Annotated in this window: 50 protein-coding genes and 4 pseudogenes; 27 read left to right on the top strand and 27 right to left on the bottom strand. The window is 68.5% G+C overall.

The features are described 5' to 3' along the window. Positions 1-84 precede the first annotated feature (84 nt). Entirely contained in the window at positions 85-654 is a 570-nt protein-coding gene (locus tag ACWGKT_RS37195) for a hypothetical protein (protein ID WP_453277127.1), read from the top strand. Here ACWGKT_RS37195 and ACWGKT_RS37190 read toward each other — a convergent pair. The 4 genes from ACWGKT_RS37190 to ACWGKT_RS37175 all read right to left on the bottom strand — a co-directional run bounded on the left by ACWGKT_RS37190 (position 615) and on the right by ACWGKT_RS37175 (position 3,664). Further along, a complete protein-coding gene (locus ACWGKT_RS37190; RefSeq protein ID WP_453277126.1) occupies positions 615-1,232 on the bottom strand; it encodes a hypothetical protein in 618 nt (205 codons plus the stop codon). The two genes, ACWGKT_RS37195 and ACWGKT_RS37190, sit on opposite strands and share 40 nt — an antisense overlap. A 231-nt stretch (positions 1,233-1,463) precedes the next feature. After that, complete coding sequence (locus ACWGKT_RS37185) at positions 1,464-2,054, bottom strand: restriction endonuclease (RefSeq protein ID WP_453277125.1); 591 nt, start codon at positions 2,052-2,054, stop codon at positions 1,464-1,466. Positions 2,055-2,273: 219 nt separating this feature from the next. Beyond that, positions 2,274-3,086, bottom strand: coding sequence for a hypothetical protein (locus tag ACWGKT_RS37180; protein ID WP_453277124.1), 813 nt, complete (start codon positions 3,084-3,086; stop codon positions 2,274-2,276). Between the two features lie 443 nt (positions 3,087-3,529). Continuing rightward, on the bottom strand, positions 3,530-3,664 hold the full coding sequence (locus tag ACWGKT_RS37175; RefSeq protein WP_453277123.1) for an integrase core domain-containing protein: 135 nt from the start codon (positions 3,662-3,664) through the stop codon (positions 3,530-3,532). A 234-nt stretch (positions 3,665-3,898) separates the two neighbouring features. Between ACWGKT_RS37175 and ACWGKT_RS37170 the strand changes: the two genes are divergently transcribed. The 4 genes and pseudogenes from ACWGKT_RS37170 (at position 3,899) to ACWGKT_RS37155 (ending at position 7,912) form a co-directional block, all read left to right on the top strand. Continuing rightward, positions 3,899-4,117, top strand: coding sequence for a ferredoxin (locus ACWGKT_RS37170; RefSeq protein WP_356309676.1), 219 nt, complete (start codon positions 3,899-3,901; stop codon positions 4,115-4,117). After that, on the top strand, positions 4,114-5,517 hold the full coding sequence (locus tag ACWGKT_RS37165; protein ID WP_453277122.1) for an NAD(P)/FAD-dependent oxidoreductase: 1,404 nt from the start codon (positions 4,114-4,116) through the stop codon (positions 5,515-5,517). Before ACWGKT_RS37170 ends, ACWGKT_RS37165 begins: the two co-directional genes overlap by 4 nt. Before the next feature lie 62 nt (positions 5,518-5,579). Beyond that, on the top strand, positions 5,580-6,848 hold the full coding sequence (locus tag ACWGKT_RS37160; RefSeq protein WP_453277121.1) for a cytochrome P450: 1,269 nt from the start codon (positions 5,580-5,582) through the stop codon (positions 6,846-6,848). A gap of 21 nt (positions 6,849-6,869) precedes the next feature. Next, positions 6,870-7,912, top strand: a pseudogene (locus ACWGKT_RS37155) (NAD(P)-dependent alcohol dehydrogenase). A gap of 445 nt (positions 7,913-8,357) precedes the next feature. On the opposite strand, the gene ACWGKT_RS37150 reads toward ACWGKT_RS37155, so the two are convergent. Continuing rightward, the gene (locus ACWGKT_RS37150; RefSeq protein WP_453277120.1) at positions 8,358-8,993 is read right to left on the bottom strand and encodes a TetR/AcrR family transcriptional regulator; all 636 of its coding nucleotides are present in this window, start codon (positions 8,991-8,993) and stop codon (positions 8,358-8,360) included. 137 nt (positions 8,994-9,130) lie between these two features. Between ACWGKT_RS37150 and ACWGKT_RS37145 the strand changes: the two genes are divergently transcribed. The 5 genes from ACWGKT_RS37145 to ACWGKT_RS37125 all read left to right on the top strand — a co-directional run bounded on the left by ACWGKT_RS37145 (position 9,131) and on the right by ACWGKT_RS37125 (position 15,531). Next, the gene (locus ACWGKT_RS37145) at positions 9,131-10,276 is read left to right on the top strand and encodes a VOC family protein (protein WP_453277119.1); all 1,146 of its coding nucleotides are present in this window, start codon (positions 9,131-9,133) and stop codon (positions 10,274-10,276) included. Further along, entirely contained in the window at positions 10,273-11,211 is a 939-nt protein-coding gene (locus ACWGKT_RS37140; RefSeq protein WP_453277118.1) for a fumarylacetoacetate hydrolase family protein, read from the top strand. The genes ACWGKT_RS37145 and ACWGKT_RS37140 overlap by 4 nt, the downstream gene beginning before the upstream one ends. Next, entirely contained in the window at positions 11,208-12,830 is a 1,623-nt protein-coding gene (gene mhpA, locus ACWGKT_RS37135; protein WP_453277117.1) for a bifunctional 3-(3-hydroxy-phenyl)propionate/3-hydroxycinnamic acid hydroxylase MhpA, read from the top strand. The genes ACWGKT_RS37140 and mhpA overlap by 4 nt, the downstream gene beginning before the upstream one ends. Then, positions 12,827-14,845: an acetoacetate--CoA ligase gene (locus tag ACWGKT_RS37130; RefSeq protein WP_453277116.1), complete on the top strand. Its 2,019-nt coding sequence runs from the start codon at positions 12,827-12,829 to the stop codon at positions 14,843-14,845. Before mhpA ends, ACWGKT_RS37130 begins: the two co-directional genes overlap by 4 nt. Positions 14,846-14,907: 62 nt before the next feature. Continuing rightward, a complete protein-coding gene (locus ACWGKT_RS37125) occupies positions 14,908-15,531 on the top strand; it encodes a malonic semialdehyde reductase (RefSeq protein ID WP_453277115.1) in 624 nt (207 codons plus the stop codon). Between the two features lie 559 nt (positions 15,532-16,090). On the opposite strand, the gene ACWGKT_RS37120 is transcribed toward ACWGKT_RS37125, so the two are convergent. The 6 genes from ACWGKT_RS37120 to ACWGKT_RS37095 form a co-directional block, all read right to left on the bottom strand. After that, positions 16,091-16,420 (bottom strand): NIPSNAP family protein, encoded by a 330-nt coding sequence (locus ACWGKT_RS37120; RefSeq protein ID WP_453277114.1) that lies wholly within the window; start codon positions 16,418-16,420, stop codon positions 16,091-16,093. Positions 16,421-16,460: 40 nt separating this feature from the next. Then, positions 16,461-17,018 carry an SsgA family sporulation/cell division regulator gene (locus tag ACWGKT_RS37115; protein ID WP_453277113.1) on the bottom strand — a complete coding sequence of 186 codons (558 nt, stop codon included), beginning with the start codon at positions 17,016-17,018 and terminating at the stop codon, positions 16,461-16,463. 33 nt (positions 17,019-17,051) lie between these two features. Continuing rightward, positions 17,052-17,465 carry a hypothetical protein gene (locus ACWGKT_RS37110; protein ID WP_453277112.1) on the bottom strand — a complete coding sequence of 138 codons (414 nt, stop codon included), beginning with the start codon at positions 17,463-17,465 and terminating at the stop codon, positions 17,052-17,054. Positions 17,466-18,401: 936 nt separating this feature from the next. Further along, entirely contained in the window at positions 18,402-18,578 is a 177-nt protein-coding gene (locus ACWGKT_RS37105; RefSeq protein WP_453277111.1) for a hypothetical protein, read from the bottom strand. 869 nt (positions 18,579-19,447) lie between these two features. Continuing rightward, positions 19,448-21,214, bottom strand: coding sequence for an FAD-dependent monooxygenase (locus ACWGKT_RS37100; protein WP_453277110.1), 1,767 nt, complete (start codon positions 21,212-21,214; stop codon positions 19,448-19,450). 203 nt (positions 21,215-21,417) lie between these two features. Next, on the bottom strand, positions 21,418-21,654 hold the full coding sequence (locus tag ACWGKT_RS37095) for a hypothetical protein (RefSeq protein WP_453277109.1): 237 nt from the start codon (positions 21,652-21,654) through the stop codon (positions 21,418-21,420). Between the two features lie 349 nt (positions 21,655-22,003). Between ACWGKT_RS37095 and ACWGKT_RS37090 the strand changes: the two genes are divergently transcribed. From ACWGKT_RS37090 to ACWGKT_RS37065, 6 genes and pseudogenes are all read left to right on the top strand, one after another. Further along, positions 22,004-22,663 carry a TetR/AcrR family transcriptional regulator gene (locus ACWGKT_RS37090; protein WP_453277108.1) on the top strand — a complete coding sequence of 220 codons (660 nt, stop codon included), beginning with the start codon at positions 22,004-22,006 and terminating at the stop codon, positions 22,661-22,663. A gap of 613 nt (positions 22,664-23,276) precedes the next feature. Continuing rightward, positions 23,277-23,555 (top strand): annotated as a pseudogene (locus ACWGKT_RS37085) (hypothetical protein); the annotation flags it as partial. Between the two features lie 390 nt (positions 23,556-23,945). After that, on the top strand, positions 23,946-24,929 hold the full coding sequence (locus ACWGKT_RS37080; protein ID WP_453277107.1) for an ABC transporter permease: 984 nt from the start codon (positions 23,946-23,948) through the stop codon (positions 24,927-24,929). Between the two features lie 25 nt (positions 24,930-24,954). Continuing rightward, positions 24,955-25,872, top strand: a complete 918-nt coding sequence (locus ACWGKT_RS37075) for an ABC transporter permease (protein WP_453277144.1) — start codon at positions 24,955-24,957, stop codon at positions 25,870-25,872. Beyond that, a complete protein-coding gene (locus ACWGKT_RS37070; protein ID WP_453277106.1) occupies positions 25,869-27,953 on the top strand; it encodes a dipeptide ABC transporter ATP-binding protein in 2,085 nt (694 codons plus the stop codon). Before ACWGKT_RS37075 ends, ACWGKT_RS37070 begins: the two co-directional genes overlap by 4 nt. 117 nt (positions 27,954-28,070) lie before the next feature. After that, positions 28,071-29,753 carry an ABC transporter family substrate-binding protein gene (locus tag ACWGKT_RS37065; protein ID WP_453277105.1) on the top strand — a complete coding sequence of 561 codons (1,683 nt, stop codon included), beginning with the start codon at positions 28,071-28,073 and terminating at the stop codon, positions 29,751-29,753. A gap of 243 nt (positions 29,754-29,996) precedes the next feature. Here the strand turns inward: ACWGKT_RS37065 and ACWGKT_RS37060 are convergent, their stop codons facing one another. From ACWGKT_RS37060 to ACWGKT_RS37045, 4 genes are all read right to left on the bottom strand, one after another. Then, positions 29,997-30,638: a maleylpyruvate isomerase N-terminal domain-containing protein gene (locus tag ACWGKT_RS37060; protein ID WP_453277104.1), complete on the bottom strand. Its 642-nt coding sequence runs from the start codon at positions 30,636-30,638 to the stop codon at positions 29,997-29,999. 440 nt (positions 30,639-31,078) lie between these two features. Beyond that, positions 31,079-31,798: a helix-turn-helix transcriptional regulator gene (locus tag ACWGKT_RS37055; protein WP_453277103.1), complete on the bottom strand. Its 720-nt coding sequence runs from the start codon at positions 31,796-31,798 to the stop codon at positions 31,079-31,081. A gap of 16 nt (positions 31,799-31,814) precedes the next feature. After that, entirely contained in the window at positions 31,815-32,747 is a 933-nt protein-coding gene (locus ACWGKT_RS37050; protein WP_453277102.1) for an alpha/beta hydrolase, read from the bottom strand. 396 nt (positions 32,748-33,143) lie between these two features. Further along, positions 33,144-33,857, bottom strand: coding sequence for an alpha/beta fold hydrolase (locus ACWGKT_RS37045; protein ID WP_453277101.1), 714 nt, complete (start codon positions 33,855-33,857; stop codon positions 33,144-33,146). A gap of 160 nt (positions 33,858-34,017) precedes the next feature. Between ACWGKT_RS37045 and ACWGKT_RS37040 the strand changes: the two genes are divergently transcribed. Then, entirely contained in the window at positions 34,018-34,311 is a 294-nt protein-coding gene (locus tag ACWGKT_RS37040; RefSeq protein WP_453277143.1) for a DUF5131 family protein, read from the top strand. A gap of 182 nt (positions 34,312-34,493) precedes the next feature. Here ACWGKT_RS37040 and ACWGKT_RS37035 read toward each other — a convergent pair whose 3' ends face one another. Further along, entirely contained in the window at positions 34,494-35,192 is a 699-nt protein-coding gene (locus tag ACWGKT_RS37035) for an SDR family NAD(P)-dependent oxidoreductase (protein ID WP_453277100.1), read from the bottom strand. Between the two features lie 141 nt (positions 35,193-35,333). Here ACWGKT_RS37035 and ACWGKT_RS37030 point away from each other — a divergent pair, with 141 nt between their 5' ends. After that, on the top strand, positions 35,334-36,200 hold the full coding sequence (locus ACWGKT_RS37030; protein ID WP_453277099.1) for a helix-turn-helix domain-containing protein: 867 nt from the start codon (positions 35,334-35,336) through the stop codon (positions 36,198-36,200). 177 nt (positions 36,201-36,377) lie between these two features. Here ACWGKT_RS37030 and ACWGKT_RS37025 read toward each other — a convergent pair whose 3' ends face one another. Next, the gene (locus tag ACWGKT_RS37025; protein WP_453277145.1) at positions 36,378-36,665 is read right to left on the bottom strand and encodes a hypothetical protein; all 288 of its coding nucleotides are present in this window, start codon (positions 36,663-36,665) and stop codon (positions 36,378-36,380) included. Here ACWGKT_RS37025 and ACWGKT_RS37020 point away from each other — a divergent pair. The 4 genes and pseudogenes from ACWGKT_RS37020 to ACWGKT_RS37005 form a co-directional block, all read left to right on the top strand. Beyond that, a pseudogene (locus ACWGKT_RS37020) lies at positions 36,621-37,198 on the top strand (PP2C family protein-serine/threonine phosphatase); the annotation flags it as partial. The gene ACWGKT_RS37025 and the pseudogene ACWGKT_RS37020 overlap by 45 nt on opposite strands. Before the next feature lie 182 nt (positions 37,199-37,380). Further along, on the top strand, positions 37,381-37,683 hold the full coding sequence (locus ACWGKT_RS37015) for a hypothetical protein (RefSeq protein WP_453277098.1): 303 nt from the start codon (positions 37,381-37,383) through the stop codon (positions 37,681-37,683). Positions 37,684-37,893: 210 nt separating this feature from the next. Then, entirely contained in the window at positions 37,894-40,098 is a 2,205-nt protein-coding gene (locus ACWGKT_RS37010; RefSeq protein WP_453277097.1) for a hypothetical protein, read from the top strand. Positions 40,099-40,999: 901 nt separating this feature from the next. Further along, positions 41,000-41,569: a carbonic anhydrase gene (locus ACWGKT_RS37005; RefSeq protein ID WP_453277096.1), complete on the top strand. Its 570-nt coding sequence runs from the start codon at positions 41,000-41,002 to the stop codon at positions 41,567-41,569. Positions 41,570-42,416: 847 nt separating this feature from the next. Here ACWGKT_RS37005 and ACWGKT_RS37000 read toward each other — a convergent pair. Then, positions 42,417-43,292 (bottom strand): hypothetical protein, encoded by an 876-nt coding sequence (locus ACWGKT_RS37000; protein WP_453277095.1) that lies wholly within the window; start codon positions 43,290-43,292, stop codon positions 42,417-42,419. Between the two features lie 30 nt (positions 43,293-43,322). Next, the gene (locus tag ACWGKT_RS36995) at positions 43,323-43,763 is read right to left on the bottom strand and encodes a hypothetical protein (RefSeq protein WP_453277094.1); all 441 of its coding nucleotides are present in this window, start codon (positions 43,761-43,763) and stop codon (positions 43,323-43,325) included. On the opposite strand from ACWGKT_RS36995, the gene ACWGKT_RS36990 reads away from it, so the two are divergent. Further along, on the top strand, positions 43,762-45,429 hold the full coding sequence (locus tag ACWGKT_RS36990) for a trypsin-like serine peptidase (protein ID WP_453277093.1): 1,668 nt from the start codon (positions 43,762-43,764) through the stop codon (positions 45,427-45,429). The two genes, ACWGKT_RS36995 and ACWGKT_RS36990, sit on opposite strands and share 2 nt — an antisense overlap. A 161-nt stretch (positions 45,430-45,590) precedes the next feature. Here ACWGKT_RS36990 and ACWGKT_RS36985 read toward each other — a convergent pair whose 3' ends face one another. Both ACWGKT_RS36985 and ACWGKT_RS36980 read right to left on the bottom strand, forming a co-directional pair. Beyond that, positions 45,591-46,988, bottom strand: coding sequence for a M1 family metallopeptidase (locus ACWGKT_RS36985; RefSeq protein WP_453277092.1), 1,398 nt, complete (start codon positions 46,986-46,988; stop codon positions 45,591-45,593). A gap of 503 nt (positions 46,989-47,491) precedes the next feature. Further along, on the bottom strand, positions 47,492-47,779 hold the full coding sequence (locus ACWGKT_RS36980) for a WhiB family transcriptional regulator (RefSeq protein ID WP_453277091.1): 288 nt from the start codon (positions 47,777-47,779) through the stop codon (positions 47,492-47,494). 328 nt (positions 47,780-48,107) lie between these two features. Here ACWGKT_RS36980 and ACWGKT_RS36975 point away from each other — a divergent pair, with 328 nt between their 5' ends. Together ACWGKT_RS36975 and ACWGKT_RS36970 are read left to right on the top strand one after the other, a co-directional pair. Continuing rightward, positions 48,108-48,707 (top strand): SLOG family protein, encoded by a 600-nt coding sequence (locus tag ACWGKT_RS36975; RefSeq protein ID WP_453277090.1) that lies wholly within the window; start codon positions 48,108-48,110, stop codon positions 48,705-48,707. Between the two features lie 214 nt (positions 48,708-48,921). Then, positions 48,922-51,468, top strand: coding sequence for an ABC transporter substrate-binding protein (locus ACWGKT_RS36970; protein WP_453277089.1), 2,547 nt, complete (start codon positions 48,922-48,924; stop codon positions 51,466-51,468). 217 nt (positions 51,469-51,685) lie between these two features. Here the strand turns inward: ACWGKT_RS36970 and ACWGKT_RS36965 are convergent, their stop codons facing one another. From ACWGKT_RS36965 to ACWGKT_RS36955, 3 genes are all read right to left on the bottom strand, one after another. Continuing rightward, positions 51,686-52,135: a hypothetical protein gene (locus ACWGKT_RS36965; protein WP_453277088.1), complete on the bottom strand. Its 450-nt coding sequence runs from the start codon at positions 52,133-52,135 to the stop codon at positions 51,686-51,688. 372 nt (positions 52,136-52,507) lie between these two features. Continuing rightward, positions 52,508-53,158: an MFS transporter gene (locus ACWGKT_RS36960; protein ID WP_453277087.1), complete on the bottom strand. Its 651-nt coding sequence runs from the start codon at positions 53,156-53,158 to the stop codon at positions 52,508-52,510. A 45-nt stretch (positions 53,159-53,203) separates the two neighbouring features. Continuing rightward, positions 53,204-53,341 carry a hypothetical protein gene (locus ACWGKT_RS36955; RefSeq protein ID WP_453277086.1) on the bottom strand — a complete coding sequence of 46 codons (138 nt, stop codon included), beginning with the start codon at positions 53,339-53,341 and terminating at the stop codon, positions 53,204-53,206. A gap of 610 nt (positions 53,342-53,951) precedes the next feature. On the opposite strand from ACWGKT_RS36955, the gene ACWGKT_RS36950 reads away from it, so the two are divergent. Then, positions 53,952-54,143 (top strand): hypothetical protein, encoded by a 192-nt coding sequence (locus tag ACWGKT_RS36950; protein WP_453277085.1) that lies wholly within the window; start codon positions 53,952-53,954, stop codon positions 54,141-54,143. 77 nt (positions 54,144-54,220) lie between these two features. On the opposite strand, the gene ACWGKT_RS36945 is transcribed toward ACWGKT_RS36950, so the two are convergent. The 3 genes from ACWGKT_RS36945 to ACWGKT_RS36935 all read right to left on the bottom strand — a co-directional run bounded on the left by ACWGKT_RS36945 (position 54,221) and on the right by ACWGKT_RS36935 (position 57,067). After that, positions 54,221-55,273 carry an alcohol dehydrogenase catalytic domain-containing protein gene (locus ACWGKT_RS36945; RefSeq protein WP_453277084.1) on the bottom strand — a complete coding sequence of 351 codons (1,053 nt, stop codon included), beginning with the start codon at positions 55,271-55,273 and terminating at the stop codon, positions 54,221-54,223. 344 nt (positions 55,274-55,617) lie between these two features. Beyond that, on the bottom strand, positions 55,618-56,730 hold the full coding sequence (locus ACWGKT_RS36940; protein WP_453277083.1) for a catalase family protein: 1,113 nt from the start codon (positions 56,728-56,730) through the stop codon (positions 55,618-55,620). Positions 56,731-56,917: 187 nt separating this feature from the next. Beyond that, on the bottom strand, positions 56,918-57,067 hold the full coding sequence (locus tag ACWGKT_RS36935; RefSeq protein ID WP_453277082.1) for a hypothetical protein: 150 nt from the start codon (positions 57,065-57,067) through the stop codon (positions 56,918-56,920). Between the two features lie 382 nt (positions 57,068-57,449). Here ACWGKT_RS36935 and ACWGKT_RS36930 point away from each other — a divergent pair. Continuing rightward, positions 57,450-57,671, top strand: a pseudogene (locus tag ACWGKT_RS36930) (IS110 family transposase); the annotation flags it as partial.

Below are 57,671 nucleotides of genomic sequence, written 5' to 3'. Positions count from 1 at the left end.
TGTCAGCCACTACGAAACGGGCGCCCCAGGCGCGACGCTCCCGCCTCCGCGGAGCTTGAGCGGCGATGACGGAGACGGCAACCCGTGAGCTTCGAGAAGGACAAGGGCCGCCAGCCCATCACATCGCAGCAGAGCGTCAGGGTGGAGAGCGGTGTCGGCTACGGGGTGCAGGGCGCTGATATCCACGTCTTCTGGGACAAGCGCCGATCGGGAGAAGTGGATCACGACAGGCCATTGCCTGCCGTGTCCGGTCCCGGACCGTCGGGCAGGAGGGCTGCCGTGTCCACACCTCCTGAGTCCACCCGACTCTCACTCGAGCAGCGCCTTGGCGAGCACGCCCGCACTGCTGGGCCGCAGCTGAGGCGGCTGCACGTCCGCTACCGCGGGGGCTTCGCCTACGTGGAGACGGAACTGGCCGTCGGCGAGGAGGTCAAGCTGATGCGCCTGCGCTACGGCGTGACCATCAGCAGTGCTTCGCCCTCTACTACGCCTGAAGCGACCACTACGAAGACTCCTCGACTGAAGATCCCTCGTGATCTCGGAGACGGTTCTGCCGCGCGGCGAGGGAATCAGTGGCCTTCACACACCTCGTCGGCGTCCGGTTCGCCGCACCCTCAGATGCGGGCGAAGACGTTGACCACCACTCCGATGTAGAGAAAGACGAGGATGGTCCAGAAGGTGTAGACGATGCCGGGAAACCGGATGTAGAGAGGTATCCGGATAGTCGGGTAACGCTTGCGAAGTTCACGTGGGGTCGGCGTACCTCCGAACTGCTGCTGAAGAGCCGCCTTACGCCACACCTTGTCGAGTTCGTCCTCACGCCACTGGCGGGGATTGAGCATGACAGCGGCGCGGTCGTCACCCACGACGAGCACCGCGCCGGCGATGCCGCTGGAGTTGATATGGGTCCGGGCCACGAAGCCGGGCCCTTCGATGACGGTCAGCCGGCGCGCCCAGTTGCGCACCAGGACGGCGCCGTCCACGAGTGCCACATACGTGTTCACGGTGTGCAGGACCGCATAGGCCACGTACCACAGGAAGGGGAGCGCGACGAGGGTGATGGCCGCGGGTGCCGCCATCGGCCCGAGCCCCTCACTGGTGCCGCGCCCGCCCGCGAGCATGCGTGCCATGCTGATACCCGGCACGATGACCGCCGGCACGATTGCCAGTGCCACGCGCCCGAACCGGCTCTTGTCCGGGGATACGAAAAGCTCTGTACGGCCATCACTCACAGCTGCTCTCCGGTCTCTCCACACGCAGCGACAAAACGAAGGTAGTCACACACATCATCCGCCCCCCAACTCCGTTCCACTCCTGCTCACTTCTGCGCTCCTTCAGCGCATCCCGGTGCCCCTGGTAGGCACAACTGCCGTGGCTGCAGGTCGGATTCAGACCGCAGAGGGCCAAGCTTGTGCTGGACACGCTTCGTGGGCCATCGTTCCGCGGCCTACCACCGTGCCCTGTCAGTCGTGGGCGCTCTTGCGGTTCGTGCCCGGCCTGCCGTTCTCCGGTACCAGTAGCGCTAGCGCACTCAAGGTGGTGCCCTTCATCCAGGACTCAAGCCGGTCGACGTCGATCAGCGTCAAGCGACGGCGAGCGGCGATCCTGTACTCGCGTTTGTCGAGCGGCCCGAGGACGATGAAGATGGTCACCTCGGCACCAAGCCCTGCGCGAGCGGCGTCGTCGAACCTTCGGAGGCAGTCGGCGTCTACTACAGAGCTGTCCTCGCACTCTCGTTGCCACTTCACGGCAGCCTTCCGGCCGTCCGGCAGGTAGCCGGTCATCTGGCCGCCCGTGTGGTCGCCCCTGACCCGCTGCACGTCGGTGCAGCCGTCACGGCGGCACAGAGCAGCGATGTATTCCTCGAACTCGGGGGCGCCCATGTCGATCACCGGCTCCGGTAGGCGCCCGTACTGCTCCAACCGCTTGAACTTCGCCTGCAAACGAGCCGTGAGGTGAGGGTCATCATCGCTATCACCGGAAGCGAGGTAGCGGAACACGGCCACGATCAAGCCACAGCCCAACGCCAGCACCAGCACCAGCAACGTTTCCATGCGCGATCCTCCCCCTCGGCTTGTCACCTCGTGCTTCCCGCATCCCGCGATGTGGCTTCCCCGCGCGGATCAGGTACCGGGCCCTGGGGCCGGCTCTTTGAGTGTCCTCAAGATCTTGGAATCGCTTTCGGCTTACACCAGTTCGTACAGATTGGCATTCACTGGTGATCCGGGGTGAGCCGGGCAGTCGGAGCAAGATCTTCGGCGGTCTCCTGGTTTCTAGGCGGAGACAGGGAAGTCCTTGCGCTTGATCTTGGCGCGGCGACCGTCCGGGTGGTGAAAGACGATGCCCTCGGCCAGGGCGCCGGGGACGAAGCGGCTCTCCAGTTCGGCGAGGAAGTCACGGAGGCCGATGTAGTCGCGCGGCACACCCTGGTAGACCGGCACCTCCAGGTTGAACGGCACGCACCGATGGTCGTCCAGCCGCAGGGGGTTGCCCTGGATGCGGGGGCCGAGCGCTTCGCAGGAGTGCTCGCCGTCCGGCCACGAGGTGACGTCAGTATTGCGGGCGGCGGCGAGAACCCACTTGTCCTCCGCGGCACTCTCGGCGGTGTCGACGTACCAGCCGTCCTTGATCCCCTGTTCCTTCTGCAGCTTGCTCGGGTTGCGCCGCTTCTCCACCCGTACCAGCTGGCCCGCCCGGACGGTGAGACGGACGTTGGTTCCGTCGAGCTTCTCTGTCGGGGCCCCCTCGCCGTCGAACACCCATGCACACTCCGCCCGCGGCCGGTCGACGACCCGAAAGTCGCTGTCCCGCTCGAACAGCGTGGGGATCTTCTCCATGACCTGCATGCCCTTTCTGACGTGGCCGACCAGTTCCTCGTGAGTGATGGCACCAGCCGCCAGGCCGCCCGCCAGCGCGCGGACCAGGTCCGCGACCGAAACTTCAGCCTCGACGGCAACCCGCTTCAAAGCCTTCTTCTCCGCGGGCGAGATCCAAGCGACCAGCCGGGACCAGCCTTCGGGCGGTGTCCATCGCGCGAGCTGCTCCGGATTCTTCCGGGGCCGACCGCGTCCCCTGCGTTCCTCCATGGGCAGGACCCTAGGTGAGAATTTAATAGTGTGTCAATTGGCATAACAGAAAATGGCAGTTCAGGCCTTCGGGCGGTGTGGCCTGCCGGACTGGCCAGAACGACGCGACAACCACCGCGGGGCCTTCGCCTACGTGGAGGCGAGACTGGCCGTCGGCGAGGAGGTCCGCTGATGCGCCTGCGCTGCGGCGGGACCACCAGCAAGTGGAACTTCGCCCCCTACTGCGACAGAAACAACCGCTACGAAGACCCGCCCAACGGCGTCCTCGCCGGCGCCCCGAAGCCCTTGACTGCGCCTGCCAACTCCACCTCGCCGCCCACGGCATCTGACCAGGCGACACCCACAACACCGACTCCGCAGTCAACCCCCGAAGGACTTTTAAACTTGACCACTTAAAGGACCTCTGAGCTGCCCCGAGTCTCGTAGAGTCCGATCTTGATGGTTCAGGCGGACTGCGGGATGTGCTCCTGGCTCCGCCAGAAGGCGTGCTCGTACTCGGCGGGCGGGACGTAGTCGAGTGCGGAGTGGAGGCGTTCTTCGTTGTACCAGGTGATCCACTGGAAGATCGCCCGTGGCACCGGGTTTGCGATCGTCGGAAGGCGGGACGAGTATTTTTTTAGGGCGGAACGGCTGGGTGAACCTCGATGCCGACGCCATCGGATGTGCCTGCGACCTTCGGATCCTGTCGGTCACCAGCGGGAAGCGCCACCGTGAAGGTAGTGCCGTGGCGAAGAAGCTGCTCAGCCGGTGGCGTCGGCCGGGGCGACGGGTGAGCTGTCCAGCTGGGCTGGCAGGTCGGAAGGAGTCTGCCCATGCGGATCGCCGTGGACCTGAATCGATGCCAGGGATACGCCCAATGCGTGTATCTGGCGCACGAGGTCTTCAGGTTGAATGGTCAAGAGGCGCTCACATATGAGCCAAACCCCGATGATGAGCGCCGCCTGCAGGTCGAACGAGCCGCTGCAGCGTGCCCTGTGCAGGCGATCGTCATCGACCGCCTGGACGGCGCGGAGCGGGGCGAGACGTCATGACCTTGCGTGCAACGGTCGCAGAGCTGGTGCGCGAGTTCAGGGCCAGCGGCCGGATTGTCATCGTGGGTGCCTCTCTGGCCGGGCTTCGGGCCGCGGAGACCCTGCGTGAGGAGGGCTTCACCGGTTCTTTGACCATCATCGGGGACGAGCCGTACGAGCCCTACGACCGTCCCCCGCTGTCCAAGCAAGTACTCAAAGGCTGGGTGCCGGCCGACCACACCAAGCTGCCCCGCATGCGGGAAGTGGATGCGGACTGGCGGCTCGGGGTGGCCGCCACCGGGCTGGACCGGGTCACCAAGCAGGTGCGCCTGGCCGACGGTCAGCAGGTCCCGTACGACCGGTTGCTGATCGCCACGGGCACCCGCGCACGCCAGTGGCCGAACCCGGTTGAGGCCGCCCTGCGCGGGGTCCATACCATTCGCTCGCGTGATGATGCCGCGCAGCTGCAGAAGGCGTTGGCTGAGTCGCCGTCACGGGTCCTGGTCATCGGCGCCGGGTTCATCGGCTCGGAAGTGGCCTCGGTCTGCCGGGAGCTCGACGTCCCGGTGACCGTAGTCGAGCGGGGTTCGGCGCCACTGGTCGGCGCGCTCGGTGGGGTGATCGGGGAGATCGCCGCGCAGATGCAGCGCGACCACGGGGTGGACCTGCGCTGCGGGCTGGGCGTGTCGTCGCTTGAGGGCGACGCCGCCGGACATGTGCGGCGTGCCGAACTTTCGGACGGGTCCACCATTGACGCCGACGTGGTGGTGGCCTCGCTGGGCTCGATCCGCAATGTGGAATGGCTGGAGGGCTCCGGGCTGGCGGCCGGCTTCTGGGGCGTCGGGTGCGACGCCGGTGGCCGTGCCTTCGACATCAACGGTGTGGTCACCGACAGCATCTACGTGGCAGGGGATGTGGCGCGTGCGCCGCATGTGCTGTACGAGTACCAGTTCCTGGCAATGGAGCATTGGGACAACGCCGTTTTCGGCGCCGAGGTCGCGGCGCACAACATGGTGAACCTCGAGCCCCACTATCGCCCGCATCTGCTGCTGCCCGGCTTCTGGTCCGGTCAGTTCGGCGTCAATATCAAGTCCGTCGGTGTGCCGCCTTTCGCTGATGAGATCGTCTTCGCGCAGGGGTCTGTTGCGGAGCGTCGTTTCGCAGCGGCTTACGGTCACCGGGGCCGCATCGTCGCGGCCGTCACCTTCGATCACGGCAAGTGGCTGGAGTACTACGGGAAGCTGATCGAGAAATCCGGTCCCTTCCCGCCTCCACCGCCGGGCTGGGACCAGCCGCCCGACATGAAGCCGGTGCCGGCCGAGTTCCCGGACCCGAGGGTCCCGACGGCGATCCCCGACGTCGTCCTGACCGGACACGCCCCGAGCGAGCGGACGGCCGAGTTCCGGCCGCGGCGTCATTGACCCGGCCCGCCGGGTCAAGCGTGCAAGCGCACAGCACCGACAGGAAGAAGGAGGGGAGCCTCGTGGTCGAGGAAACCCCCTGGCAGCAGGCCCTCCGCTACGCCAACCGCGCCAACCCGTACCCGTTCTACGAGGAACTGCGCAAGACACCAGTGGCGCGGCAGCCGGACGGAACCTATGTCGTCAGCACCTACCGGGAGATCGTGGCGCTGCTGCACGACCCCCGCGTCAGTTCGGATCTACGAAAGCGTCCCGTCCCGGCCGCGGCCCAGACGGAGGGCTCGGCGGAGCCGGTGGCCGAGCCGATCAGGGCGGTGCTGACCGAGCCGAACATCATCACCTGCGATCCGCCCGAGCACGATCGGGACCGCCGGATGATGGTGCCGCATTTCGTCGGCCCGCCCCACGCACCTCACGCTATCTCCGACCTGGAGCCCGAGATCCGTCGCATCGTCGGCGGCCTCCTTGACAACATGAGGGGCAAGACCCGGATCGATGCCGTTGACGACTTCGCCTACCCCTTGCCGGTGACGGTGATCTGCAAGATTCTGGGCGTGCCGCTGGAGGACGAGCCACGCTTCCACCAATGGGTCGAGACGGCCCTGGACGCTTTGGACTTCGGTCCCGAGGCCGCCTCCGAAGAGATCCGCAGCCGGCAGGCCGGGGGGCGTCAGGCCGTGCGGGAGTTCGGGCAGTTCGCAGCCGATCTGCTCGACCGGTACGCCCAGCAGCCCGGCCCGGGCATGCTCTCGGCGATGGTGAACGAGGACGGCCCGGAGGGACGGATGTCCAAGGGCGTGCTCGTGAGCAACGCCCTGCTCCTGATCTTCGCGGGACACGAAACCACGGTCAACCTCATCGCCCACAGCGTGCTCACCCTGCTGCGCCACCCCGACGCGCTGGAGAAGCTGCGCCGCCGCCCCGAGCTGATCGTGCCCGGGGTGGAGGAACTGCTGCGCTTCGAGTCGTCGGTGCAGTTCTGGCACACCCGCTCCGCCGTGGAAGACATCGACATCGCCGGCACCACCATTCCGAAGGGGGCGCCGATCTTCCTGGCGTACGGCTCGGCGAACCGCGACCCGGAACGGTTCACCGACCCCGACGAACTCGACCTCGAGCGCCGCGACAACCAGCACCTGGGATTCAGTCAGGGCATCCACTTCTGCTTCGGCGCTCCGCTCGCGCGGCTCGAGGTCCAGGTCGCGGTCGGCGAGTTCGTCCGCCGGGTGCAGAACCCCCGGCTCGTCGAGGACCCGCCGCCGTACCGGCACAACCAGATCTTCCGCGGCCCGCGCCACGTCCTGGTCGACATCGACGGCATCCGCGACTGATCCGGTGTGTAAAGGATCGCCATGCGGGCTTTTCAACTCGTCGGCTGGGGACAGCCGCCCGAGCTGCGCGAGGTGCCGGTGCCCGAGCCCGGGCCGGGGCAGGTCCTGGTGAAGGTCGGGGGTGCCGGTGCATGCCACTCTGATCTGCACATCATGCAGGCACACGCACCGCTGCCCGGCTTCACACATCCGCCCTTCACGCTCGGCCATGAGAACGCGGGGTGGGTGGAGCGACTGGGGCCGGCTGTCTCCGGGTTCGCGGCGGGAGACCCCGTGATTGTTTACGGCTCCTGGGGCTGTGGGGTGTGCGCCAACTGCCGTCAGGGCCGGGAGAACTACTGCCAGGACCTCGGTGGTCAGGGACCGGGCCTGGGAGGCGGTCACGACGGCGGCATGGCCGAGTACCTGCTGGTCCCGGCGGCGTGCTACCTCATTGCGCTGGGCAGCCTCGACCCTCGCCAGGCCGCCCCGCTCAGCGACGCCGGACTGACCAGCTATCACGCTGTCAAACGGTCGCTGCACCTGCTGGGACCGGGCGCGACCGCCGTCGTGATCGGGGCCGGCGGCCTGGGCCAGATGACCATCCAGATTCTGCGCGCGCTCAGCGCGGCGACCACCGTCGTCGCCGTGGACACCGACGTCGGCAAACTGGAAACCGCCAAGGGCATGGGAGCCGACGAGGCACTGCTCTCGGGCGACGAGACGATCACCCGCATCAGGGACATCACGGCGCAGCAGGGCGCTCAGCTCGTGCTGGACATGGTCGGCACAGACCCGACACTGCGGATGGCTGCACAGGTGGCCAGGATGCTCGGCCACCTGACCATCGTCGGCCTCGGCGGCGGAGCCCTGCCCGTCGACTTCTCCAGCCCGCCGCACGAGTGCTCGGTCGCCTCGCCCTACTGGGGCTCCCTCACCGAACTGATGGAAGTGATCACCCTCGCCCGCAGGACAAGATCAAGATGCTGGTCGAGCACTTCCCCTTGCAACGCGCCGGCGAGGCCTACCAGCTCCTGCACGAGGGCAAGATCCAAGGACGGGCCGTCATCACTCCCGTCGCATGAGTACCGACGTGTCAACCCGAACGGGACACCAGGACATGTGCTGTGGCCGCGGGCGTGGGGCGGCCGGGCTGGTTGACCGAAGTGCGGCCGGGGCTGTTCAGGCCGCGGACCGCTTGACGCGGGTGGGCGCCGGTCGGCCGGAGCGGGCCAGGCGGCGGGTGGCCGGGATGCTCGCGGCCCACCTTGTGGTTCGACATGGCCGGAACCCCGTTCCCGCAGCAGGTCACGGCCCTCGTCCGGGCGTTCGGTAGCGACCGGCTGCTGTACAGGAGCGACTACTGCTGGACCCTGGTCGCCGCGCAGATCGCCTCAGTGGACGCCGCGGAGCAGCCAGGCGGCACCACCTGGCGGCGAATCACCGACAAGAACGTCGCCAAGCTCCTTCCGGGACTACGCCCGCGTATGACAAACAAGGGTTTCCGAAGACGTGTTGCCTGCTCAGCCGTCAGTCGAGGTCCGGCAGCGGGCGCCGGGTGATCTCACGGGCGTCGTCCGCAGGGACGCCGAGCATGCGCAGGACCATTTCGGCCAGATCTGTTGCGGCCTCGTCGCCGTCGAGGTCGGGGCGGGCCAGCCGGAGCGCCACGAGGGACATGAGGGTGCCGCCCACGGCCGACAGCGCGGTGGTCGCGTTGGCGCAGTCGAAGCGACCCGAGGCGATGCCGATCTTGAGGTCGCGCAGCGCTCGCGGGGCGAGACCGCGGTCGGAGTGGATGTAGGCCAGACCGCGGTCACGCAGGATCCGCGTGAGCTCGGGGTGGGAGTCGGCCATCCTGGCGGTGAGCCGGAATCCGGCGGCGACCAGCTCGGCCGGATCGTCGATCCCTCCCACTCGCTCGTCGATGAGCTGTCCGAACTCCTCCAGGGCGTCCGTCACCGCGGCGTCGAACAGCTCCGTCTTGGACTCGAAGTGGTTGTAGAAGGAGCCGAAACCCACGTCCGCGCGCTCGGCGATGGCCTGGATGCTGGCGCTGGTGTCCCCGGTCTCCGCCAGGATCTGCCGCGCCGCCCGGACGAGCGCGTGACGGGTTTCGGCGCGGCGGCGCTCGAAGCGGTTCTTGGGCGGGGCAGACGTCGGCATGCGGCGAGTGTAACAACCGTTGCGATGGGTGTGCCATTACTGATGAGATCCTCAATATTTCGCCTTCAGCCTATTGACGATGAGGTTCGGCAAAGCTGATGATTTCCTCATTACAGCAGTGTTGCTTGGAGGACACCATGTCCCACACCTCCGTTAACAAGGCCGCTCCGCCGACACCTCACGAAGACCTCCACAGTGAGCAGGGGGCCCTTCGCGGCGAACATCCCGGCCGGTCCCAGAACCCCGTGATCAAGGCGGCGGACCTGGCCTGGCTGGAGTTCGAGAAGCCGGACCTGGACCGGGCCGAGGTCTTCGCGCGCGACTTCGGCTTCGCGATCGCCGCCCGCACCGAGGAGGCACTCTGGCTGCGCGGCACCTTCGCGGGCCCACCCTGCATGGTCATCCGGCGTGGGCATGCATCCCGCTTCGTCGGGCCGGCGTTCCGCGCGGCCGAGCGCACCGACCTCGACCGGCTGGCCGCAGCCACCGGCAATACCGTCCGGGACATCAACGTGCCCGGCGGGGGGAAGTCGGTCTCGCTGCTCGACCCCTCCGGCCTCCCGGTCCGCGTCGTGTACTGCGGCGAGCAGCTGCCCGCGCTGCCCGAGCAGGAGCCGCTGATCCTGAACTTCGGCACGGACCACCGTCGTACGAACGCCACCCAGAGGCCCCCGCGCGAGCCGTCGCGCATTCAGCGCCTCGGTCATGTGGTGCTGGAGACAAGGTCGTTCATTCGCACTCTGGACTGGTACCTGGACACGCTCGGCATGATCGTGTCCGACTTCCTGTTCCTGGACGGGCAGCGCCAGCGCGGGCCGACCATGGCATTCATCCGCTGTGACCAGGGCAGCGTGGCGGTCGATCACCACACGCTGGCCCTGCACCTGGGGCCCGGAACCGGATACGTCCACTCGGCCTACCAGGTCACCGACCTCGACTCGATCGCCGCCGGCGGCGAGTACCTCGCCGAGCGCGGCTACCAGCGCAGCTGGGGAATCGGCCGGCACATCCAGGGCAGCCAGCTCTTCGACTACTGGCGCGACCCCGACCGCTTCATGCTGGAGCACTTCGCCGACGGCGACCTGTTCTCCTGCGACCTCGAACCGGGGTGGGCGCCGATGTCGGCGAGCGGTCTGGCCCAGTGGGGGCCGCCGGTCACGCGTGACTTCCTGGGCACGAGCCCGTCCCCGGCCAAGTTGCGCCAGGTCATGAGGGCCCTGCGCGACGACAACGAACTCGACCCCGCACGCCTGCTGGGCCTGATGAAAGCGATGAGCTCATGAGCACCAACGTCCTGCGCACCCCCGACGGCTGGTGGGTCGTCCGCGACGAGCGGGCCGTCCGCATCGAGACCAAGGCCGTCACCACCGCGGAACTGCTCGCCGACCGGGACGCGGTCCGCGAAGCCGCCGCCTCCACCGACAGCGGCACGCCCGTCGTCGACATGGTCGCGCTGCCCCCCGTCACCACCCCCTGCCGGGTGGTCGCCCAGATGGTCAACTACCGCAGTCACGCCAAGGATTCCGGCTTCACCGGCGACATCCCGCCCACCTTCTTCCGCAAGGCCTCCGGCTCGGTCAGCGGTCCCCACGACACGATCGTCTGCCCGTCGCACGTGAGGTTCCTCGACTACGAGGTGGAACTCGGCCTCGTCATGGGCGCACCCCTGCCGGTGGGCACCGTCGTCGAGGAGCAGGACCTGCCGCGCTACGTCGCCGGTCTGGTCCTGACCAACGACGTCAGCGCCCGCGACGTCCAGCTGACCAAGACCCAGTTCTACGAGAGCAAGTCCTACCCGACCTTCACGCCGACGGGCCCGTACCTGGCCCTGCTGGAGCCCGAGGACTTCGCCCATCTGCTGAACCTGCGGCTGCGGCTGAACGTCAACGGCGCACCGCGTCAGGACCGCACGCTCGCCGACATGATCGTACGGCCCGCGCAGGCGCTCACCCTGCTCGCCCGTTTCCAGACCCTCGACCCGGGCGATCTGCTGCTGACCGGCACCCCCGGCGGCACCGCCCTGAAGGCCCCGCCCGCGCCGGTCGCGAAGATCAGTGCGCTGCTGCCGCCCGCGGCGAGGTGGAAGGCGTTCTTCAAGGGCCAGGCCAAGAACCCGCGTTACCTGCGTGACGGTGACCTCATCACCGCCACGATCGCCACCCCGGACGGGCGGATCGACCTCGGTGAGCAGCGGACCGCTGTGGCGGACGCGAGGTGAGCGCCGAAGCCCGGAGACCGGTGGTGATCATCGGCGCGGGACCGGTCGGGGTCACGGCCGCCCTCCTGCTCGCCCGGCACGGGGTGCGCAGCCTGCTCCTCGAACGCCACCGGGACATCTACCCCCTGCCACGCGCCGTCGTCGCGGACGACGAGATCTGCCGGATCCTGCAGAGCGTCGGCATCCACGAGGAGTTCGCAGCCGTCTCGCGCCCGGCGCCGGGCCTGCGGCTCCTGGATCCGCGGCGCCGCCTGATCACCGAGTTCCCGCGATCCCTGCAGGGCCACCACGGCTTCGCGCAGACCAACATGTTCGACCAGCCCGAGCTGGAGCGCCTGCTGCGGCGCGCCTTGGCGCGCCGCCCCGAATGCGAGTTGTGGGGCGGCGTGGAGGCCGTGTCCGTCACGCAGCCCGCCGACGGGACGGCTCCGGTGCGAGTGGCCTTCCGCCGCGACGGCAGCGACGAGGAGGAGCACCTGTGGGCCGACGCCGTCCTCGGCTGCGACGGTGCGGGCAGCCTCACTCGGGAGGCCATCGGTGCCGCCTGGGAGGACCTGCATTTCGAGGAGAGCTGGCGGGTCATCGACGTGCGCACCAGCCGCCGGGTGAACAGCTGGGAGGGAGCCGAGCAGATCTGCTGCGCCACCCGTCCGGCCACCTACATGCGGGTCGGCGAGGACCGCTACCGCTGGGAGTTCCGGCTGGACGACGACGAGCGCCTGGACGGCGCGGAGGGCCGGGAGCGCCTGCGCGAGCTGGTCGCCCCCTGGTTGGATCTGCCGTCCGACGGGCCAGAGGACGACGACTTCGAGGTGATCCGGCAGGCGCAGTACACCTTCCGGGCCCGCCTCGCCGACCGCTGGCGCCAAGGGCGCGTCTTCCTGCTGGGCGACGCCGCCCACCTCACGCCGCCCTTCGTCGGGCAGGGCCTGTGCGCCGGCCTGCGCGATGCCTACAACCTCACCTGGAAACTCGCCCGCGTCCTGCGACAGGGCGCGGACGACGGACTGCTGGACACCTACGAGCACGAGCGCAAGCCGCACGCCCGCCACCTGATCCGCGTCGCGGTCGCCGTGGGCTGGGCCATGACAGGCGGCCAGGGCCGCAGTGCGGCATTCCGCCGGACTCTCGTGGGAACGGCCTGCCGCATCCCCGGCGTGACCGCGGCAGTGAGCCGCGACCTCAGCCCCGCTCTGACCGCCGGCCCGCTCGTACGGCGCCGCCCCCGGCCGGCGGGCCGCGCACTGGCCGGAACCTTCTGCCCGCAGCCCTGGGTACGCCACGACGGCGGGGTGGTCCGCCTCGATGACGTCCTCGGCAACTCCTTCGCCGTCCTGACCGCTGTACCGCCCACAGCGCGGATGACGGCCGTGGCCACCGCCCTGGGCGCACCCCCGATCCACGTCGACGACCTGGGCGACGACGGCACCTTGGCCGCCTGGCTGGCAAGCGGCCGCTCGGACGCCGTCCTGCTGCGTCCCGACCGTGTCGTGATGGACACCGTCCCCGCCGGCACCAGCGACTTCACCGGCACCGCCGCCTGGGCACCCCTGCTGCACACGGGCCGCCGTACGCCTGATGCCCGGGCCGTTCCCCCGCCGAGGAGCACCACACCATGACCACCCCGCACCCCACGCCGTACCCGGCCCCCTTCTTCACTCCCGACCCGAAGGCGGCCGCCCGCAGCCGCATCGCGGACTTCGCCCGGTGGGCCGCACGTCACCAGGGCGCCGAGGGAGTTGACGAACCCACCGACTATGAGGCTCTGCACCGCTGGTCCGTCACCGACCTCGAAGGGTTCTGGGAGGCGGTGTGGCAGTACTTCGACATCGACACGACGACTCCGTACGAGCACGTGCTGGCCGAGGAAACCATGCCCGGCGCACGCTGGTTCTCGGGCGCCACCCTCAACTACGCCCACCACGCGGTGCGCAACCTGCACCCGGACGCGCCCGCGATCACCGCGCTGGACGAGACCGGAGCCGGCTACGAGATCACGGGCCGGCAGGTGCGCGCCCAGGTCGCCTCCGTCGCCGCCACCCTGCGCGACCTGGGCGTCGGACAGGGCGACCGGGTAGTGGGCTACCTGCCCAACACGCCCCACGCCATCATCGCCTTCCTCGCCACGGCCAGCATCGGCGCGGTGTGGTCGGTGTGCGGCCAGGACTACGCACCCAAGGCCGCCGCCGACCGCTTCGCCCAGCTCGAACCGGCCGCGCTCATCACCGCGGACGGCTACCTCTTCAACGGGACCACGCACGACCGCCGTACCGCCTCGCTCGAGCTGGCCGCCGCCCTGCCGACGCTGAAGGGCACGGTGCTCGTGGACCACGTGGGCCTCACCTGGCCCGAAGGCGAACCCTCGGGGCTGGTGGTTGCCTGGGAGGAAGCGGCCACCCGCGTCGAACACCTCGCCATCGCCCCGGTGCCGTTCGCCCACCCGCTGTGGGTCGTGTTCTCCTCCGGCACCACCGGCCTGCCCAAAGGCATCGTCCACGGCCATGGAGGGGTCCTGCTGGAGCACCTCAAGACCCTCGGTCTGCACTGCGACCTGGGCGTCGGGGACCGGCTGCTGTGGTACACCACCACCCACTGGATGATGTGGAACCTGGTTGTCTCCACCCTGCTGACCGGAGCCACCACCTGCACCTACGAAGGCAGCCCCGCGCCGCAGGCCCGCCCGGACATCCTGTGGGAGCAGGCGGCCCGCCACCGGGTCACCGTCTTCGGCGCCAGCCCCCAGTACCTGCTGGCCACGGCCAAACTGGGCATCGAACCCTCCGCGCACGATCTGTCCGCCGTCCGTGTCATCGGATGCACGGGCTCCGCCCTGCCCGCATCCACCTACCCGTGGGTCCGTGACCACGTGGGCGAAGGCATCCAACTGGCCTCCACCAGCGGCGGCACGGACGTCGTCTCCGGCTTCGCCGGAAGCGCACCCACGACCCCCGTCTGGGCAGGGGAGTTGTCCGCCCCCAACCTGGGCGTGGCACTGGCCGCCTACGACTCCGAGGGCACGCCGGTTCGCGACCAGGTCGGCGAACTCGTCGTCACCCGGCCCATGCCGTCGATGCCGCTTTACTTCTGGAACGATCCTGACGGCAGCCGCTACCGCGACGCCTACTTCGGCGCCTACCCGGGCGTGTGGCGGCACGGGGACTGGATCACCCACACCTCCCATGGCTCGGTCATCGTCCACGGCCGCTCCGATGCCACCCTCAACCGCAACGGCGTGCGCCTGGGCAGCGTCGACATCCACGACATCGTCGAACGCCTCCCCGAGATCACCGAGGCCCTCGTCATCGGCGCGGAGGAACCCGACGGCGGCTACTGGATGCCGCTCTTCGTGGTCCTCGCCGAAGGGACCGTCCTGGACGACGGGCTGCGCGAGCGGATCCGCGACGCGATCCGCGCCGGCGCCTCACCCCGCCACGTCCCCGACGAGATCCTCGCCGTACCGGCCCTGCCTCACACGAAAACCGGCAAGAAGCTCGAGGTTCCCGTCAAGCGGCTCCTCCAGGGCGCTGCCGCCGAGCAGGTCCTCAACCCCGGAGCCGTCGACAACCCCGAACTGATCGCCTACTTCGCCCGTTTGGGCGCGGAGCGCAAGAAGCGGTCGACAGACCACACCTGACCCTCGGAGCGGAGACCCTGCTCCGACACCACACCATCCTCACACCAAGCAAGAGAGAAACCGTGAGCATCACCGACCGCGAACAACAGCCTCTCGATGTCCTTGACGATGCCGGGCGAAAGATCCTCTTCACCGAAGCCCGCACCGCGAACACCTTCGCCACCACGGCTGTCACCGACGACGAACTCGCCACGATCTGGGAGCTCGCCCGCTGGTCGCCGAGCGCAGCCAACGGCCAGCCTCTGCGTGTCCTCTTCGCGCGCACCCGTGAGGGCAAGGAGCGACTGGTCCGGCATCTCGACGAGGGCAACAGGGCCAAGACCCTCAGTGCGCCGGCCGTGGCGATCCTCGCGTACGACGTCGACTTCCACGACCAGATGCCGACCGTCTTCCCGGCCCGCGGCGAGATGCTGCGAGCGGCGTTCGCCGACCAGACCGAGAAGCGCGAAAGCATCGCGGGCTACAACTCCGCACTGCAGACAGGGGTTTTCCTTCTCGCGGTGCGCGCGGCGGGCCTCGCGGCCGGCCCCATGGCGGGCTTCGACAGGGCCGGCGTGGACGGTGAGTTCTTCACGGGTACCAGCTGGCGTTCACATCTGGTGGTCAACATCGGTCATCCCGGTGCCGACCCGTGGTTCCCGAGGCTGCCCCGCGTCCCCGTTGAGGACGCCGTCGCCTGGGCCTGACGACCCGGTCGGTCCCCAGCACCGTTGCAGCTGCGCCCGCCCGTGCCGCCAGGAGCGGCATGGGCGGGCGATGGGGGAGGGGCACCACCGCTGTCAGTCGGCCTGCTGCTCGGCCGGCCGCAGCCCAGCGGTCCACTTCTCCCATGCCGGCGGGTCTCTCCCGTCCACGACCGGCTGACGGTCACCGCCCTTCCCGGCAGGTGACGCAGTCACGGCGGCGCGAGCATCGGCGAACCCGTCGTCCGGTCCGCTCAGCACGCTCCGCGGATTCGTCACCCTGCGAGCCGCACTTCGTCGGTTGTGCATGGCGGAACTGCCATTACGCGGGGCGCTGCAACTGGGCGGGCGCCCGATCTCATGGCCACCGTGATCACCGTCCGTCGAGCCGTTCACCGCGCCCGAAAGCGCTCTGGCTGTAGCGACCACATCCCGCGCGGCCGCCGCTCGAGATACCGACCGGCCGCCACCGCCGATCTCACCGCCTTCGTCCATGGCCGCTGCCGACTGGCGCACGCCGGATGCCGGTCCCTCGGCCGCGTCACTCGTCGCAGGCCGACCGTCAGCGCAAGGGTGAGTCCACGGTGGGCGTCAGCAGGGTCTCGTCGAGGCCGACGATCTGACTCATGTCGAAGCCCTCCATGTCCGCGCGGAATTCAGGACTTGACAGGTACGCCTCCAGCCGCTCCTGCACGTCGTCGGCGTGCCTGTAGGAAACGAGGGCGTACAGCCGGGGAGTGCCGCTTCCGGGCGCCGCGGGCACCGTCCAGACGCCGTGTGTGGTGATCCGGTGCTTGGACATACCGGGAATGTGCTGGGCCCAGACCTTCTCGTAGGCGGAGAGCGCCTCGGGGCTGCGCAGGGTGTAGACACGGAGCTGGTACTGGGGCATGACGCTGGTTCCTTGACTTCAGAGCATGGACGGTCGGCGGTCAGCCGTGGGGGAGCAGGTGTGCCAGTTCGGCATCCCAGTCGATGTGTGCGGACTCGGTACCCCGTGGCACCAGAGCCTCCGTGTCCTGAAGGAAGGACGTGATGTCCCGCACGGGGACCTCGAGCAAGGCGGTGCCCGCGGAAGACCCGAGGGCGATGTACATCCACTGGTCACCACGCCCCACGGCCGACCAGATCCGGACGTCCGCACAGCCTGCGCAACCCTTCAGGCCATCAGTCAGAAGGTCCCGCCCCAGAACCCATTCGACGGGCTCGTCACAGTCGACGAAGAAAACGGTACGGACGACGTAGGGATCAGTGGGCTCGTACCGCAGACGTATGCACAGGGGCAATGAGTAGGCGCGCGAGACGACCAGCTGCACGCTCACCTGCCGCTCTACGGCCTTCAAGGACTTCTTCATCGACTTCCACTCCTGGATGTGGCTCGACGGCGCCTCACGCCGGTCGGTGGCGAAGAGGTAGCGCGTGCGGAGGCGGTACAGCAGGCCGCGGGCGCCGGACGGGACCGGCGCATTGCACGGTGGCGCGGCGTTCACAGCACGGCCTCACGGCCTCGACCAGTACCCGCCTCACCGGTCGTCACGGCTCAGGTCGTGGTGGTCCCTGTCACGGCCGTCGTGCTCGAAGCGGTTGCCATCGTGGTGGTACGGCCTGTCCGACTTCCAGCCGTGTCCCTCGCCCTCCCGGCGGTAGAAGTGACCTTCGCGGTAGAAGAGACCGTCGCAGTCGTGCCGGGTCGCATCGGCGCCGTGGTGGTCCTGGTGCCAGCCGCGGGTCTCGTCGCAGGAGTAGCCCTGCTCGAGCAGGTAGCCGACACCGTGGTCCCAGCTGTAATCAGCGGCCACGCCCCCTTCGGTCGGGCGCGGGGCGTGCGCGGATGCAAGGGGCGCGGCCGAAGCGGTGCCCCCGGCCCCGAGGACGGTGACACCGGCGACCGCAACGGAGGAGACAGTGAGGGCGATGCGTTTCGTGAGCTTCTTCATGATCTTCCCTTCCCGGTGGCGTGAGCTGTGCCAACGGCGGTTCTGTCAGGCGATGTGTGGCGCCCGGCGTGGTCCGAGCGAACAAGTTCCATACGGCGTATGGAATTGCCCTTCCATTGTTACCATACGTCGTATGGAAATGTCGAAGTGACGTAGCTGACCGTGTGACTGGCGCGCACGAGTACCAATGGATTCCGCTCTTCGGTGCGAGCTGCCCGTAGCCAGCCCCCTCGGCAGGCCGGCTGTCCTTGCCTTGGCCGCGACGATGTCTTTTCGCCCCTGCGTACCGGCGAGGGCGAGGTTGGGTTGGCCGAACGGCGGGAGGCGCGGAGCGGGTTCTGTTGGTCGGCGGCTTGGTCGGCTTGGAGATCGCCTCAGTCCTGGGAACGAGGGTTCGAGGTCAGGGACTACGTGAGGAGTGGTCGGACTCCAGGCTCGCGGGGAGATCGCCCAGCCGTTGTGCGCGGGGACATCGCCCGTACTGATCGGCATGCCGAGTAACTCGTTCAGTACATCCAGGGGGATCCTGGGGTCGGGCTGCCAGTTCTTTCTCGCGGCGGCGGTCAAGAGCATCGACAATCGCGGCTCACGAAGGGGTCGACTCGCCTCCACGCCTGCACTGAGCCTCACCCCGTCTCAGGTCGAGCACGTGACGTGGAGATCGAGAAGAGCCCGACCGGTGGCGGTGAAGCGTGAGGTGCCGTCCTGCGGCTTCCGTCGCGGGCGTCGTCCCGTGACCAGCCCTGGCGCGAGACCCGGACCGCGCCGTCGGCCGCCTCCCGGCGCTTGGCGGGCCGGCAGGCCCACGTCGATGTGCACGAAGTCCATGACGTCGTGCATCCGTTCCGGCATGGGCTCCCTGCCGGCTGGCCGGGGCGGGACCGGATCAGCCTGTAGCGGAGTCGGAGACCAGTTCGGTGAGGCGGTGCAGGAGTGTCACGAGCTGGGTTCGCTCGGTCGGGGTGAACGCCTCGTAGGCCTGGCTCTGGCGCTCCCGCAGCCGGGACCGAGCAGGGCGAGCCGCTCGGCCCCCTCGTCGGTGAGGCTGACCAGGACGCGCCGTTCGTCCTCGGGGGACCTGCGGCGCACCACGACGCCCTTTGCATCCTCCATGGCAGCGACTTCCCCTTCGCCCCGGACGAGACCGGCGTCCTCCTCGACTCCATGCTGGACGGCTACGACGGCTTCGCGCCCGGTCAGCTCGATGCGATCAACCGCGGGAGCGCAGAGGCCCTCTTCCCCCGTCTCGCTGGGGCCTGATCAGGCAAGAGCTGAAGCCGGCCCGGAGCCGCCGGCCGGCGTGAGGCGAGGTGTCCGGGTCAGAGGCGGTGTCGAAGCCCGTGAGTATCGGCCGGTGAGGCGATCTGCTCGCTGTAGACGAGCAGGTCGCTTTCGGTGGTGGTGAGGACAACAGCGTGCCGCCGCGTACGACGCGGACCGGGATGCCGGAAGGGTCGAGCATGTCCACGGCGCGGCCGCCGCCGTACTCGGTGAGGGCCCGGACCTTGAGGTCGGTGGATCAGGCCGGCCGGTCGAGGGCGCGGCGGCGGCCTGGAAGGCGGGGCCGATGAACCGGGAGACGGGGGCCGCGGCGGATCACCAGGCAGTGGCTGCCGGCCATGCCTCCACGCCGGTAGAGGGTGTCATCGGTATGGGCGGTGGTGGTGAAACCGAAGTCGTGGGCGAAGGTCTCGGCGCGGTCCAGGTCGACGACTTTGATGGCGGGCTGAGTCGCGCGGCCCGGGGTGTTCCCCGTGCAGGACGCCCTGTTCGCTGTGCAGGCCTGGTGGGCGTCGGAGGCGGGGGCAGGGGCGGGGGGTCGGGTCGTTTGTGGCGTGTCCCTTTGGCGGCCCACGCGACGGCGGTGGTGCGGCGCTGTCGCGAGGTCCGGGAGGCGAGTGCGGGTGGGAAGAGCCGGGCGTAGCTCCGCCGACCGGGGCCGCGGTCGGCGGAGCGGGTGGCACCGGCGTCGGTGGATCCCCCTATCGGTCCAGCAGGGTGTCGAGCGCGGTGGTGAGTTCGGCGAGCGGGTCGGTGGCCGAGCCCTGGGTGTGCCAGCCGACGAAGCGGTCCGGGCGCACCAGGACCGCGCCTTGTGGGGTGTGGCCGCGTGCGGCGGTCCAGGTGGAGCGCAGGTCTCGGTAGTCGCCTTCGAGGTGGCCGACGCGGATCGCGTCCAGCGGCAGTCCGCTCACCGCGGCGAGCTTCGCGGCGGCTTCGCACCAGGCTTGGCCGTCCTCCCCGGCGATCAGCAGGAAGCGGCCGGGGCGGACCAGGCGAGCCAGGGCCAGGCGCTTGCCGTCGAGGTCCTCCAGCCAGGCGTGGGGGAGCGGGTGGCCGGGGCGGGCGGCGGGCTTGTAGACACGGACGGAATCGGGGTTGTCGGGTGCGGGGGTGCCGTCGGGGACGATCGCCGCGGAGTCGTATGCGTAGCCGAACTCGACGCCGAGTTCGTTGAACTCCATGGACTGGGCGGCCACGGTGGCAAGGAAGGCGCGGCGGAAGTCGGCGTCGGCGGGGTCCCCGCTCCACAGCCGGCGGGCCTGGCGCCAGTTCGCCTTCTTGCCGGCCTGTGGCCCGCCGCCGAAGAGGGCGTTGACCGCGATGTGATTCATGGCGTTCTCCAGCGAGCGGTGGACGTTGGTCGCGTCCACCGGACGCCGCTCGGCCTCGTAGGTGTCCAGCAGGGCGTCACCGGCATGGCCGTTCAGGACGGCGGCGAGTTTCCAGGTGAGATTCTGGACGTCGTGCATCGCGGAGGTCAGGCCGAGGCCGCCGGTGGGCGGGTGGCGGTGGGCGGCGTCGCCGGCGATCAGGACGCGGCCGGCGCGGTAGCGGTCGGCGACCACGCCTTCCAGGGACCAGCGGGAGATCATGTGGACCGTCACGTCCGCCTCGCGCAGCCCCAGTCCCGTACGCATGTCGGCCAGTACGGATTCGTCGTCCAGCGCGCGGCCGTCATCGGGCCCGTAGTTGAGGTGGAAGACCCACTCCTCGGACTCGGGTCCCCAGTGGTCGGGGCCCATGGGCACAAGAACGCCGGGGATACCGAGGTCGGGCAGCCACAGCCAGCGGATCAGCACGTCGGGATCGCGCGCCCAGCGGGACAGGTCGGCGGAGAGGTGGAAGGAGACCACGCGGGCAAGGTTGCGCACACCCTCCTGCGCGATGCCCACGGCGGGTCCGACGGTGCGGCCGCCGTCACAGCCCAGCAGGTAGCGAGCCCGCACCCGGTACGTCTCACCGCTGTCGCGGTCGGTGACAGTGGCGGTGACGCCCTCGTCGTCCTGGGCGAGTCCGGTCAGTTCGTGGTGGAAGCGGACCCTGCCGGGCGCAAGTTCCTCGGCCCGGGCGCGCAGGACCGGCTCCAGGCGGATCTGGGGCAGGTTGGCCTGCCGCTCGGGGCTGGCCGCGAGCCACTCGGGTGAGTTCCCGCCTGCTCCCCATGCCTCCATCCTGGCGACGCGGCGGCCGTAGTCCTCGTGGTCGCCGGCCAGGCCGACGTACCAGGCGGTGTAAGACATCTGCTCGGCCGGGGTGGAGGCGGCGTAGATGGTGTCAGCCACGCCGGCGTCGCGCATGACCTCCATGGCGCGCTGGTTGAGGACGTGGGCCTTGGGCAGGACGGAGGTGCTGGGCCAGGCGGTGACCAGCAGGGACTCGATGCCCATGCGGCTGAGCAGCATGGAGGCGGTGAGTCCTGCGCCGCCTCCGCCGACGATGAGGACGGGCACGTCGATGTCGTTCATGGGGTACTCCGTGGGATGGCGCGGCTCGGGGCCAGTGGACGGGGACGGTCGTCAGGAAAGGCGAGGGAGCAGGGGGAGCGAGTTGCCGCGGCCGATGGCGCCGTGGTCGGCGGTATCGAGGCGGGGATAGCGGTCGTACTCGCGGTGAAGATGGTGACGGCGAGTTCGGTGCGAGGGGCCGGACGGCTCGAAAGAGCACCCGGTCAGGGGTCGACGACCTTGTCGGCGTGCGTGTGCGCGCCGAGCTTGGGGATCCCGGTGGTGCCGCCGGTGTGGAAGTAGGCGGCCAGATGGTCGGGCCACAGGCCGGCGGCGCGGAGCACAGTGTCGTAGGTGGTGGCAGGAAGGCCGCGCTCGTGCAGTGGAACGGCCTCGATGGCGGGCAGCTCCGCAATGCCGTCGTGGGCGGGCCACAGCAGGTCGGCGGGTGTGTGTGTCACCGGTGCGCCTTTGCAGGGTGAGGGATGGGGTCAGGTGGCCGGCCCGGTACGGGGAGCCGGGCCGGCCGGTCCCGGGCGGGGGTCCCGGGAGTCGTCAGCGAGCGCGCACCACCGTGCGCTGCTCGCCCAGGTCGAGCACACCGTCGTCGGTCGCGATCTCAACCCACCAGCAGTCGGTGCGGACGACCTGGATACTCATCGGCTCTCCGTAGTTGGGGGATGGCGTCGACCGGCCGGCCCCCGCGAGCTGTGTCCGGTCAGTGGTGATGAAAGAATCAGTCCAGATGATGCACTCGTCAAGAGACACTGATGTAACAATCAGCACTGATCTGTTCGGTAGAGTGTGGGAATGAGCACCGACGGACAGGGCAGGGCCGGCAACCGGGCCCCCAACCGCCTGGACCGGCGCAAGGCACGCACCCGGGCCGCACTGGTCGCCGCCGCGCAGCGGCTTCTCGCCGAGCAGGGGCGGGCCGACGTGAGCATCCAGGAGATCACCGAGGCGGCGGACGTCGGCTTCGGCTCGTTCTACAACCACTTCACCAGCAAGGACGAGCTGTTCGACGCCGCGGTCGCCCTCACCCTGGAGGAACACGGCGCACTTCTGGACTCCGTCGTGGGAGACCTGAAGGACCCGGCGGAGGTCTTCGCCGCCAGCGTCCGCCTGACCGGCCGACTGCAGCGCACCCACCCGCAGATGGCCAGGATCCTCGCGCGCACCGGCATGCCGTATCTGACCTCCGAGAGCGGTTTGGCCCCGCAGGCGATGCGGGACCTGCAGGCCGCCGCCGACCGTGGGCGGCTGGACATCGACGACCCCCATACCGCCGTCGCCATGGCCGGCGGCGCCCTGCTCGGAGTGCTGCACCTCCTGGAGACCCGCCCCGACCTCGATGCCGAGCGCGTCACCGATCAACTGGCCGCCCGCCTACTGTGCATGTTCGGCCTGCCGCGCGCCGAAGCGCAGGAGATCGCCACCCGGCCGCTGCCACCGCTGTCCGCGACCTGAAGTAGGCGATTACGGGGACTGTACGGCCATCGGCCTAGTGCTGGATTCCTCAAAGGATGTACACAGATCGGCGGCGTAAGCTCACGAGCGATGACACGTCCGCGTAGATCAGTGAGAGAAAATGTGAGCCGTGGCACGGCGATGTGCAGGGCGGCCCGCCGCGACCTGATGCGACGTGTCGATGTCGAGCGGGATGCGGGGGCGTCCCGGCCGGGGCCGCTGCTCGGTCTCCCGCGGTTGCCAGACGAGTCCCAGTGGGAGCAGTTCGGCCGTGTGCCGCGAAACGGCAGCGGCACTCAGCCCCGTGTCCCGGATGATTGCGGTGCGAGCCAGCGGCCCCTGGTGCAGTACGGCACGCAGCACGGCAGCCGCACCGTCGAGCCGGTCACGAACAGGACGCTGTCCCGGCGTCGCGATGAGCGGTGGCAGCATCGTTGGTCCTCTGTCCGGAGTCGGCCACACGCCGGCGTGGCAGCCCTGGTACCGAGGGCGGGCTACCGGTCGAGGGGACATTTCGCCGACGTCGTGCTCTGATGCTGACAAGCACCACAGACCCGGTCAATGGGCCAGCGTTACGGGGACATGGTGGTTGTGCGAAGCGAGCGCCGGGCCACAGACCGGTAGGGCCGACTTCCACGGCGAGCTGCTCACCGGCACCATGGCTATACTCGCCCCGCCTGCCGAGAGCGGTGTCCCTCTGCTCGTCGCCGCCATGGCATTGCAGGCCCTGCGTGCCAGGGGTGAACCGGCGGACGGAATACAGCCCTATGCGGCTGGTGCGCGTGCCCTGAAGGAACACATGCTCCCGGCCCTCAGGGTCGCGGCCGAGGTGGGGGGATACCGCGACGCCGGGGCGACGCAGGTCGTCTGCTCGGGCGCACCGATCGCGTGAGAGGCGGACCAGTGGCGCACCTGGGCGCTTCTCGGCGAGCTGGACGGCTGACCGGGTGGTGACCGCGCACCGCTGGGCCCGGGGGCCTGTACAGGCCTTGCCCGGCGGTGCTGGCTCAAGCTCCGCCAAGAGTCGGTGAGAACGTAACGCCCGGGCACATCAAGATCATCCGAATTGGGTCGTATTTCGGATCGTGTGCTACGGCAACATGTCGACCTCATGGCGGCACCAGGCAAAACCTGGTGCCGCAGCAAAGTACGGACCAAGCTGGCGCTCACCCCTTCGTGGCTCCGTTCCGTACCCGCAGAAAGCTTCGCCGCGCATGTATTCGACCTGTCTCCCCGGCGCTCTCGAGGCGCACATCCCGTGTGTGGTGAGGAGGTGCCGCGCGTGGTGCGCTATGTGACACGCAAGGCGGTCGGCTGGCTTCTGATGATCGTGGTCGCGACGAACGCGACCTATTTCCTGGCCAGTTGGTTCCTGGATCCGCGGTCGAACTTCCGGGAGCTGCGACCCGTCCGCAGCGAGGCACAGATCGACCGGGCCCTCGCGCCGTACAACCTGGACCCCAGGGTGCCGTTGGTGCACCGCTGGTGGGACTGGCTCACCTCGGTGACCCTGCGCTTCGACTGGGGCAGGTCCCCCACCGGCGTTTCCGTCAACGGCGAAGTGGGTTACCGGGCGCTTGTCAGCGCGGAGTTAGTCGTCGTCGCGACCGTCCTGTCCGTCGGGATCGGTGTCGCGCTCGGCGTCTACACCGCCGCACGGCAGTACGGCTGGGCCGACCGGGTGTCGCAGGCCGTGTCCATCGTGGTGTTCAACGTTCCCACGTCCGTCGCCGCCCTCGCCGTGGTCTTCGTCGCCATCTGGCTGAACCAGCACGCCGGGCTGCACTTCCTCTACGTCGCCGGGGAGAACTCACCCGACGTCGAAGGACTGCTTCCTACCCTCGGTGACCGCCTGCTGCACCTGATCCTGCCGACGCTGACGCTCACGCTGATGGGTTACGTCGGCTACCACCTGACGCAGCGTTCACTGCTGCTCGATACGCTCCACGCCGACTTCGTACGGACCGCCCAGGCCACCGGGCTCACCCGCAGCCAGGCCATCCGCAGGCACGCGCTGAGATCCGCGCTCATCCCGACGGCGGCTTCTGTGGCGTTCAGCGTGCCGGCCATCTTCACCGGTGCCGTCATCACGGAGACGGTTTTCGGCTGGAACGGCATGGGCCGCTACTTCATCCAGACCATCAGCAAGAACGACGTACACGGCACGGTCGCGACGGCCGCCTTCGCCGCAGCTCTGACCGCGGTGGGCGCGATCCTCGCGGACATCACCACGGTCTTCCTCGACCCGAGAGTGCGGGTGAGCTGACGTGACCACCGACGCGCCCTCTCGTGTGACCGCGGAGCAAGAGGCGCCGGAACCGGCAGCGACCGCGCGGAAGCACTCGAACACCGGGCTTGGCCGGCTCTATCTGCGGCGCTTCCTGCGCAACCGCCTTGCCGTCGTCGGAGTGGTGATGTTCGTGCTGCTGGTGCTGTTCGGTGCCTTCGGCGGCCGGTTCACCTCCTACGCGTACACCGACGCCGACTTCACCGCGCTCACCCAGCCTCCGAGCAGCCTCCACTGGTTCGGCACCAACCAGGGTGGTAACGACATCTACGCCTGTGCCGTGCACGGGCTCCAGCGTTCGCTGGTGATTGCCGTGAGCGTGTCGGTACTGACGATCGTCCTCGCCGCGATCATCGGCTCCGGCGCCGCGTACTTCGGCGGCCGGGTCGAGCGGGTAACGCTCGCCGTCATTCACTTCCTCCTGATCGTGCCCTCGTTCCTCATCCTCGCTCTGGTGTCCCACCGGCTGGCCGGCGACTGGCGCGTCCTCATCGTCGTGCTGACCGTGTTCGGCTGGTTGCCCACTGCGCGGGTGATCTGGTCCGTCTCGACCTCACTGCGTGAACGCGACTACGTGAAGGCGGCCGAGTTCATGGGGGTCGGCCCCCTGCGCATCATCTTTCGCCACATCATCCCCAACCTCGGTTCCCTGCTGATCGTCAACCTGACGCTCGGAGTCGTGGCGACCGTGCTCAGCGAAACTGCCCTTTCCTTCCTGGGGTTCGGCGTCCAGACTCCGGACGTCTCTCTCGGCACGATGCTCGCGGACGGCGCGAGCACCATGACGAGCGCGCCCTGGCTCTTTGCGTTCCCCGCGGGGCTGGTCGTTCTGCTCACCGTGTCGATGACCTTCATCGGCGACGGTTTGCGCGACGCCCTCGACCCCACGTCAGTGACCGGTTCGGCAGGAGGCCGACGATGACCCTCGCGACCCCGCTGCTCGACCCGGCACCGCCCAACGATGCCGTCCCCGTCCTCTCCGTGCGGGACCTGCGGATCTCCTTCCCCGCCGAGGCGGGCACCGTCGAGGCGGTGCGCGGCGTGAGCTTCGACCTGCTGCCGGGCCGGACCCTCTGCATCGTCGGCGAATCCGGCTCGGGCAAGTCGGCCACCGCGATGGGCATCATGGGCCTGCTGCCGCCCACCGCCGACTTGCGCGGCCAGGTGCTGCTCGGCGGAAGGGACCTCATCGGCCTCGACGACCGGGCGCTCTCGGAGATACGAGGCAACTCCATCGGCATGGTCTTCCAGGACCCCTTGTCCGCCCTCACGCCGATCTTCTCGGTGGGCCGGCTGCTCTCCGACGCCCTGCGAGTCCATCAGGATCTGACGAAGCGGGCAGCCTGGGAACAGGCCGTGCAACTGCTCGATCTCGTCGGCATCCCCGACCCGCGCAGCCGGGCCGCCGCCTTCCCGCACGAGTTCTCTGGCGGCATGCGCCAGCGCGTGGTCATCGCCATGGCCATCGCCAACAGGCCATCTGTGCTCTTGGCCGACGAACCCACCACCGCACTCGACGTCACTGTGCAGGCCCAGATCCTCGGCGTGCTGCGGCTGGCGCAGGAGGAGACCGGCGCCGGTCTCGTCCTGATCACGCACGACCTCGGGGTCGTCGCGGGCCACGCGGACGATGTCGCCGTCATGTACGCGGGCCGGTTCGTTGAACATGCGGGTGTGGGGGAACTCTTCCGCCGGCCGACGATGCCGTACACCGCGCGGCTGCTGGCCGCCGTCCCGACCGTGGACGGCGGGGCCCGCCGTCCCCTGCTCCCGATCGGTGGCGAGCCGCCCGCCCTGGTGGGCCTGCCGGACGGCTGCCCGTTCGCACGCCGCTGTGCCGTCGCTCTCGACGCGTGTCGCTCCGACGAACCGGAGCTGCGCCGTGTCCCCGGGCATGGGCACGTGGCCTGCCAGCGCGCCGCCGAGATCGCCGACGGATCCCTGGATCCGACGGGGGACGCTGCGCCCGTCGGCCGACCTGCGTCCTCGGGTCGTGCGGAGGCCGGTGAGGTGGTGCTCCGTGTCGAGGATCTCGTCAAGACCTTTCCGGTCACCAAGGGCGCCCTCCTCAAGCGCCGCGTCGGCACGCTGCACGCCGTCAACCGGGTGGGCTTCGAGCTGCGCGCCGGGGAGACGCTCGGTCTGGTGGGTGAGTCCGGCAGCGGCAAGACCACGACGCTGATGGAGATCCTTCGGCTCAGACGGCCCGAAGGGGGCCGGATCGAGATCTCCGGCACCGACGTGGGCACGGTCGGATCCGGCACGCGCCTACGGGAGCTGCGGCAGGACGTACAGATCGTCATGCAGGACCCCTTGGGGGCCCTGGACCCTCGCATGACCGTCTTCCACCTGCTGGCCGAGCCCCTGCGGGCGATCGGGCGGGATCGCGAGTCGATCCGCGCACGGGTCCAGGAACTGCTGACCCTGGTCGGTCTGGACGACTCGGTCAGTGACCGTTTCCCGGCCGCACTTTCCGGAGGCCAACGCCAACGGATCGGAATCGCCCGTGCCTTGGCGACGGAGCCGAAGCTACTCGCGCTCGATGAGCCGCTCTCCGCCCTGGACGTCTCGGTGCAGGCCGGGGTGATCAACCTGTTGGCGCGGCTCAAGCGTGAACTCGGACTTGCCTACCTCGTGGTCGCCCACGATCTGGCCGTGGTCCGGTACATCTCCGATCGCATCGCGGTGATGTACCTGGGGCACATCGTCGAGACGGGGGACACCGAGGCGATCTTTTCCGATCCGAAGCACCCCTACACCCGTGCATTGCTGTCGGCGATCCCGATACCCGACCCCGAGAGGGAACGCACCCGCGAACGCGTCGTGCTGGAGGGCGAGCAGCCGAATGCCGCGCGCATGCCCGCGGGTTGTGTGTTCGTCGACCGCTGCCCGCTGTACCGCCTTGCCGGCGAAGAGCTGCGGCACCGCTGCCGCACGCAGCCCCCCGTACCGACTTCCGCGGCGGGGCTCCCCGGCCATCAGTACGCCTGTCACGGCGTCTGAACACCGCCCCTGGCGATCGGAGGGACCACGTTCTTCCCGAATGCCCGCCCGCGCCCGCCGTGGGCGCTGCTGCCGCGTCCATGTTCTCCTTCACCGACCTGTAAGGAACTCTCCGTCATGCGCGCAAGACTGGCCCTGCCCGTCGCTCTCATAGCTGCCATCTCCGTCACCACCACCGCGTGCCAGTCCTCATCCGGGAAAGACTCCGCGGCGTCGGACGCGAAGAACACTCCCTCGGTCGCATCCTCCGTCGCCGACTACAACCCCACGCCATATGACCGGATCAAGGACGGGGGCACCTACACCACGGTCGGGACCTTCGATGACCAGGGCAACCCGTTCAACGTCAACGCCACGCTGACCGCGTCCCGTGTCTGGGCCTGGTACAACGCCGACGCGATCACCTACTCGCCGACCGGTGAGGTGCAGTACAACCCGGACTACTTCAGCGACGTGCAGGTCTCCGTGGAAGACGGGAACCAGAAGGTCACGCTGACCATCAACCCCAAGGCCGTCTTCAACGACGGCACCGCGATCGACTGGACCGCAATCAAGGCCACGTGGAAGGCCAACAACGGTTCCGACAAGGCCTACGCCGCCTCCTCCACGGACGGCTACGACCAGATCATCTCGGTCGACAAGGGCAGGAATGCCAAACAGGCCGTGATCACCTTCAAGGGGGTCGACCCTTCCTGGTCGAGCCTGTTCACCACCTTCCTGCACCCCAAGGCCGCAACGGTCGAGAACTTCAACCAGGCCTACGTCAAGAAAGCACACCCGGAGTGGGGCGCGGGGCCGTACACCGTCGGCAAGTGGGACACCCACTCGGGCAACATCACGTTCGTCCGTAACCCGCGGTGGTGGGGCAGGAAGGGCAAGCTCGACAAGCGCATCTACGTCAACCTGGAGTCGACCGCGGCGATCAACGCCTTCAAGAACGGGCAGCTCGACTACGTCTCCGCAGTCGACGCCGAGAGCCTCAAGCAGATCACGGGGCTCAAGGGTACAGAGATCCGCCGTGGCGGAAGCCCCTTCGAGTACTCGCTGTACTTCAATACCAAGTCCTCCGTCCTTGCCGACAAAGCCGTGCGCAAGGCGGTCGATGAGAGCATCGACCGTACGCAGATCGCGAAGATCCAGTTCCAGGGCCTGGACTACAAGGAGCCGCTGCCCGGTTCCGCCATCCTCTACAGCTTCCAGAAGGGATACGAGGACAACGTCTCGGCCGTATTGAAGTACGCGCCGGACGAGGCCAGGAAGGCACTCGACGTGGCGGGCTGGAAGCCCGGGGGAGACGGTATACGGGTCAGGAACGGCAGGAAACTCGAAGTCGGCTACACGCTGCTCGGCGACGACCCCCTGGACAAGGCAACCGCCGGCGCCTTCGCGGCGATGCTGAAATCGGTGGGCATCCGCCTCGACATCAAGAAGGCCGACGAGGCGGACTTCTCCAAAATCCTCAGTGACCGCAAGTTCGATCTGTTCGTGTCGGGGAACCGCTCGATGGATCCGTTCGGCGCCCGCTACCTGTGCGATTTCTACTGCTCCGACCGCGTCTCCAACATCACCGGTGCGGGCTCGCCCGCGCTGGACACACAGATCCGCGCCACCACCAAGATCGCCGACCTCGGCAAGCAGGCCGCGGCAGCCAACCAGGTCGAACGGAAGGCGCTCCAGGAGTACGCCTTCCTTCCACTGTTCAGTGGCCCCTCGACCTATGGTGTGAAGACGGGCCTTGCCAACGTCGGTGCGACCATCTTCTACAACCCGCTCCCGGAGACGGTCGGCTGGGAGAATTGACGTCCTCCCCGGCCCGGAGGCCGGGGGATTCCCGCCTGCCGGCGCGGTGCCGCCCAGAGGGCGGAGTTACTGGCCTCGGGCCTCGGGCTGGCCCGGACCGGTGGTCAGCTAGATCCGCCCCTAGCCGCGGGCACTCGCGCGTCCCGGCCGCTGGATTATCACGGCCGTCGTGCTCGTGCTCGTCGCACAGTTGGCCCCGACCAACCCAGGGCCACTCCGGAATCCGTCTGTAGTGCGGTAGACCTACAACACGCGCAGGGCCTGGTCAACGTCACGCTCACGCCTGGCGAGCGCATGCAACACGGCTTGGTCGCCGTGCCGGTCCCGGGCGGCGGCAACGAGCACGTCCACAGCGATGGCGAGCGCAGCATCGGGCACTCGGCATGGCGCATCGACACTGAGCGCGAGGTCATCGATGTGCACCGCCAGCTCGACGCAACGGGTCTGCAGGTATCCGTCGAGCAACATCTCTTCTCCCGGCCGGTGAAGGACAGCCACCCGCCGATCGGCCGACTCCATGCTCAGCCGCTGCGACAGTCGCAGCCACGCTGCCCGGGTCTGCTCAGCCACAACAGCGGGGCCGGCTGCGGCAGTTTCCTCGCTGCGGGCACGCACCCCGACGTTCAGCGCAGAGTCCGGCAACGACGTATCTGCGAGCCGGGCGTAGTATCGAACCGGTGACACCGGTTCTGCGCCGCATACCTGACCGTCGAGGAACCACTCGACTTGGAGGACACTCCGCGCAAGGTGGCCGGCCAGCCCACCCACTGACATCCCGGGGAGCACGGACTCGGTCTCCCAGCGTCGGGCTACCTGCTCTGTGGCCAGCAGGTGCACCGCCTTCTCGGCGGCCTGCAGGTATGTCTTCCGGATCTCATCAGTCATTTGTGCATCGTCCCAACCTCATCATCACAGCTGCTGACAGGTCCACGTGATGAACTGACCTGCCCGCCTCGGCCGAGTTCGCCCTCGTGGGGCGTGTGGTGGCACGGGAGCGGGCGGGCGTAATCGGCTTGCATCGAAGCCCACCGGGTTCCCCTTGGGGAAACCTTGCCGTGTCAGGCCGCGGTCTCTTGGTGGGCTTGGTGGGGGGAGGCCCCATGACCGATGCGATCTCCGCACTGTTGCGTGCATCTCAATCAGCGAGCTGAGTTCAGACCACGATCTCCAGGCTAAATCTTGCATCACCATCAAAATTTGATGAATGGGGTGTGAAGCCGGGAGACAACGCGTCCTCGTGCTGCTGCCCACTGGTCGGCGGCACACTGGCAGGACGCGCTGGTGCTGTGACCACATAGGTTCGCCTGGTTGGTGCCTTCGGGTTCTCATGGTCGGGGTGTGAGTGGGGCCAGTGCGGCGGGTTGTACTGCGTCGGCGGCGGCTGAGCCGAGTAGTAGTTCGGTCAGGTCATGGGGCTGGACTTGTTCACCGGTTGGAGCCGCTGCTGCGATCCGGTCCAGCCGGAAGCCGCGGCCGGCGCGGCGTGTGCGGCACCAGGCGATGAGGTACCAGCGGCCGTCGGCGGTGAGCAGTCCGGCCGGTTCCACGACGCGGTTGCTTTTGTGTCCTGCCGCGTCGGTGTAGGACAGCCGGAGCACCAGGTTGTTGGCGAGGGCTTGTTCCACCGCGGTACGGATCGTGGAGTCGCTGCGTGTGGGCAGGGTGACGATCCGTGCGGCGAGTTCCTGGGCCGCAGCCGAGGCGGGACCGGTCATCGAGGCCACGATTTTCTGGGCTGCGGTGCGGGCCGCGCTGGCGTAGGGGGTGGAGGCGTCGGCCGCGGCGAGGGCGGCGGTCAGTGCCGAGGCTTCATCGGCGGTGAGGTGGATCGGGGGCAGGGTCATCTCCGGGTCGATCGACCAGCCGCCGCCTCGCCCGGGTATGGAGCGCACCGGGATACCGGTCTGCATCAGTGTCTGAAGGTCGCGTTGCACCGTGCGCGTGCTGACCTCGAACCGCGTGGCGAGTGCCGCGACCGTCAGTGGCCGCGGCGCCGCCGCGCGCAACTCTTCCACCAGCGCGTACAGCCGGGCAGTGCGGTTCATGACGGCGACGCTACCGTCACGCGGAGGCCAGGAAGTCCCGCTGTCGCCGTAGTTCCCGCTCCGTGATGGTCAGGGGGAAGAGGGTGAAGCCGTGCATCGCGCCGGCGACGACGCCGAGTTGCACGCGCGCGCCCGCCGCTTGCCACCGTTGGGCCAGGAACAGTGAGTCGTCCAGCAGCGGATCCTCAGTGCCGACGACGATCCGGGCGGGTGGCAGCCCGGCCAGGTCCGCGAACAGGGGCGAGATCTCCGGGCTACGGCGCTGTGCTTCCCCTGTCCCTGGCGTGAACAGTTCATAGCTGCCCTGAAGCGTGTCGGTGTTGCTCAGCAGCTGGCGGGGGCCGAACCTGCGCTGGCTTGGTGTCATCGACAGGTCGTAGGGGCCGAAGAGCAGGTGGGCCGCTCGGAACGCGTCGGTGATGTTGTGCCGGTCGCGAAGGCGCAACAGCGTCATGACGCTGAGGTGGGCACCGGCCGACTCCCCGCCGATCAGCAGCCGTTGGGTACCGAACTCGGCTGCGGCGTGTTTCACCAGCCATCGGGCAGCCGCTTCGCAGTCGTCGGGCCCGGCGGGGAACGGGTGTTCCGGTGCGAGGCGGTAGTCCACGCTCACCACGGCAAGCCGTGCCTGCTGGGCGAGCCGCCAGAGCCGCTCGTCCTGTCCGTCCGCGGACCCGAACGCCCAGCCGCCTCCGTGGAGGTGCAGGTACACGCCGTCGACGTGGTCCGGCACGAAGACTCGTACCTTCACTCCGCACTCGACGATGCTGTCTTGGCCATGCGGCAGTCTCACCGGCGGCGTCTCGCCACCGAGCCGGTTGCGCCGCAGGAGCGCCAGCGTGGGTGCGCTCGGTGTCTGCCCGCGCGCTGGGCGGCTCGCGGCGGCAGCTTCGAATTGCTCGTTGAACGCCAGTGTCTCGGGGAGACAGTCCTCATCTGTGATCGTCATGCCGTTGACGTTCGCAGCTGCCCGCGACAACACCCTGTCACCCTTTCGTGGTGAACTGCGTCACGCTCCTGTCCCGCGGCTGGTGTGACCGGGATCGAACACCGGGGTGGCGAGGTGGCCTTGCGTCGGCCGTCTGCGGCGACATGTCCGAGCAGCACGGGAGGTCTGATGGCAGAAGCGGCCGAGGATCGCAACATCGTCCGCATGGGGGAGTGGTCCAACTCCTCCTCGTCTGGAGGTCGCCCTCCTGGGCGGCCGAGGAACGCAACGTTTTCAACATCGGCGGCGGCATCGCCGGAGTGCGGCCTGGCGGTCGCCCTCCCGGGGCAAGATCGCAACCGATGCGCTCGGCTGTGGCCCGCAGGTGGTGACCACCTGCCAGCGGCTGCTGAGCTCTCATGCTTCCGGTGCAGCGCAGGGTTCTTCCTCCGCCTGCAGGAACGTCAGAACGGCCTTCGTGAACTCCATCGGTTCGGCTTTGTGGATCAAGTGCCCGGCCGGAATGGTGACGGCTTGCCCGTGAGGAATACGACGGGCCAACTCGACGATGCCCTCCTGGGGTACGTGACTGCGTGGCCCGCCGGCCACGACAAGGGTCTTGGCAGTGATGTTACTGAGGCGCTCCAGCCATCCCGCATCGGGCGTGTCGACTTGCTGCCTGACGGCCAACACCATTTCCCAGTCGAACGTCAGCTTCCCGTCCGGCCTGGTCGGAGTGGTCCGCCCGCGGGGACGTGGAATTGGGACGTCCTCCAAGACGAGCCGGCCCACACGCTGCGGATGGTCTTCAGCCAGCAGATAGGCAACGATCCCTCCCAGGGAGTGCCCCACCAGATCCACCCGGTCAAGTGCCAGCGCATCTAGAAAGCCGAGCACGTCGTCCCGCATGAGTTGTAGCGAGTACTCTCCTGGCCAATCGCTCCGGCCGTGACCGCGAAGATCGAGAGCGTAGACGCGCCGGCTGCGGGCGAGGACGGGTGTCACGATGTCCCAGTCCGTGGCATCCTCGCCCAGCGCGTGCAACATGACGAGCGGCGGAGCGTGCGGCGGTCCCGAGACCTGATAGGCCAGTTGGACGCCTCCGACGTCAATCGCGTGATGATCAGCCACGCCGGGAAAATATCGGGGTGCTCGCGCCGCAGAGGCACCGTTCACCGACAGCCGAACGGACCTCTGCCGGCGGCGGTGACAACAGCCCTGCTTTTGTGACAGCTATCGTGCTTCGGCTCAAGCGACCTCACGTTGATCCTCGCGCCTCACGAGCCATCATCTGAGGGGCATCCCTGCGGCTGTCCGGTTCCTGTCGCTGGAGCCGCTGCTTGGACCAGTGCCGTCCCTTGAGCTGTCGCGGATCGACTGGGTGATCGTCGGCGGCGAGAGCGGCCCGGCTCACCGGCCGCTGGACCTGGCCTGGGTCCGTGACATTCGAGACCAGTGTGTCGATCTTCGAATAGCTCTGTTCTTCAAGCAGGTCGGTGGGCTGACCCCGAAGGCCGGCGGCCGAATGATCGATGGCCGGACCTGGGATGAGTATCCCGCCACGGCGGACATGGCGGGTCTGTGACCCGGCTACGCGTCAAAGAGGGCCTGGGCTGATCTCGAAGTCCCGGCGGTCCTGTGACCTGGGCCGCCGGGACAGCTGCACCGGTGTCCGGCGGCAGTATTCGACGAGGCGGCCGAGCCGGGAAGGTAGGTGGGTGCTTTGCGCAAGGACGGTCCTCCTTGCGCACACCGGTGATGTCGGCTTTACCAGGGGAGCTCGTGGTCTTCCTCGTGGAAGGTGCCGGTGGGGCCGTCCTTGCCGATGGTCGCCATGCGCACGATGACCTCGGCGCTCTCTTCGACCGGGCGCCCACCGGGAAAATCGGCGGTGAAGTCGGTGGCGGTGAAGCCGGGCTCGACGGCGTTGACCTTGATCTCGGGCAGTGCCTTGGCGTACTGGACGGTGAGCATCGAGACGGCCGCCTTGCTGGAGCCGTACACGATGAAGGCGTTGTGCGACTGGTGGCGCTCGTGGTTGGTGACCGCCCAGAAGGAGCCGAGCGCGCTGGAGACGTTGACCACGACCGGGTTGTCGGACTTGCGCAGCAGCGGGATGGCGGCCTGGGTGACGCGGACGACGCCGACGACGTTGGTCTCGAATACGGCGTGCGCGCTCTCGGCGGTGACACCGTCGGCGCCAACGACATTGTTCGCGATGCCGGCGTTGTTGACCAGGACGTCGAGGTGGCCCTCGCGCTCCTCGACGGCGCGCAATGCGGTCTGTACCGAGGTGTCGTCGGTGACGTCGAGCTGTACGAACTGCGCGCCGAGCTCGGCCGCGGCCGCCTCGCCGCGCTCCGTGCTGCGTGCGCCGATGTAGACGGTGTGTCCCTCCTTGATCAGTCGGCGGGCGGTCTCACGGCCGAGTCCCTTGTTCGCCCCGGTGATGAGTGTCACGGTCATGTCTGGTGCTTCCTCTCTTCGATGAACCAGCTCGTGTGCCATCCATCGTTCGGCGAGGGGCGGCATTGAGGCAGAGCCCCCGTGATCCTGGGGGTGACAGGACCAGCCACGCACCCGGGAATCCGCCTACGCTTTTTGTTCATGACCCGCGACACCAACACGCTCGGCGACTACCTACGCGCCCGCCGCGAGCTCGTCACGCCGGACAGTGTCGGTCTGCCTCAGCTCGGCGTCCGCCGCGTTCCCGGCCTGCGCCGCGAGGAAGTCGCGATGCTCGCCGGCATCAGTGCCGACTACTACCTGCGCCTCGAACAGGGCCGCGACCGCAACCCCTCCGTCCAGGTGCTCGAATCGATCGCCCGTGTGCTCCAGCTCGACGACGACGGCACCGCCTATCTGCTCAGCCTGGCCTCTGACAAGCCTCGCCGTACACGCCGTCGGCCCCGTAAGGAGGCCGTGCCGTCCGGCATCCGCAAGCTTCTGGACTCACTGACGCTGCCGGCCTTCCTGGAAGGCCGCTACTTCGACGTCCTGGCAGCCAACCCGCTGGCGGCGGCGCTCTCGCCGCGCCTGGTCACCGGCCACAATCGCCTGCGCGACGTGTTCCTCGATCCCGCCGAACACTCCCTCTACCCCGACTGGGAGGACGCCACCGCCGGGATGGTCGCCGGGTTCCGCCAGTCGGTCGGCACGGACACCGACGACCCGCGCTTCATCGAGCTCGTGGGCGAGCTCTCGCTGGCCAGCGACCGCTTCCGCCAGCTCTGGGCCCGCCATGACGTCCACGCCCGCGAAGGCACATCCATCACACTCGACCATCCGCAGGTCGGCGCACTCACCCTGAACCGGGAGAAACTCGCGGTCTCCGGGTCAGCCGGCCTGCTCCTCGTCGTCTACCACGCCGACGCCGGCACCGAAAACGCCGAGAAACTCAGTCTGTTGTCCTCCTACCAAGCCGTTCCCCACACCCCAGCTCCCACAGACCGCGCCACCGCGACGCCCGACTAACCACCCCCGCCATGACGGCGATCCCGAGACCATCCAGCTGTGTACGGACGGGCCGGGGCGGACGCTGGTCGTTCCCACTATCGATCAACGGTCCGATGGGACAAGGACCTTGATGGCGTAGGTGCGGAAGGCACCGGCAATGACTGTCCAGTACCGCGCATGCGGGCGGCTCGAAGCTCACCCGGGTCGGGGCCGGCGCACTGCCACGGCGCTGGAGCGGGCCGCCGAGGCGGCCCGTCGGCATCCGGGAGCCTCGGTGAGGTGGTTGCCCTGCGGCGTCCGCGCGAACAGGCGGACCCGCCTGTTCCGCCTGGCGCTGGAGAAGTCCTCGATCGTGCCGCGGCGTACGTCGGCGCGCGCGGCGGCCGAGGCGTCCGAGCGGGCGCCCTCGGACTCTGCTGCTGCGGCGGCACGCAGGCGCTGCCCGGCAGCCGGGTCGCGCTCGTCGGCGACGTCATGGGGCACTCCATGACCTCGGCCGCGATCATGGGCCAGCTCCGCACTACCGTTCGAGCCCTGAGCGGGACGGTCCACCAGCCGACAGAACTCCTGCGGATCCTGGACGAGTTGATGAGCGAACTCGGGGACGCCGCATGGCGACCTGCCTGTACGCCGTCTACGACCCGGTCTCGCACCGCATCACGATCGCCAACGCCGCTCATCCGCCGCCCGTCCTGCTGCACCTGGGCGGCCGGGCCGAGGTGCTGCGGGTGCCGCCGGGCGCGCCCATCGGCGTCGGCGGAGTCGACTTCGAGGCTGTCGAACTGGACGCGCCCGCCGGAGCGACGCTGCTGCTGTACACCGACGGCCTGGTCGAGTCGCGACTGCGGGACGTGTGGACCGGCATAGAGCAGCTGCGCGAGAAGCTCGCCGCGACCGCACAGACAAATGGGCCGGACCAGCTACCGCCGCTTGAGGGACGGTGCGACGAAGTGCTGGACATGCTCGGTCCCGGTGACCGAGACGACGACATCGTGCTGCTCGCCGCCCGCTTCGACCGCTCGGTATGACGTGGCAACAGCTCAAGTGGATCCTCTGTGTCTCAGGCCGCAAGCCCGTTGGGATGGAGCATGGTCTTCCGGATCTTCCGCACCCCACCCCGTCGGAGACCTACACCAGGTCGAGTGCCCTGCACGCAACGCCCGCACCTGGAAGGTCCGGGTGCGGGCGATGGGGAGTGTTGGCTGCCCGTCAGTCGAACTGGGCAACCTTTGGCAGGTCGCTGCTGGCCGCGGCGTCGGCGGGGGGAAGGGCGGGAGAGTACACGACTGGGAAACTCGAGCGGCTCGGTGCCCAGCACGACGAGGCGTTTGACCTTGAGGAACTTCATGGCCGGCTCGAGGCGGTCGGCTTCACCTCCGACCACGAGTACGCCGCGTACGGGATAAACCCGGACCAGATCAGCGAGCTGTGGGCCTGGGTCCAAGAATGGCTGGCCGACCTCGGGCTGCGGCTTGCCGAACCGTATGACGACTCCGACTGATTGGCTGCTACTCACTCTCTGGCGACAGCGTGGCCGCAGGCGGCCCAGCCGGGGCTTATGGACTCGTACCTCGGGCGAGTGCTCTCATTAGGTTCTATGCGGAGATGGGGATCCAGCTACACCGGCTGGTGGTTACTCGTCTTGGTCGCGGTCGGCGTATCAGCGGTCTCCTGGTTCGCCCGCTTGCTCCCGGGCCTCGTGGGAGGCGCCGTGGTCGCCATGGGCGCAGCTGTCGGGGCGATGGCATCACAGCGAAGCAAGGAACTCATCGAGGACGGTGCCCGCCAAGCACTGGAGACAAGGGAGAAACTGCTGCAGGCTCCCCGTGGTCGGGTGCCGAGGATCCGTGACATCGAAGACCTGATCGCGATTGGTGTCCATCCCTCCGCGCCGGCGGGGAGCGCCCGCACGGTCACGGCGAGGGTCACTCCCTTTGTGCGTCGAGATCAAAGCGCGGAGATCGAAGCAGCCCTCCGTACGCACAGCTTCGTCTTGGTCGTCGGGGAATCCACCGCCGGCAAGACGCGAGCGGCGTTCGAGGCCGCGCGTGCGGTTCTTCCCCAGCACACGTTCATCGCACCCGCCCCCACGGACCAGACGTCGCTGCGTACTGCCATCGCCACGCTCCGGGCCCATCGCCGCGCTGTCGTCTGGCTCGACGACATCGAGAGGTATCTCGGGGTTCACGGCCTGACTCCGTACACCCTGAATGGGATCACACGGTCGGGAACCGGCCGAGAGGTGGTCGTCCTCGGGACGATCAGAGCACAGGAGCGGGCGCGATACAGCGGCGTGCACGACGCCATGACCGAGGAAGGTAGCCGCTTTGATCAGCGAACTGGGCGGGACGTCCTCGCGCAGGCGCATGAGATACGGCTCGATCGACGGTGGAAGCCGAACGAGGTGGAGCGGGCCCGCGTATTCACCAACGATGAGCGCCTGGTCCATGCGGTCCGCAGCGCTGGGCAGTACGGCATCGCGGAGTTCCTCGCCGCAGGACCTCAACTGCTCACGGCGTGGAAGGACGCCTGGGCTCCAGAGGGAGGGCATGTTCGGGGCGCGGCACTGGTTGCTGCGGCGGTCGACGCGCGCCGCGCGGGATGGGTCCGACCGCTCCCCACTGCACTGTTGCGTGTCCTTCATGAGCGCTACCTGGCCGCCAGAGGTGGCCCCAGCCTCCGGCCGGAGAGCTGGGAGGCGGCGATGGAGTGGGCGACAACCCCGCTGCATGCGACCAGCAGCCTGCTCATCCCGCTGGATGCGTCCGGGACCGCGCACTACGTATTCGACTACCTGCCCGACGCCACCGACGCATCCCCCGACAACGTCCCGATATGGGCAGACATCTGGGAACTTTTGATCGCGGAGGCAGACCCGGACACCTGCGAGGCCATCGGCTGGGAGGCGATCAGACGCACGAGACATACGACGGCCCGAGACGCCTTCCGTAAAGCTGTGGACGCTGGAGCGATCACAGCGTCGGCCGGGCTAGCCCGCGTGTTCGGTGACATGCGGCAGCTGCAACAGGCCTGTCAGGTACTGCGCACAGCCTTGCAGTCGGCCCCGACGGATACCGACCACGACACATTGCTCTACCTCCGATGGGCGCTGGCCTGGTGGAGCGGAGGAGCCGGCAACACCGCGGAGGCATTGGCCCTGACCACGGCCATCCACGAGGAGTACCGGCGCAGGTACGGCGACGACGACAGGGAAACCATCGACACCGGGCTGGCCGTGGGCCGATGGATCGGTGCCGCCGGCCGAACCGATGAAGCGCTGGGCCGGGCGTTCGAAGCGCAACAGCGATCCTTACGGGTGTTCGGCCCGGATGACCGCACGACCCTGGGCTGCCGCTTCGAGGTCGCGGTATGGACCAGGGAGAGCGGGGAGATGCTTGAGGCTGTCCGGCTCTGGGGCGAGCTGCATGAGGACGCAAGCCGAGTGCTGGGGGTGCATGACCACCTCACCAATGACGCCCGCTGGAACCTCGTGGGCACGGCGGCAGACGCCGGCGACACCGGACTCGCACTGCGTCTTCTTCCCGGTGTCATCGAGGGCCGTGCGATCAGGCTCGGCGCTGATCACCCGTGGACCCTGACATGTCGCCTTGAACTAGCCGGCCGCACCGGGAGGTCTGGGCAGGTCGGCGAGGCGCTGACGCTCGCGGCCGGAGCCACGGTGGACATTCTCCGGGCCCTGGGGGAGGACCATGAGCTGACGCTCGCCGGACTCCATCAGCAAGCCTTGTGGACTGCCTGTTCCGGTGAACCCGAGAGAGCACGCGAGCAGTTCGGTTCACTACTCGGCACGTGCGAACAACGCCTTGGCCCGAACCATCCCCTGACCGAGAACTGCAGGACACAGCTCACCCAGCCAGGCCAAGTGATCTGGTACTACGAACTGCCGTCGTGGTAGGCCCCGCAGGGAAGCTGGCCGTACTGCGTGCAGAACTTCTGCAGCACGGCGAAGCCCAGTCGCGTCGCACCGCGTTTGCCGGACACATCCTCCCCACCGGAGCGGATGTGAGTCGATGGCAGCGACCCAAGCGACCGAGCAGGCGAGTCCTCCGCGCGAGCGGAGGTGAGCTGGCGGGCCACCCAACGACGGTCTGATGTAGGGGGCCTCTCCGCATGAGCGGAGGTGCTGCGTACGGCAGCCAGACGGCGAGCACGGCCTCCTACGCGTTGGGCCGCTAGAGCGCAGCATCGGATGCGGCAGGTGTGACTGAGCGCTTCGGGTGACGGGGTTCGCCATCAGTCGCGCTCAGTTGGCGGCGCGCGGGTCATAGGCGGAGGACGGTGAAGGCGATGTCGAGCAGTGGTCGTTTCGTTTTCGGCCGCCTCGAAGGGCGACCGCCAGGTTGGCTCCGTTCGCGACTTCCGACAGCGGGTGGTCAGCATTTCGGGAGACACCCAGTGCGGGCCGCGCTCGATGTTCACGAGAGCGGACAGCACCCGGCCGTCGGCAGTCCAGTCAGGGTGGGCCTCGGCATCAGACGTTCAAGCCGCCGCACGAACCCGTTCTGTGGGCCGTTGGCGGCAAAGTAGCCCGCGCCCGCTTGCGCCTGCTGCCAGGTCGCACACACCACGCTGAACAATGGCCCCGGTCAAGACGCACGGACGTGTCTGAGTGGCACCGAGGGGAACGACCGATGGATAAAGCAGGACGTCCGGATCGTAGAGTTCTGCTTGCCGGCGCACTTGCGGGCGCCACGGTCGCGCTTACAGGGTGCTCATCGACGAGCGTCGCCACGTCGGCGACCAGTGCTCCGCCAAAGGCGCGGCCGACCACCCCCGCCGCGGCATTCGCGAGACTGATGGAAGGCAACGAGCGCTGGGTGAGCGGAGTTCTTCAACACCCCGACCGGGATCCGAACCGGCGTCAGTTCGTGGCCCAGGAGCAGGAGCCTTTCGGGGCGATCCTCGCATGCATCGACTCCCGAGTACCGCCTGAACTCCTCTTCGATACCGGGCTAGGTGACCTTTACGTGATGCGCACGGGCGGGGAGGCGGTCGAGCCCGTGGTCACTGGTTCTGTCGAGTACGGGCCCATGACGAGCGGCACACCGCTCATCGTGGTCCTCGGGCATCAGCGCTGCGGCGCCGTCGAGGCGGCGTACAAGTCCATTCGTGACGGCAAACCGCTGCCTGGCAACCTGCAGGCGATCGTCAAGGCTCTGCAGCCGGCATACGAGCAGGCAGTAAAGGAAGGCGGCGCCGACCCGGTCGAGACCATGGCCCGCGCCCAGGTCAAGTTGACCGCGACCGATCTACGCGACAACCAGGACCTCGCCCCACTCGTGGGAAAGGGCGCCCTTGCCGTGGTCGGCGCCTACTACTCCCTCGACACCGGCAAGGTGGAAGTCCTGGTCGGCGCGCCCTCTTGAACCGGTCAGACGAGACGGGCGGGCGTTGTCAGGTCGGTGACGGGTAACCGGACCGCCTCCCCCAGGTCCAAAAGCAGCTAACAGTCAGCACCACAGGCAGGGTTGACTACGGCAATGCCGCGGTCGACCCGATGCGGATTCGATGGTGCCCAAACGGCCTGCGAGGACGGGGCTGGGGATCGGCCCGGCCGTTGCCGACGCCCCGGGGCTGTTCGACGCGACTTCGGGGTGAGTGCGTACCAGTTCACGAACGACGCCGCCGCCTTTGCCAGGGGGCGGACGTTGTCGGGAAGACCCAACGCGCGGCTGCCTGGGGCTCACTGCCCGTACAGGCCCCACTTGTCGAGCCCCGAGTACACGAGTGCCACGCGGCGCACGCGGAACGGGTGACGGGGGGTGCAGCGCGGCGACCGCCTGCTGCTCCTGCTCCGACCAGTCCGGCGATTCCGGGTATGCGCGGGACGTGGCGAGCCAGTAGCCCTCGGAACGCTGCCAGGCCTCCATCGGTTCAACGGAGTACGGCAGCCGCTCGTACAAGGCCACGAGGTCGGTTTGCACCTGATTGAGGTCCTGCTGCGCAGTGAGGAGATCGTCGGAGAGTCATACGTTGCCACGGCCCAACAGTAGTTCGACCCGGCCGCCGCTCCGCCCGCGCGTCTGGCGACCCGGCGCGCCCGTCGACAGAGGCTCAGGGCTGGTCGGGCGGCGTCTCCTGCCAGTACCGGCTGTGTGCGGCCATGCACCTCTTCGTCCACTCCATCAACAGGTGGGTACCTTCCTTGATGCGGCTCACGTCGTGGCTGCCGACGGCTCCTTCTTCTTTTTCCCTTCTCGTACCGCGTTGTGTTCAGGTGGACTTCGGGCGGGACCGGGCCCGTAGGAGAAGTGCTGCACCCACGGCTGAGGCGAGGAGCACAGCGCCGGCGCTCCAGGCCAGCAGCGCGGTGCGGGATGTCCCGGGAGTGCGCGCCGCCTGTGCGGAGCAGGTGCCCGATCGGGCGGCGGGGGCGATCCGCAGCCGGGCCCACGGTTTGTCGGGGCCGTCCTGGCCGATGTCGTGCCGGTAGACGACGTAGAGTCCGGGCGTGGCGTCGCACTTGAGGGTGGTCGTGGCGGTCAGGACGGCTCGGGCGCCGCGCAGAGTGGGCCGGTCGGTGAAGGCACGCGAAGTGAGGGTGATGTACCCGTCCTTGCCCTCGTCGTCGTTGTCGGTGATCGTGATGCGGCTGCCGGCTTTGAAGGTCCGCACGTCCCACTGCGACTGGGGCCACGTGTCGTTTGCCGCCCAGCGTTCCTCGCGGTCCGGCGGGGGCATGTTCTTGACCTTGTCGCGGCACGCGCGGCGTCCGTCCTCGTCGGTCGGTTCGACGTGCACCCGCGCCCAGGGGGCCGGATGACCCGCCGGGCCCTTGGCGTTGGCTCCGGCCCGGGTAACCGGGTAGGTGCCGGGGCGGGCGTCGCAGGCGATGGTGACGGTGGCCGTCAGCAGCGGTGCCATCATGCGCAGCTTCCCGGCCGTGAGGAACACGGATGAGTTGACGGTGTCGCCGTACGCGGCCTGTCCGTCCTCGGCCGTGACCGTCAGGGTGTCGCCGGGATGCACCGAACGGACACTGCGCAGGGGCAGGGTCGGCGACGACGAGGAGGCCGAGGCCGGCCCGGCCGCCAGGAGGGGCAGCAGAAGCGGGAGCGCCGCCCAGGTCGCTGTACGGATTCGGTGCATCGCCTCGCCTGTCTAATATTTGACGATATGTCAAGAACTACTCGGTAGTATGTTACCGACCTCCATGTCGAACTGCTGTGTGATTCCGAGGAGTTCGGGATCGCTTGCCGTTCGGCCTCCTCCAAGATGGAAAGACTTCTCGTTGCGTTCCAGATACAGATGGATTCCGGCCCTCGCGCTCGGCCTGTGCGCGGGCATACTCGTCACCGGGCCGGCGTCCGCCGCGACCGGCACGCCGCTGCCGTCGGCCTCCACCGCGCAGGCGGATTCCACCACAAAGGCCCAGGGGCCGTCGGAGTTGCCGGCCCCCTCGGCGTCGTCGACGATCGCGCGGGCCGGCGAGCCGACCGCCTCGCCCTCCCCGTCGGCACCGTCCACGAGCACGCGGCCTGCCAAACCGACCGCGCCTCCCATCCCCTCGGACGGCCCGAGCCTCAGCGAGGAGGAGAAGTACTGGACGGCTGACCGCATGGACGACGCGGTCCCGGTCGATGCCGTCACGGCACCGGCCGCCGCCGCACGGCACGGCCTGAACGGTGCGGCCGCGGCACGCCGGCCGCCGCCGTCCGGCACACCGGATCCTGAGCATTTCGGCGGCCACCCGATGGTGGGGACGTTCTTCTTCGACGGCACGCCGCTGGGCGGCCCGAGTACGTACTGCACGGGCAGCGTCGTGCACACGGCCGCCAAGGACATCGTGCTGACCGCCGGACACTGCGGAGTCGGCCTGGACGGGGCCAGGCACGGCATCTTCGTGCCCCAGTACCGCAGCGGTAAGTCTGCCGCCGATCAGCCGCACGGCGTCTTCCCAATCACCCAGGTGTACTTGGACCCCCGCTACAAGAAGAACACCAAGGCGGCTACCTCCGACCTCGACCTGGCCTTCGTCTGGGTCGGCGCCAACAGCCAGGGCAAGGTGGAGGACGTCACGGGAGCGCTGACGTTCACCTCCACCACCGACTACACCCACAAGGTGACTGTCATCGGCTATCCCAGCACCGACAGCGTCAATCCCAAGCACGAGCCGGTCCGCTGCCCGGTCACCACGTCGCGGCTGCCGGGCTTCCGGCAGATGCGCATGACCTGCACGGGCTTCTACGGTGGTGTCTCCGGCGGCCCGTGGATCGAGGACTACAACCGCACCACCGGCACCGGCAAGGTCATCGGCAACACCGGCGGATACAACGGCGGCGGCAACGACGCCAACGACAACTGGGTGACCTATGCGCCGATCTACGGCAAGGACGCCCAGGACCTGTTCAGCGATGCGGCCGCGCACCGACTCGTGGACAGCAAGCCTCCGTACCAGCCGTCGACGGACCCATGGCTGCCCGGCACGGCGCCCACCTGGCAGCACGCCAAGCTGCTGGCCTCGGGCGACTTCCGCCACACCGGCCACAGCGACATGATCGTGGTCTGGACCGACGGCGAGGTCACGCTCTACCCCGGCAACGGACGCGGAGGCTACGACCCCGAACGGCAACTGCTGGCTGCCAACGGCACATGGACCCACGCGGCGACCATCACCGCCGGCGACTTCACCGGCTCCAACCAGTTCGACCTCCTCGTGCGCTGGTCCGACGGCGAGGTCACCCTCTACGGCGACGTCGGCTCCAAGGGCCTGAACTGGGCGGGTACCCAGATGATCAAACCCAACGACACCTGGAAGAACGCGATCCAGATCGCGGCAGGCCGCTTCAACGCCTCCCAGTACGTCACCGACCTGATCGTGCGCTGGGTCGACGGCGAACTGACCCTCTACACCAACGTCAGCGCCGGCACCTTCGGCCAGGAACACAAGCTCAAGTCCCCCAACGACACATGGAAGGACGCCACACTCCTGACCAGCGGCGAGTTCTCCGGCAACCAGAAGTGGGACCTCATGGTGCGCTGGACCGACGGCGAGCTCGACAACTACGTCGGCACCACCACATCGGGCCTCGGCACCGAGCAGCGCATCCTGAACCCCAACAAGCTCTGGACTCACGACACGGCCATGACGACCGGCGACTACACCGGAAACGGCCAAACCGACGACCTCCTCATCCGCTGGTCCGACGGTGAGACCACCATGTACACCGATACGCTCGCCAGCCGGCTGGGAACCGAGAACATGCTCGTCGCCCCGACCTCCTGAACCCAGCGAACCCGCACGCCCCGCCGGCCACGGAACCACCCGTGCGCCGGCCGAAGCCAGCCGATGTCATCGTGGCTTTGTCTCACATTCGGTGGTGACAGAGCGTCATCGCTGATGTGCCTGGTCCGCGCCCCACTGGCGAGTGGCATCGCCGCAGGTGTTCACCGGATCCGGTGGGTCTTCCAGAAGGAGGTCAAGTCCTTGCCGGTGATGGACTGGGCGGTTTTCTTGAAGTCCGCGGTGGTGGAGATGCCGTACCAGTGGTCGCGGGCGTAGCGCTTGACGAGGCGTGCCATGGTGGCGGTGCCGAGGGTGCGTTCCAGGTCTGCCAGGGCGCAGGAGCCAGCGCTGTAGATGAGGTGGTATGCGCTGGGGTGCTCCGCCCAGTAGGCCATTGAACTGGTGAGCGCAGCGTTCTGGTCGGGCCAGTCGTGCGGGTCCCAGCAGTCGCGGGTGTCCCAGCCGTAGAAGCGGGCGTTGGCGTACTGGGCGAAGCTCTCGTCCAGCCAGGGCGCACGGTATTGATCGTTGCCGACGATGCCGTACCACCACTGGTGGGCCACTTCGTGGACGACGGCGCTGCCTTCCTCCGTGGTCCCGAGTAGGACCAGGCCGGGGTATTCCATGCCGCCGCCGAACCGCGGAGTCATCACCAGGTCGAGCTCGCCGTAGGGGTAGCGGCCGTACTCCGTGCTGAACCGGTCGACGGCGGCGGCGCCGTCCCGGCGGGTTAGTCGCACGCCCGGGGCGGGCGTGCCGGGTGCCCAGTACGATCTGACCCGCACGCCGCCGAGCGTGGTCTGGGCCGCGGTGCGGAACGGGCCTGCCGCCCACGCGAAGTCCCGTACCCGGTGCGCGACGCTGTGCGTGAGGGTGCGCCCAGGCGTGCCGGGGCTGGTGCGGGTGCGGCCGGTCGCCGGGACCTTGAGGGCCGACGGATGGTCGAGCGTGACCTGGAAGTCGCCGACCAGGGTGTAGAAGCTCTCACCGGTCGACACGTACGGATCGAGGTGCCATCCCGTCGCGTCGTGCACGGCGAGCACGGGCAGCGCGTTGCCGAGGAAACGGAACGCGCCCTCGCGGCCGAAGCGGTTGTTGCGTCTGGGCACAGTGAGGGACACGTCGAAGGAGACGGCCGTGCGCCGGCCGCGCTCGAGAGGTGTGGGCAGGGTGATGCGCAGCGCGGTGCAGTCCAGACTGAGCCGGCCCGCCGTGCCGCCCCGCACCCGGGACACGGTGACGGGGGAGGGGCTGCCGGGAGTTCCGCAGGCGTCCACGCCGTTGCCCCACAGCCGCAGGTACACCTCGCGCAGGGGCCGGTCGGAGGCGTTGCGGAACGACACGCGCTGCCGTCCCTTCCAGTGGGTGCCGTCGGCATCGGCGCGCAGGGTCACGTCGTAGCGCAGGTGATCGGGTGTTGCGGCCTGGGCGCTCTTTGCTGCAGCTGTGGGTCCGGGGACGGCGTCGGCGACGCCGACGCCGGACCCGACGAGTAGCGCGAGCAGGGCAGCGAGCAGACGGCGGGGGGTTGTTGGTGGCCACGCGGACAGAGACGGCATGACAGCCGATCACGTTACAGTGCTTCCAGCACACGCTCCGTATGCGGGAAGTGGGGCGGCCCCGTTCCGCTTGTCTCGGCCGAGCACGACGACGTGCACGGCTGCTGGGTGATCGGGCCAGGGCGGGTCGCGGGACGGCGTCGCGGGCGTCGTCCCGCTGGCTGCAGTGCGCCTGGGGTGCGATCCAAGAGGGCGTTTTACGTGGTCGGATTGCCCTTTGATCTCATGGCTAGGGCCGCCTGGAGTTGCTGGAGCCGTTCCTGCACCTGCCGTGCCGTTCTGGGGGCGCTGGTCGGGATCCCGCTGCAGAAGCTCGGCAGCCAGCGTCGTCACTGCGGGCGTCAGGCCGGGGCGGAGCGAATCGAGGCGCGGCGACCTGCTTCCAACGCGGTCAGGCCGGATTCTCTGCTTCGCCGCTCCTGCCGAAGGGTTGCGACGAGCGCGTAGCCTGCACGGCGAATAGACGCGACCTCCATCTAAAACGAGTTACCCCTGCCCTGCGGTCAGCTGGCTGTGGGGTGTTCGAATGCCTGGCGCGCTTCCTCGAGTATTGCTCGCCAGGATGTGATGTCGGGTCTGCGGCGCAGCAGGGTTCGGCGTTCGCGTTCGGTCATGCCGCCCCACACGCCGAACTCGATGCGGTTGTCGAGGGCTTCGGCCAGGCACTCGGTGCGTACCAGGCACCCATGGCACAGCGTCTTGGCCCGGTTCTGCTGGGCTCCCTGGACGAACAGCTCGTCCGGTTCGGCACTGCGGCAGGCCGCGCTCTCCACCCATTCGCCGCTGGTCATGGCTTTCTCCTCAGCATCCGCAACGACCCTACGCTGTCCTACGTATGGAACGCTCGCCAGGCCTCAAAGCAGTCGCGGTCCTGTGCGAAGACCCGGGGTGCCGCGGCGTGGGCCGTCGTCCGCCCATGCGCCAGGCCAACGCGTCGGGTTCTCGGACAGGTGTGATCTGCCGGGACGTCAGCTATAAGTGCTACGGGTGAGGGCGTCTTGCCCTGACTTTGCAGAAGACGCACTGTTTTGCGCACCACCGGCTCGGTCACCTGTCCGTAGAAGGTTCCGAAGACCTCCGGGGTGTGTTCGACCAGCCTGACAGGCCGGGCGAGCGGAGGTGCGCAGGCCGGGACCGCATCGCCGGTGGCCTCTCCGCGCGAGTGGATGTGAGCCGACGGCAGCGACCCAAGCGACCGGCAGGGCGAGTAGGAACACGCGGACCGACGAGCTGGATCCGGAGCGGGAGGCCGTGGACTTGGCCGAGCCTCGGGTGCTGGTCTGCGGGAGTCGGCGCTGGCCGTGGCCGGTGGCTGCCGCGAGGGTGCTGGACCGGTTGGCGAGGCGTCACGGGGACGGACTTGTCGTGGTGGAAGGCGCTGCTGCCGGTGCTGATCAAGCTGCTCACCAGTGGTGTGATGAGCATGGCCTCGGCGTTGATCGTCACCGCTGCCATCCGGTGGACTGGCAGGCCGAGGGGCGGGCCCGGGGTCCCGCCGGTAATGCTCCAGGATTGAACGCTAACGGCTTGATCGGGGGCTTTGGCTGTTCCCGCCGGACGCCCCCTGACCGCACCCCGGTCCGCCCTGCTCGGCCATCGCATCGCGGCCGCGCAGAAGCGCACGACTACGGAAGTCGACGCCCTTCCGGCTGTCCGCTCGACGCGGCTCGTGCCCTCTCTCTCGCGGTTCTGCCATCCGTCACCTCGGAAATGGTCTGAATCACTCATTAGGCGTCAGTGGCTGATATAGCGCATTTTCACATCTGCCTTTCATGACATGTTGGCCTCCCTGCTTCCCCGAGGGAGGAACCGCGTGCCCAACGCCCCCGCGCCAACGGACCCGGCCCCGCGATACCCCCGGTGGTCGGACCGCCTCATACGTCAGCTCGACACGTTCGCGGCCACGCGGTCCCGTGCCGAGAAGGTGCCTGCCTTGATTCTCACCAGGCAGGCTGGCGGCGATGTCCGGGCACCGGCCTTCATCGTCCGGGAATATGAGCACCGGCTGTCGCGACGGCGGGGCACCCCTCACTTCCAGGTACCGCACGCCGTCGTCGACGACGCGGAACTGTGCGGCGGAGGGTTCCTTGCCGCGATCGACCGAGTCGCACTGCGTTTCCAGCTCACCATGCCCTCGGGAAGACTGCGGTTGCCGGCCTTTCACACCTGCCGGGCCGTACTGGGCTGCGAACGCGGCGCGGGCGACTTCCAGGCCCAGCAGCAGCCGATCCTCGATGACCTGTATGCAGCGCTGCTCAACAGGCGGAAAACGCTGCGTGCTTGCGCTCGCCTCGCGGACTTTTTGGGTCAGCATCTCCTGACCGGCTGGCTGCAGGGACTCGTGGCAGCCCTGATCGTCGGCTTTCCCAAACTCTGTTACCGGTTCCACCTGCGCCACTGGGGCCTGCGCTGGGTCGCGGACGAAGCGAACGCGACCTGCTTCCTGGACGCCGCGCTCGCCTTCTGCCAGGGCGGCGAGCTGGACAGGGAGGACCCGCGGGTGCGACGTATCCTCTTGCGCGCGCTGCTGACCGATCTGCGGAAAGCGACCCGAGGAAGGACCTGGCTGAGTCATCTGTGGGCACGGCGCCGGTGGTCCTTCGTCGTCCTCCTTCCCGAGATCGACGACCCGGACGGCCCGGGCCGCGCCTTCCTCGGCACGTTCGAGGAGCTCGCCGGTGACCATCCGCCCAAGCCGCTGCTCGTCCTGGCCGCCTGCGCGGGCCCGCCTCCCGACTACGCCGCGCCGCTGGGCGCCGACCCCGACCGGCCCAATGGCACTGCCGACAAGGTCTTCACGTTCCTCAACGAGGGCAGTGACGAGCCGGTGCGCCTCATCACGCTGCCGGCCGAGGACGACACCGAGGGCACGGCCAAGACGAAGATCGACACCCATTGGGGCGTCATGGCCCGCCGGGACCACCCCCTCGACTGGTTGCGTCCCGCCGCTTTGCCCCTCATGACCGCGGCAACGGCGGGTATTCTCCTGGCCCCGCACTACCTCTGGCCCACTGCGCCCCCCGGGCCTGCCTCATGCGTCACGGTCAGCACCGGTGAACGCGTGGGCGTCACCGATGGCAGCCAATGTGATCTGGCCGTACCGGGGAACCGCGGAAGGGAACTGCGGGACCTGGAGCACCAGGTGGCGAAGGAGAACGCCCAGATCCCGGACGGGCGTTACCGCACCCTCGTCTTCCTCGCTCCCCTGAGCCTGCAAAACGGCGTGTACGACGACCCGCCGGTCGGCCTGCAGATCCTGCGCGGCGCCATCGCCCAGCAGCACAGGCTCAACACCGGGGTCCGCCAGAACAAGATGCCCATCCGCCTGCTCATCGCCAACACCGGCCAGTACTTCCAGTACGGGGCACACAGCGCCGCAGCGCCGAAGGACCCGGACGTCGCACAGATGATCATCAGCCGTCAGCGGCAGGACCACATCGCCGCGGTCATCGGCATCACCCAGAGCCGTCCCGAGTCGCTGACCGCGGTCCGGGAACTCGACCAGGCCGGCATCCCGGTCATCGCCAACGGCGTGTCCGGCAGCACCATGGTCGGCCCCGACTCGCCGCAGCGGTACTTCCAGATCTCGGCACCCGACGGGCGAGTCGCGCAGGTCCTCGCCGATTTCATCCACCACTCTCCCGCCGTCCGCCAACTCACCAGCGGCACACCGCACGCCGTGGTCGTGTACGACCCGACCGACGCGGCCTTCAGCACGGACCTCAAGAACCTGTTCGTCGCCGCCTACCGCCGACACGGCGGTATCGACGAGATCAAGTACAGCGAGAAGCCCGGGGCCACCACACCGGAGGACATTGCGAGCGAAGTCTGCAACAAGGTCGCCGCGACGCACGGGATCGTGGTCTACCTCGCCCGATCCGGCGTGCTTCCCAGCCTCCTCAACGCGATGCAGAGTGCTGGCGGTCAGTGCCAGCCCCCGCAAGGTATGACCATCCCGATGATCACAGAGAGCTCTCCCATCGACTTCCAGCTTCATCCCGAACAGACGGCGCGCGCCTACCCGTACATGACGCTCTTCTACGAGACGACGAACGCCCCCACCCCGGACTCCCGGGACCCCTATGCCCAGTTCGCACAGGACTTCGCCACCGTCTTCGGCAAACGCAGCGCCGATGCGGACGCCGCCGGCGGCTTCGACACCATGGGTGTCGTCAGCAAAGTCATCGAGGACCTGCTGCCGGCTTCCGACGATGTCCAGCCCAACGACATCTACCTGTGGCTCACCGCCCACGGCGTGTCCCAGTACCCCGGCGCATCCGGCGTGCTGCAACTGGACGGGAAGAACAAATACCCGCCTAACAAGGCGGTGTTCATCCGCGAGATCGCCCAACCGAGCGGAATCACAGCCACGCTGCTCAGCTGCGGAGTCCTGCCCGACCGGCAGAACCCTGCGACGTGGGGCACTCCTCCCGACACCTTTCCCTGTGCCAAGGACAACACCGCGGTGGCTTCCCCATAAGAGGTTCCCTCTTCAGTGCGCCGTGGGGCGGCGAGCTGCGGGAAGAGGCTCGACGCAGACAAACCCCTCGCTGAGCAAACGCTGCAGAGCCGGGGCGGCCGTGGCCGACCCCAGGCGGCTTCGCTCGTATATACGTTTGATCTTGAGGGTGGGGGCTACCCGCAACCAGAAGGCGTGTGCTGGCCGCGCTGACATTCATCCGCCTAGGCGGGATAGGTCAGGAGAGCACGCCCACCAGTGACCGAACAGCAGACGGCGACGGTGCCGCCGGGAACGTCGGACAGAACGTCCCCGGGTTTGGTGCTCGTCGCCGCCAGGCGCGGACGTGTTCGACGGTGGTGAACGTGCCGTCAGAGGTGGACTCGCGTCCGAGCGCCTTCCTGCATACGGACGTCATGGAGGCGCGCGAACTGATCGTGGTGTCCTCGCGCCACAGGGCAACGAGCCGCCTGTGGCTGTCCAGGAACCGCAGCGTTCGGGCGCCCGAACCATCCGGATCGTCCACGGCGACGGAGGCGGTCCGCGCGACCGCGTTTTGGAGGTCGGGCGGCGGCGTGGTGAGCATGGGGCAGGACTGGAACCGTCGTGGCGCCACCGTGGCGTTGAACGAGCCGTCCGCCTGCAGAGTGAAGCTGCCGCCGACTTGAGGGCCGCAGGCGCTGTTCACCTGCCATGTATTCGGTTCCCCGTCGGCGCCGATGATGATGTTCGCCGGAATGCCGCTGACGTCGCGCCACGACGCGACGTCACGACCGTCGATCCGGATGGCGATCCACCGCCCGCCGAGGCCTTCGGCGGTCAGGGCATGAATGAGAGCCTGACGCTGTCGGGGATCTTCCGCCCTGTACGTGCATTGCGCGTAGTGGGATGTTGGAGGGTCGGCGCCCGGTCGGGCTGGTCCTCGGCCTCAGGTATTCCACTCGCCCTAGGGAGGGTCGACCGTGGCCTCCGATCGCGACATGCTGTGGCGTCGCTGCGCGCACCTGGGTCGTGTCCTGCTGCCTGTGGTGGATGAGGAGGCGTGGCGCCAGGCCCGACGTCACGAGCGTCTGGGGGCCTGGGGCATCAACATCGCGGAAGGCGAGTGGCTGATCGAGGTCTTCGCGAGACTCGCGGTCTCGGCCCCTGATCTGCCACCGACCCCCGCCGACGCGAAGACCAGCGTGGGGTAGTAGACGACCGCGGGGATACCGACGAGCGCGTTCATCAGCGCCGCGCCGACAGCGATGGCCACAGGGCGGCGCAGTGCCGGGTCAGTGAGGCCGCGCAGCGTGCTCTTCGAGGGCAATGAGTGACCGACCTTCAGGGCCTCCCACTCCGCCTGCGCCTCCTGTGGGTTGCGCGTCGCTGTGAGGACCGCCCGGGCACGGCCGGGATCCCCGCGGGCCATGAGGTCCGCCGGCGACTGCTGAATCAGCAGGGTCGTCGCAGTCAGTGCCAGCGCCGGTACGGCGTTGGCGGCGAACATCAGCCGCCAGTTGTGCTCCGGATGCAGTGTGACGCCGATGGCGAACGCGACCAGCATCCCCACTGCCAGGGCCAGCTGATAGGCCGTGATCAGAGCGCCTCGCCAATGAGCCTGGGCCAGCTCTGCGAGCAGCACCGGCGCGACCGCGGACGTGACACCCGGCGGCGAAACCGAGGAACAGACGTCCGGTGAACAGGAAGTTCTGATCAGGAGCGACGACACAGAGCGCGGGGGCCCCGACGCCCAGGATCCCCGCCAGAACCAGCATCAGACGCCGCCCCAGCCGGTCGTCAGCGCTCCCGCTGCCAGGCAGCCCAGGAGCGCCCCGATGACCAGCGCGCCCACCACGAGCCCCTGCTGCAGGCTGGAGAGTCCGACCTGGACCTGTTCGATCGTCTGGTTCATTCCCGCGATAGAGAATCCGAACAGTGCACCGGCGGATGTCGCCGCAGCCGCCAACCGCATGCCCATCGTCCTGGCCGGCATACCCCTCTCCTACACTGCGGCGTCCATAGGGCTCACGCGTCGGACAGAACGGGCTTCACCATCCGCCGCCCGGGCCCCTGCCGACCACGCTACTCGGTCGGTGTGTGTCCGCCCTGGGGCGGGGAGAGTACGAGTCGCACCCCTCAGGCCGGAGCGCGTCGCCCCCGCACAGGCCGCCTCCCGGGGATCGCGATGTCCGGCATGGTTCGCGCATACGCGTCGTCCTGGCCGACGACCACCCCGTCTACCGCGAGGGCATCGCCTGTGAGGCCCGGGCCCGCGGTTGGCGCCCCCCTGCCGGGTGTCAGTGCGCTGTATGCCGAGCAACCCTGGGCGGGTAGGCATCGGTGCGTTCGACGTCATGGTGGTCGACGTGGCGGTTACGGACCCCGCCCAGCTCGGATCACCCATTATGCCTGGTCAGAGACCCAAAGGGCGTTTGTGGAAGGCATAACCCGTACGTTCGGATTTCATACGTCATAGGTGAACGTGGCCCGACTTTCAGAAGATTGCCGAACAGAGCGCCGTGATGAAGCAGGACCTCGCCGACGCCAAGGCGGAGCTGGCCGCCGAACGGGAACGCAACGCGGCACTGGTCCGGATCGCTGCAGAGCTGTCGCTCGAACTGGAGCAGGCCCGCGCCGAACTCGAATCCGCACAGCAGGTGCCTCGGCTGCCCGGTGCACGCTCTGCACACCCACGCGTCCGGGGGCGCCGGTGACCAGCTCGCACCACACCCCACGAAGCCGCCCGGCACCAGCGTCCGGGAGCCGTGAGGGACGGACCCGCCGAGTCAGGTCAGGTGGCGGGGTCGAGAAGGATCTTTCGAACGCCGTCGGCACGGCCGGCGAACAGCTCATACGCCGTGGGCCCCTCGGAGAGGGCGAACCGGTGCGAGACCACGGTCTCTGGCTTGATCCGGCCGGCCCGGGCGAGGGCGATCAGGGGGGGAAGTTCGTAGTGGACCGAGCAGAGGCCGATGGCGAACTCCAACTCCTTGACCTGGGCCAGTCCCATGTGGAAAGGAAACGCGTTGCTCTGGCTGACCCCGATGACGCTGACCCGGCCAGCCTGGCGGACGGCCTTGAGGGCGAGCTCGATCGTCGCGTCCGAACCCACGGCCTCCACCACGGCATCCGGTCCGCGCCCGTTTGTCATCTCGCGTATGGCCGTGCGCGCGTCCTCGCCCTCGACCGGCTCGACGCCCAAGGTGGCCGCGAAAGCACGGCGTTCTGCGACCAGGTCCGCGCCGAGGACACGGGCGGCGCCCATGGCGACGGCGGACTGGGCGGCCATGAGGCCGACCGGACCGAGGCCCACGACCAGGACGGTCTCGCCGGGCTGGATGCGGGCGCGGCGGCAGCCGTACCAGGCCGTGGGGGCGTTGTCCGTCAGGACGACGGCGGCCTCGTCGGAGATCCCCTCGGACAGGTGCACCAGGTTGACGTCGGCGTGGGGCACTGCCAGGGCTTCGGCCTGGCTGCCCGGCAGTTGGGGGCTCACCCCGTAGCAGAGTTCGGTGCTGGACTTGGCGCGCTCGCAGCGGGCTGTGAACCCGGCCGCGCAGGACCGGCACAGGGCGCAGCCGACCGAGGCGGGCACCAGGACCCGGTCGCCGGGCTTGAATCGGGTGACCTGGCCGCCGGTCTCGACGACCACACCGACGCACTCGTGCACAGGTGTGTAGCCCGTTTCCGGGCTGAACGGATTGCCGTGGTAGATGTGCAGGTCGCTGCCGCAGATGCCGGCGGTGGTGACCTTGACGACCGCGTCGGTGGGGCTGGTCACGGCCGGGTCGGGAACATCCTCGTAGCGAATGTCGTGGCGACCGTGGTAGGTCAGTGCCTTCACTGCTTTCCTCTCCGCTCTGCCCTACGCGTCCGCGACCTTGAGCACGAGCTTGCCGTTGTTCTCACCGCGGAACAGTCGCATGAGGGTCTCGGGGAACGCCGCCACTCCACCGGGCACCACGTCCTTGATTCTGCGCATCTCGGGCTGCTTCCCGCCCTCACGGGCATACCATCCAGTCGGTATGCCCGCGAGCGTAGGGTGCCGTTCCTCCCGGGGCAAGCGGATCATCACCGCGCAACGCACGAGGCTCAGCCCGCCGAAGCAGCAGGCCTGCAGCCGACGGGATGGGCCGACCCAGACCCGGAAGGGGTCCGTGCCAGACAGCGGGGGGTGAACCGCGCAGGTCAGTCCAGCAGTTCCGCACTGCCGGCCGGTTCGCGCCGATCCTGTCCGTTCATGCGGTGGCGTTCGATGGACGAGCGCCGGTACACCTCCTGCCGCACCCGCTGGATCTCGCCGATGGGCCGGTGTTCCTCGCGCGATCGCCAGGGCGTGATCGACGTGGTGTCGGCGGCTGCCAGGTTGTCGTTGCCGCCGACGTCCTGGCGCGGGAGATCCACCCGGGCGACCGTCACCCAGGGCGACAGGTTCTCGGGCCACTTCACGGAGGTGTTGTCCACCGGCATCCGGACCAGATCGGTGTTGAGCTGGACCTGGAGCGCGAAGGAGTGGTCTCGCTCTGCGGCTTCGGCCACCAGGGTGCGGCGGAATGCCTCGTTGTCCGCGCGCACGTCCACGATCTGGTGTGTGAGGGCAGACAGGGACGCGGCAGTCGGCACGGTACGGATCTTGGCGATGTGGTCGCCGTACCGGAAGGCGCCCATGCTGTTGTAGGTGTACGACAGCAGGTTCCGGCGCGGGACAGTGGTGAACGACAGCATGGCGAGCAGTTCGTCCCACAGCCAGCTGTCAGGATCGGTGAGCGTTCCCCGGCGGGTCAGGAACTCCGCCATCCAGGTCTTGCGGCGGGCTGGGTTCACCAGCGCCTCGGGCAGTTCGGCGAACAGGTCCTCGATGACCATGTAGTCATAGGCGGTGTTCGCGAAGAAGACCTCGTTGTTGATGAGGTTGAGATCGAAGGTGCCGCTGTCGCGTTCGTCGTCCAACAGCGAAGGGCCGGGAACGCCGAACAGTTTGATGCCCATGCCGCACGCCGCACCCAGTTGGTGGTCGGGGCGGTGATGACCCAGGCCGTTGGAGTAGCGGACGACGGCGTCGTACACGGCTGGGCGGGCGAAGACGCCCTGGCGGTAGAAGCCGCTGTTGTCACCAACGGTGACCATGGCCTTGAGGAGGCCGTAGGTCTTTCCGTGGGCCGTACGGATGGCGCGGCCGACGGCCTGGCGCTCCACGGAGGAGCGGGTGCGGCGCGCCACCTGCTTCACAACTTCGTCCAACTCCTTCTGGTAGGTGGGGCGTTCAGTGGGGCGGTAGTCCTCGTAGCGTATGGGGTTCACGGTGCCGCCTTCCTGTGTCGTGGTGTCCTGCCCCAGACGCTAGTGAGCAATTTAATTGCGCGCAATCTAACTTGCTGTGATGAACCACACGTCGCGCGATCTGGTCGGAACGGATCGATTGCTCCTTGACCAGCTGCAGGTGCTTGCGAGAGCAGCCACGACCATCCGGGCGCCGCCGAACGCGGGATTAATCGTGGGCATGGATGACGGAAGAGTCCCTGACCAGGGCACACAGCCCGGCGCCGTTCCCGATCACGGCACCGCACCAGTCACACAGCTCCGGCTCGGCAGCCTCGTCCTCGCCCGGCCCGTCGTCCGCCGGCCTGTCACCGTCCACGACGTCTCCCTGCCTCCGACCATAAGTCAGGTCAGACGCAGAAAAAGGGGCGGCCCCGAGGGTGGAAGCCATGACATCCCGGAGCCGTCTGATGGAGTCCGTCCGGCAGAAGCAGCGGGCCAGGGCGGGGATTTTCGGAGTCAGCCATCGTGTCTGCCCCTCCCGGAAATGGGGCTGCACATTGCCCCGTGGCAGCATCGCTGCCGGCGCAAGCCTTGCCGGCAGCGATGCCGGAAACATTTCGAACGCCGGCTTCCACGCAGGTGCCGTTCCCGTGGATCAACGAACACAGGCTGCCGACGGGCAGCCCGGCAGCAGGTCCGCGCCATGACCACGATCCTCGACCGCACCACCACGCCGCTGCTACGCAACCTCCCGGGCCAAGAGCGCCAAGGGCGACGCACACGCGCTGGCGGACATGGTCCGTATCGACCACGCGCAACTGCGGCAGGTCGCCGGGAACAGTGACCAGGCCCAGGCCGTCAAGGTCGTCGCCCGCGCCCATCAGACCCTAATCTGGGAGCGCACCCGCACCTTCGAGCGCATGCGCTCGGCGCTGCGCGAGTACTACCCTGCCGCTGCCGCTGCCGCTGCCGCTGCCGCT

Source organism: Streptomyces sp. NPDC054794 (assembly GCF_053611585.1).
This window is presented reverse-complemented; position numbering and strand designations above follow the sequence as displayed.

Excerpts from the sequence above, each read along its gene's own strand:
- ACWGKT_RS37185 (WP_453277125.1), bottom strand. The coding sequence starts at position 2,054 with ATGGAAACGTTGCTGGTGCTGGTGCTGGCGTTGGGCTGTGGCTTGATC.
- ACWGKT_RS37180 (WP_453277124.1), bottom strand. The coding sequence starts at position 3,086 with ATGGAGGAACGCAGGGGACGCGGTCGGCCCCGGAAGAATCCGGAGCAG.
- ACWGKT_RS37170 (WP_356309676.1), top strand. The coding sequence starts at position 3,899 with ATGCGGATCGCCGTGGACCTGAATCGATGCCAGGGATACGCCCAATGC.
- ACWGKT_RS37165 (WP_453277122.1), top strand. The coding sequence starts at position 4,114 with ATGACCTTGCGTGCAACGGTCGCAGAGCTGGTGCGCGAGTTCAGGGCC.
- ACWGKT_RS37150 (WP_453277120.1), bottom strand. The coding sequence starts at position 8,993 with ATGCCGACGTCTGCCCCGCCCAAGAACCGCTTCGAGCGCCGCCGCGCC.
- ACWGKT_RS37145 (WP_453277119.1), top strand. The coding sequence starts at position 9,131 with ATGTCCCACACCTCCGTTAACAAGGCCGCTCCGCCGACACCTCACGAA.
- ACWGKT_RS37140 (WP_453277118.1), top strand. The coding sequence starts at position 10,273 with ATGAGCACCAACGTCCTGCGCACCCCCGACGGCTGGTGGGTCGTCCGC.
- ACWGKT_RS37130 (WP_453277116.1), top strand. The coding sequence starts at position 12,827 with ATGACCACCCCGCACCCCACGCCGTACCCGGCCCCCTTCTTCACTCCC.
- ACWGKT_RS37120 (WP_453277114.1), bottom strand. The coding sequence starts at position 16,420 with ATGCCCCAGTACCAGCTCCGTGTCTACACCCTGCGCAGCCCCGAGGCG.
- ACWGKT_RS37110 (WP_453277112.1), bottom strand. The coding sequence starts at position 17,465 with ATGAAGAAGCTCACGAAACGCATCGCCCTCACTGTCTCCTCCGTTGCG.
- ACWGKT_RS37105 (WP_453277111.1), bottom strand. The coding sequence starts at position 18,578 with ATGGAGGATGCAAAGGGCGTCGTGGTGCGCCGCAGGTCCCCCGAGGAC.
- ACWGKT_RS37100 (WP_453277110.1), bottom strand. The coding sequence starts at position 21,214 with ATGAACGACATCGACGTGCCCGTCCTCATCGTCGGCGGAGGCGGCGCA.
- ACWGKT_RS37090 (WP_453277108.1), top strand. The coding sequence starts at position 22,004 with ATGAGCACCGACGGACAGGGCAGGGCCGGCAACCGGGCCCCCAACCGC.
- ACWGKT_RS37070 (WP_453277106.1), top strand. The coding sequence starts at position 25,869 with ATGACCCTCGCGACCCCGCTGCTCGACCCGGCACCGCCCAACGATGCC.
- ACWGKT_RS37065 (WP_453277105.1), top strand. The coding sequence starts at position 28,071 with ATGCGCGCAAGACTGGCCCTGCCCGTCGCTCTCATAGCTGCCATCTCC.
- ACWGKT_RS37060 (WP_453277104.1), bottom strand. The coding sequence starts at position 30,638 with ATGACTGATGAGATCCGGAAGACATACCTGCAGGCCGCCGAGAAGGCG.
- ACWGKT_RS37055 (WP_453277103.1), bottom strand. The coding sequence starts at position 31,798 with ATGAACCGCACTGCCCGGCTGTACGCGCTGGTGGAAGAGTTGCGCGCG.
- ACWGKT_RS37050 (WP_453277102.1), bottom strand. The coding sequence starts at position 32,747 with ATGACGATCACAGATGAGGACTGTCTCCCCGAGACACTGGCGTTCAAC.
- ACWGKT_RS37035 (WP_453277100.1), bottom strand. The coding sequence starts at position 35,192 with ATGACCGTGACACTCATCACCGGGGCGAACAAGGGACTCGGCCGTGAG.
- ACWGKT_RS37030 (WP_453277099.1), top strand. The coding sequence starts at position 35,334 with ATGACCCGCGACACCAACACGCTCGGCGACTACCTACGCGCCCGCCGC.
- ACWGKT_RS37005 (WP_453277096.1), top strand. The coding sequence starts at position 41,000 with ATGGAAGGCAACGAGCGCTGGGTGAGCGGAGTTCTTCAACACCCCGAC.
- ACWGKT_RS37000 (WP_453277095.1), bottom strand. The coding sequence starts at position 43,292 with ATGCACCGAATCCGTACAGCGACCTGGGCGGCGCTCCCGCTTCTGCTG.
- ACWGKT_RS36990 (WP_453277093.1), top strand. The coding sequence starts at position 43,762 with ATGGACGACGCGGTCCCGGTCGATGCCGTCACGGCACCGGCCGCCGCC.
- ACWGKT_RS36995 (WP_453277094.1), bottom strand. The coding sequence starts at position 43,763 with ATGCGGTCAGCCGTCCAGTACTTCTCCTCCTCGCTGAGGCTCGGGCCG.
- ACWGKT_RS36985 (WP_453277092.1), bottom strand. The coding sequence starts at position 46,988 with ATGCCGTCTCTGTCCGCGTGGCCACCAACAACCCCCCGCCGTCTGCTC.
- ACWGKT_RS36980 (WP_453277091.1), bottom strand. The coding sequence starts at position 47,779 with ATGACCAGCGGCGAATGGGTGGAGAGCGCGGCCTGCCGCAGTGCCGAA.
- ACWGKT_RS36955 (WP_453277086.1), bottom strand. The coding sequence starts at position 53,341 with ATGAACCAGACGATCGAACAGGTCCAGGTCGGACTCTCCAGCCTGCAG.
- ACWGKT_RS36950 (WP_453277085.1), top strand. The coding sequence starts at position 53,952 with ATGAAGCAGGACCTCGCCGACGCCAAGGCGGAGCTGGCCGCCGAACGG.